The sequence below is a fragment of the Candidatus Competibacter denitrificans Run_A_D11 genome, assembly GCF_001051235.1.
Taxonomy (GTDB): domain Bacteria; phylum Pseudomonadota; class Gammaproteobacteria; order Competibacterales; family Competibacteraceae; genus Competibacter_A; species Competibacter_A denitrificans.
The window spans coordinates 1-56,355 of record NZ_CBTJ020000114.1 but is presented as its reverse complement, the minus strand read 5'-3'; the positions used below and the strand labels follow the sequence as shown (position 1 = coordinate 56,355).

The following is a 56,355-nucleotide window of genomic DNA, read 5'->3' as shown; positions in this document are numbered from 1 at the left end:
ACACGACCATCGTCGAGCCAGAGAGCATGGCTTCCACCCGGTACGGGTAGAATTCGAAGTCGATGGTAACGATCACGATAGCGTTGTTGGCACCAAAATTGTAATTCAATCGACATTTGATTTCCTTGGATTGATTTTTTATGCCCATCAGTACTGGGCCGTCACCGAACAATAGATATTTTTCATCCTCAATTCTTGACAGAATTTAATACCTCCAATTCTTTCACCAGTAGCCCCCCTTTCTTTAAATCCTTCGCTGTCAATGCCACGACCCGCCAATACAAATTACCATTACGCAATTGATCCCGAATGATTCGATCCCGGCGCAGGCGTTGACCACCACGATGAAAAGCCACGCCGTCGATGTAAATAGCGGTGCGAGTCCCTGTTATAGTCCTGCTAATGACTAAACTCGTTAAAATGCTTGTCAAATAATTGATTTTTATGGACTATCCAAGAAAAAACCCCTTGGCGATGTGGGGTTCACTATTAGCGAGACTATGCCAATAAAAGGCAAGTGACTTTCCAATCTTTTTCTTCAAGTCCTTGGTTCACTTGACTCAAATAAGCCTGCATTTTTTTACCCTGATGATAGGTCGCTCCATCCCAAATAATGATCAATTTCTTATCTGGATAAAGCCCTCGCAAATACTGGATAAATTCCACCGTGCATTCTCCATTTCCAGAGGCATACGGATTAAGAATAAACTCTTGGTTGTCAAGGTTCAGCACCCCATAATAGCTTTGTCTTTGTTTCACGTTTTGGATCGGCACCTCCGTCCTTTCATTCCGCCGACCCCACACATAACCCAGCGTATCTCCCCACACTAAATGACACTCATCTTCAACAAAAACAATCACTTCACCGGATACGATTTCCGCCTGATGCGCCTCCAGTTTCGCGTTGATTTCCTGCCGCCTGAACAGCACTTGTGCCTCATCATGTTTCGGATTCACCGCCTGCGTCCGATGCCAACTCAGGTGGGCTTCTTTCAGAAGATCATAATAAGACTGCCGAGATTGATAGACCACGCCATAGTGACGTTCAATGTAATCTTTAAGTTCTTCAACCGTGCAGTGAGGTTGATTTTTTAAATGATAAATCACGACTTCACGTTCCGCTTCCGTTAAAAATCCGGTACCTCCTTTATAATGAAGTTGTAGCGCAGATGCTCCTTGATCTTCATAAATGATCTTCCATTTACTGACAAAAGAATCCGATACATCTAATACAGCACAAATGTCTTCTGTCCTGAAGTCAAGAAGAATCATTTTTACCGCCAGTGCTCTTTTCATTTCAAGGTTTTCGTTAGAGTCAATGATATCATTGAGCGTTAACATCGTAAATTCTCCTCAGAGTTTTTACTAAAATTTTAAAATATTTTTAAAATTCCACAACCTGAATAGGACTGCTATATTAGGTAGACTACGACAAAATCCGCCACGCTGATCGGGTGTTCACCGGCATTCGCTGCGACCGGAACCTGCTTGTCCACCGGCAACCCGTATTGCTCAAACTGACGTAAAAACTTCAGTTCCAGCGGCGAACTGACCCCGGCAGCATAGGCTTCCAGCCAGGGCTTGGGATCATCCTGGACAGATTTTTCTGTTTCCAAAGTCACGGGCGCTGATTGGCTCAAGTGTTCCAGGTCGGGCAGGATGAGCGGCCATTGCAAGTGCTGATGATGCCGCTGGTTGTTATAGGACTTGAGGCAGCGATAACAGGCTGATTCACAATCCACGTGATCCAAGTGGTCCATGGCCTGTGCCGCGACCTGATGAAATTGCGCGGCGGCCCGTTCCAGAAAACCACTGCCGCCCACAGCGGTATCGATAAACGTCAACATCCCTTTCCAGTGAGGCGCGGGTTCGCGGATCTTCCACATCGGCTCCAGCTCAAATTCCAGTTCCGAGCCATCCAGCATGAACAGATGGCGCATCCCGGTGCGTAGAGCATAGCCCAGTGAGTAACCCCACCGCTGGTAATCTTCGGCTTCCCAGTCCGGTGGCAAGGTCACGATCAGCCGTAAAGTGGTGGCCAAGAGGCGGGCGGTAATGGCTAAGACCTGCGGGGGTTGTCCCCGCTGCAGGCATTCTCTGGTATGCCCATACGGGTCGTTCTGCTCGGTCTGGCGGCTTCGCGAGCGTCCGCCCCGTTGCGAGGCGTTTTGATCCTCTGGCATTTTCAAATCTCGTCCACAGACCGGACAGAGATAGAAACCATGTGCGTTCTCATGCAATTGCGGCGCCCCGGCCTCGCGTTCAGCAGCGCTGGCCGGTTTCCACTCGTTCAGCCAGCGAATTTCCTCTTCCTCCCTCAGTTCAGCGTTCCAACCAGTCGACAGGCGGAAACGGTGGATGCACCGGCCATTCCATTGCGGATGACAGGACACCAGCGCAGCTAAGGCGTAGCGATCTTCTTCTTCCAAAACCGGGGTATCGTCCCGAATTGCGATAAATCCGCCGAACTCATGGCCTGGCAATCCTCGCTGATCGTTGACGGGAATCGTCGTGGAGCGACAACGGGGACAGTAGCCATGTTGCTGCACGGCATAGCACAGATCGCAGTCTCCACAGCGCACATAAACCCAGTCGGGATGGGGTGACTGGGGGTTCCAGGGCGAGGCATTGTCCAAACCGACCACCCGCCAGCGATGACCACGGGCATGAACGCTAGCGTTGGGCTGGTATTGGGCGATACCGAAGCGCCGCTCCAACGCGATGGGGTCTTCTTCGTGCGGATCATTCCGCAAGCGCAGGGTGCAGGGTTCGTTGGGAAATTCGTAGCCCGGCAAAATGCCGAACTCGGCAAAGCGCCGCAGGGGATGTCCGGCGGTGCGATCATCGGCTTCCCCATCGGCGCCGTGGTCGCCCCGCATTCCTAGCAGTTTACGTTTCAGCCTACATTCCGCACCCCTAACCATAATTTATTGATTTTTGGTTTTTAAATTTTTGGCACCCAATTCTGGCATGAAATTTAATCATCAAATATCAAAATCTTACTTAGGGGGTGCGGAATGTCGGTTTCAGGTTCATGGCGCTGACGGCGTGCCGGTCACCCTTGCCGAGGGCGGTCCAGGTCGCGATAGTGGTTTCCAGTTCGCTAATCTGGCGGCTGACGCGCTGGAACAGGTCGCGGATCCGGTCGGGTAACGGATTGAGCGCCGCCCGTAACGCGGCCTGGTCGGGAAAGCCGGCCGGCTGAAGGAGGGTCGGTCCCCACGCCTCCCAAGCCAATGCCGCGGCCCGGTCGGCTTGCGTCATCACGTTGTGGATCAAAGCGTCAATCGCAGCGGTCTTCTGCTGGCCCTGAAACTCGATGTATTCGGCCATGCGTCCGGCCAACCCCGGATCCGCCAGCCCAAAGGCAATTGCATGCAAGTGGCTGAGAATCACCTTACGGTTCCCCAGTCCAATCCCCGGCGCGGGGACTTCACCGGCAATCATCTCGGCGGGTTTATCGTAGAAATAACCGTCGTGTAGGGTGCTGCGGGCATAACCCAGCACCACGCCGACCCGGGAACCCCGTCCAGCGCGTCCGCCGCGTTGCGCGTAGTTGTCGGGACGCGGCGGGATGTTGCGCATGATCACAGCATCCAGGCCCCCGACGTCGATGCCCATTTCCAGGGTGGGCGAACAGGCCAGAACATTCACCGGCGATTGTTGCGTCGGGGCCTTGAAGGCGGTTTCAAAATCGATTCGCTGTTGGCTGATGATTTGCGCGGTATGTTCACACGCCACCAGTGGTAACAAATTCGGTTTGAGAATCCGCCGCACATAGCGATTGCGCTGGACTTCCGCGTCCGGCTACGGCTGGAACAGGCCATAACAGGCGGGACAGGGCGCACTCTCAGCTACCCAGGGCATCCGTACATTGCACACACTGCAACGAAAGCGCTCGTCGCCTTGGAGCGCAACCAGATGCACCGCCTCTGCGTTGATTTACAACAGGGTGGCGTCCTGACGCCAGCCATACAGTTTGACGAGGATCAGCAGGCGCGGCCCCTGCGTCAGGAATCGCAACAGGGTCAACAATAAGACTTCCTGGGGTTCTGCTCCATTCATGCGCATCAGCAGATGCTTGAAAATGCGCTCGGTACGGGGTCCTCGGCCGCCAGCCCCCGGTCGCCGCCAGACGTTGTAGCGCTTGATGCCCGAAGGGATAGCGCTGGCGTCGATGAACCCGACCGGCTGAACCTGAGCATCGCAGGCGTATCCTTGCGCGTTTTTGATTTTCCGCTCCCAATCCGCGTCGCGGAATTCTTCGGGACCATTCGGGTTACTGATGTGGTATTGCAGCAGGGGCCGCGACAAGGCTCCGTTGCGGCGCGCGTCGTCCAGCAGACAGCGACTGATATGCAGGAGCTGTGCGGGCGTAATGCCGGGGCGTAATGCCGAACTGCTGCGCCAATCCGCCGCCCTGCTCGTGGATATAGCGCTCCAGATTTTCGTAGCGCACGCCCACCAGGCCGAGACTGAAGACCGTGGCGCGGTAGCCCGCGGTGATAGCGAGATCATGCAGCAGGGGCGCTTCCTCCCAGACTTGGGCCTTCTTTCTGACCGATTCCAGCAGGTATTCGAGGGTGTCGTTCGTGTCAATATACCGGTTGTCGCGATACTCAACCCCCAGCGCCATGAGTTTTTGCACCGCCTCACTGAGATTCAGGGCGCCCCCAGCGCGGTTCAGCGCCAGCATCAAGCGGCGGCGCATCCGGTCATAGCGCCCGGCATAGGTAATGAAGCGGGCTTGATGGGCGGCGTCCTGGCGACTATCGGCGAAGATCAGCAAGCGTTCCTTGGGGTCGGCGCGATCCTGGTTCTGGTGCTGTTCGGCCAGACCTTCAACCAAACCCTCAGCCAGCACCCGGACAGCGGCGGAAGTCCCGAGCGCTACCGGACTGAGGACGCTGCGTGAACCCGCCGTTGCGCCACAGATCATGCAGCGTGTGCGTGCCGGAGCCAGAATGCAGGGTACGGCGTACCGACGGGGTGCGGTCGAGAATTGTTGAGTGGCGGGATCAAAAGAGCCGGTGAGTACCGGGCGATGGCGAAGCTGATCCTGGCGCTGGGCGGTTTTACGCTTTGTTTTGATTTTCGCGGCAGGCGATGCAGCCGGTTCATCCCCGTCGTCTAAAGGCGAATCATCGGCTTCTTCATCGATGAGCGAGCTTTCATGGCGATACAGCAGCCATTCATTCGCATCGTCGCGGCCGGTATGGGGTTCAAGCGGTTGGGTGGTCGGGGTATCGGGATCGCCCTGGAAGCGGAGCGCGTCTGCGCCGCAACTGCGACAAAGATAGAGCGGGGCCGTGGGTTTACCACAGGCGCAGTGTTCCTCCCCCATCGGGTAGAGCTGGCCGCAGACCGGGTCAATACAGCGGTGAAAATGCCAGCCGCCCCGAATGAAGCGATGAGTCCGCAGCCACAATGCGCCGGGGATGCCATCAGGCAACGCTGCGCCGACGACCAGGGCGGTTTCCACTTCCCGACGCAGCGCCGCGGCCTCGGCATCGCGGCGCTCAGCGACCGGCGCGGTGATCGCGGCAATGATCCTACTCAACGATAGGGTCCTGTAAATTTTCTTGTGATGGCGAGGGTTGGCAGCATGGGGCTAGGGCATCGACTTCATCCAACCCATTGATCCTGCTAAGTGATGTTCGTTTTACTGGTCCACCCCACCGTTCCCATCACAGGAAAATTTACAGGAGGAAAAATGACAGGGATACACCGCGCCGGAAGGGTGATGTCGGACCCATCACAAAAATGATAAAGCCCTCTTGTTACTCATTTACCAAGGAATCCTTACACCTACCCATTGTTGTCGATGCTATAGATCCAGATTATCCTCATAACCGGGTTCATCGTGATGAGCGTTTTCCATGGCCGCTTCCAAAGGCAAATAGAAAAACAACACTTGCGGGAATTTCATGGTGCCATCCTCGTTTTCCAGGAGATTCTCTACTTTTTGGTAAATGGGATCATTTTTATCAAAGGGCACGTCGATATACAGTTGCCCCCGATAGCGCTCAATCCTTCCTGCCCTGGCAAATGGTCCACAGGGATGGACGGCAATATGGTTGTCGGCAAACCATTGCAGCAGCGTTTTACGAATCTCCAAGTTTTCGTAATCGATAAAAAGATTCTCGTGATACTCATCGATATCGCGACGGTTAAAATCGGGTTGTTTGCAAAATTCGATGTACACAACGCCCCGCTGCTTATCGCGGGCGATTTTGTCGATGTAATTGATCAGCATGGGCATTTCATCTTTCTCCAGTCAGGGGTATTTCACTTCGATCCGTTGGTCCAAAAGGCAGAGCCATTGCTCGCTATCACCCGAACGACTCCCATTCTTCCATTCGTGACGCCGTGCCCGCCCGAGAGTTGGGTCGACGAAAAAGTCTGGCGGGCCATCCGGCGCTCTCGACTCGACCGGAGCGCCGGATCGGTTTGGCCTCAACGCCCTTGGCGTCTATGCCTCGGCGACCGATCCGGCCCCGCTCGGCTGTCCCCCCGTGTTCGGCGCCGACGCCGACCACGCCGACCCACTCGCAGCGCCGAAAATCGGGCACGCTTTCCGAAGTCCCCGGCCAAAGCCGCTCGGACGCGGGACCGGTCGGGGGATCGGAAAAATGGGAGCCGATCAGGAAAGCGGACGGGTTCGCCTCCCGGGCCGGAATGGAGTGCAACAGCATCCGGACGTGCTCGCAACCCTGTTGGCCCAAGCCGATCAAGGCGGCTTGTTCTGATAGAAATGGGTTCTCGTTCATGGGAGAGAATTTCACCTTGGATGACAGGTGCAGGATAATGCCGGTATCCGACGGGATGCGTCGTCCCGTTGCCCCGTCATCAGATTTGAGGTCAAGATTGGCGCGGGCAAGCGGCATGTAGCCGCTCGGGAGGAAATGCAGCGATTGCTTCAGCAGGCCAGACCGATTTCTCGGTTGCGGGAATCAGGGTCGCGGATGTCGACCGTCGTGCGCTGGAAGGATACTTTGAAAACCGCTATCGGGAACCGCACTTGGGGATACCGGCCAGTCCTTGGGGCGGCTGTTACAGACATGGGGTTGGCTCGCGAAGGGGCGCTGACTTTTCCCTATCGCGGGCTGAGCCACAGTCACTACTCAGGGCGGGCCGTGTCTACCCTATACGGCGGTTGGAAGCCTTCCAGACGAAAGTCCTGATTCCAAAACGCTCCAGCGAGACCCATCAATCACCCGGTCGCCTCGCCCTCGTCGAAGCGCCCGCCGAACCCCGTCAAGCAACCGGCTTGGCTGAACGACGCCGAAAACCCGCCTCCCGGAGTACTTCCAACACGTAAGGATTCGGATAATAGTGCGGCGGCGCGAAGGGCGCCTGCCCCAAGCTGAGGTACTCCAAAACGAAATTGGCGACCGCCGACGACCGCGAAATACCCATTTCACAGTTCACCACCACGTCCACCGCTGCGTTTCTGTGCTGGTCCAAAAAAGCCACGATCCGCTCGGCCTGATCCGTGTTGAACAGGAACGGCGCGACCTCTCCGCGTTCCGGATCGTTCTCGATTTCCTCCGGCGTCGCGTCCAGGAATTGCAAATACAGGGCGTCCACTTTGCGGGGACAGGCCCGTCGAGGACGCCGAACGCCCGAAAAGGGATCGGCGATGGACAGATGCACCCACGGGGATTTTTGGGTGTAACGCTCGGCCTCGGGCCGGGAAAGAACGGTAACCTTCATCGTTTATCCTCTCTCTGCAACGGTTCGGGATTTCGCGACCCGCCCCATCATCGCACCGGAGACGGGCCGCTCGTCGAGGCTTGGATAGGAGCGGCCCGCGTCCCGCCCTACCGTGTCCCGCTGCCCCACAGGAGGGTGTGGACCGTTTGCAGCAGGATCAGCAGATCAAACCCGACGCTGGCGTTCTTCAGGTAGTACAGGTCGTATTGCAGCTTCTCCCGCGAACTCTGTTCGGAATCGGCGTAGGGATAGCAGATCTGCGCCCAGCCGGTGAGGCCGGGTGGGCCCAGGTGCCGCAGCCCGTAGAAGGGAATCGTCGCCCGCAAGTCGGCCACATAGTGCGGCTGCTCCGGGCGCGGCCCGACCAGACTCATCTCGCCGCGCAGCACGTTCACCCACTGGGGCAGTTCGTCGATGCGGGTTTCCCGCAGGAACCGGCCGACCCGCGTGACGCGGGGATCGTTAGGCTTAGCAAGCCCGCCTCCAGCGTCCACCCGCATGGTGCGGAACTTGAGGATCGTGAACGGCCGGTCGTGCTGGCCCACCCGAGTCTGCCGGTACAGAATCGGCTCCCGGAACCCGGACTCCAGTCCGATGGCCAGGGCGGCCAGCAGCATCACCGGCCAGGTCAGCGCCAGCAGAATCAAACTGACGGCGAGATCGAAGCCCCGCTTCAACCGTTGCCGATCCGACAGCGCCGGAAACCCGTCGACGAACAGGACGTGGCTCGGCCGCAGCGCGTCCAGCGCGAGCTGGCCCGTCTCCCGCTCGACGAAGGCCAGGATCGGGAGAATCGCGATCCCCGCCAGCCTGCACTCCAACAATTCGTCGAGCGGGAAGCCCCGCCGCTGGTCGTCCAACGCCACCACGATCTCATCCACGCACAGCGCCCGCGCCAGATCGACCAGCCGGTGGGTGACTTGGAGCCGCCGCCCGAGTGGCACGCCGGCGGCTTCGTCCTCGTGAACCTGCACGTAGCCGAGAATCCGGCAACCCAGGGGTTCGGCCAGGTGCAATCGCTCCAGCCGCGCCGCCTGTGCGCCGACCCCCACCACCAGCACCCGGCGCTGGAATCCCGTCCGGCCGGCCGCACGCAAGAACCCGCACCGCGCCAGCAGCACGCCCGCGCCGGCAAGACCGAGCGCCAGATACAAGGCCCCATGACCGAGGTTCAAGGGCGCCAGCCAACCGACGAGGCTCAGCGCGAACAGCCCGAACAGAAAACTGATGCCCACGCGCAGCAGCATATCGGCGGGGCCACGCCAGAACCGGCGCTCGTACAACCCCAAGGCGATCAGGATCGCGCTCAGGACCAGCGTGCCGGCCAGCGCGTTCGGCAGGATCACGGCCAGTTCGGGGCCGGTGCTGCCTTCGCTCCATGCCCGCCACAGGGTCGGGCCGAGGGCGAACGACCCGAATAACAACAGAACTTCCGCGCCCAGCAAGCCCCGCAGCGCGGGCGAAACCGAATGGCCGAATCGATGGATCATAAGCGGACCTTCCCGTTGGGTTTCTGGTGACGACCTTAAAATAAAGGCCACACCCGACGGGATGCGTCGTCTCGGCTCGGTCCAGCCCTCTTGCTAAAGGGGATCCGCATCCACTCAGGCGACCCGGCCCCCGATTCCGGGTCGCCCCATGACCGATGGAACGCAGCGAACGATCAATCGGGCGCGGCACCGGGTTTCCCGACGCTTCACTTTCTCTGCTTCTCGCGGTCCTGCTGCGCCCGGTCTTCCTCCGTGAAAGAAACATCACTGGTCCGTGCGGCGCGGTAGTCAGCGATTCTGGCGGATGCCGCTCCCCAAACCGCGGCGATACCGAAGGAACTCTTGTCGAAAGCCATCGCGGAACGCGCGTGAACGCCGCTGGCCAGCGCGTCATCGATGGCCGCCAGGTCGGCGCTCAAGAAGACGAACTGCCAGTCGGATTTCTCCTGCTTCTCCTGGATCATTTTCTGAATCTGTTCCTTACGGAACTCACGGCTGGCGTTCTCTTGGCCGTCCGTGATGATGACCATGACCACCCGCGCGGGCCTGGCTTCTTCCCGCAGATCGGCCAGGCGCTTTTCCAGATCGTTGATGCCTCGGCCCATGGCGTCCAATAGTGGGGTGCTGGCGCGGGGGACGAAGGTCTTGCGGGTCAGTTCCGGAACCGCTGCCAACGCTTTGAATGGATGTACGACCTCGTAGGGGTCTTGAGAATCGAACTGCACGAGGGTCAGCGTCGCGAACCCCGGCTCGGCTTTCTGCTGCCGCAAAAACGCATTGAACCCACCGATGGTGTCGTCGCGGATGGCTTCCATCGACCCGGTACGATCCAGAATCACGGTAATGTGGGTGTCGTCGTTTTTCATCGCATTTCTCCGGTTTACCGAATTGGTAGATTAGGGGGGAGCCTGACGTTGGGTTTCTGGTTAGGACACAGTGGACCGCCGGTTTGCCGTCCCTGCTTCGCCGATGGCCGCCTTCGCCGCCACCTCCGTAGCCAGGCGGCGATAAAACTCGCCGGCGCTAGGGGTTTCATCCCACAGTTCGTACTGCCGGACCACGGCGGCGACATCGCCCGGCGCGAGGCGGTCGAGCCGCAGCACGGGTTCTTTCCAGGCCAGCGCCTCGGCCAGGTCGCCGCCCAGCCGCACGAATTCCTGGGCGAACAGGCCCCAGCGCTGGCCGGGCTTGAGCCAGTCGAAGCGAATCTTCCACGGGAAGCGGCGCAGGCTGGCGGCGTCCAGGCTCTCCATGAGATTGGTGGTGGCGATGAAAATCCCGTCGAACGCCTCCATCTGGGTCAGCAGTTCGTTGACCTGGGTCACTTCCCAGGAGTGGCGGGCGCCGCGCCGGTCGCGGAGGAAGGAATCGGCCTCGTCCAGCACCAGCACCGCGTCGCGCTGGCGGGCGTCGTCGAACATGGCGGCGATGCGCTGCTCGGTCTGGCCGACGTACATGTCCAGCAGGTCGGAGGCGCGTTTCACCAGCAATGGCTTCTCCAACTGGTCCGCAATATGGCGGGCCAGTTCTGATTTGCCGGTGCCGGCGGGGCCATGGAAGCAGAACACGCCGTGTGGACGGCGTTGCAGCGCCGCGATCAGCCTGGGAATATCCTGATCAACGTTAAGAAAGCGCAGGTCATAGCCGGTCGGCACGACGTTGCGAGCCGGCGCGCGCTTCTGCCGGAGCAGGGTCGCCGAGCGGTCGAGCGCCTGCTGCACCAGCGCCCGGTTCGCCTCCAGATCGCCGTTGCCGGCGTGGCGGGCCAGCTTGGCCGCTCGCTCCAGTTGCGCCGGGGTCAGATGCTCGTGGGCGGCGATGCGCGCCAGCCAGTCGTCCTCGCCCGCCCAGTCGCCCAAGTGGTGGCGGGCAATCTCGATGCGCACCGACTGGGGTGGCACGGTGAACCGGATGGCGTAATCGAAGCGCCGCAGGTAGGCCCGGTTCATCGAGTCGGCGTCGTTGGTCAGCCACAGGGCCGGCACGGGGTTGTTCTCCAGGGTGCGGTTGATCCAGGCTTTGCCGCCGGCGGCTCGTCCCCTTCTCCCACCGAACAAGTCGGCGAAGGGGTCATGCTCGAACACGTCCTCCACTTCGTCGAACAGCAGCAGGGCATTGTCATGTCGCGCCAACAGCCGCTGGCCGAGGGTGAAAGCGCGCAGCCGCCGCTCGCCCCGGATCGGATCGCCGTCCTCATCGGCGTAATCCACCTCGTACAGGTCCGCGCCCACCGCTGCGGCCAGCACGGCGGCGTATTCGGTCTTGCCCACCCCGGGTGGACCGTACAGCAGCAGGTTGGCGCCGGGAATCTTGTTATCGAGCGCCGCCCGCAACAGCCCGACCGCCGCCGCCGTATCCCGTTGCAGGTGCGGAAAATTCGCCAGCGTCAGGGTGCGCCGGGGCGAACGCTTGAGGAAGCAGGCCATCAGCGCCTCGGCGTCGGCATGCGGCGTGAACAGGATGTTCGACAAACTCTTCCACACGTCGAGCTTGTCCTCCAGATCGACGCTGTGCGCGGCGATTTCGACCAGCCCTGTGGTGATGAGCGTGCTGGTAGAACTCAGGGCCGCCCGGATGTCGTCCTGGAGGAGACCGGTCAAGCGCGCCAACAGCTTGTGGAGAAACGGCGTGCTCGTGCTCTGCGAGTTTTGGGCGATGGCGCGCTGGAAGGTGCGATCCCCTCGCAGAAACACGGCGAAACAGAGCACGGCCAGTTCGGCTTCGCTCAGCCCGAGCAGCGCGGCGAGCAGATTCAGATTGCGCACCAGTGGCAGGTCCGGGCTGAGAGTGATTTGTGCCAGTTCCGCGCGTCGTTGCTGGAGCCGTTGGGGCAAGCGCTCGTCTGACTGAAAGCGCCCGCGCTGGTCCTCGTCCTCTTCTTCTCTCTCGTCCGGCTCGACGTCATCGCCTTCGGCCAGGCCGGTCAGGGCCATGAATTCGTCGTTGTCCCAGCAGCGATGGTGATGAAAGGGGTGACGGCGGTGTCCGGTGCGCACCCAGCCCAACAGCAGGGCCAGGTCGATCAGCCAGCGGCCCAGCAAGGCGCGATAGGCAATGGTGTCGTCGTCGTCCAGCGTGGTGAGAGCGGTGACGGGGTTGGCGTGCAAAAAACGGGGTAGAGTCATGAGGCGCTCCGATCAGGTCAATGAACGGAGCGTAGCATACGGCAGACATCCGACAGGATGCGTCGGTTGGGTTGATATGGTACGGGTGAAGAAGGAGTAGAGAATTCACCGCCGGACAGCACGCCCGTTACGGTTCGTCATGAATACTCAGGACTTTCGCTTACACCCTACGCATAGTGGTATGTTTGCCAAGTTAGCTACTACATATGGTGGTTAAGACCCTTCCGAGCGAAAGTCCTGATACTGTAGGATGCGGTAACGAAGGAACCGCATCAATCGCGAACGATGCGGTTTGTGCCTCACCACATCCTACGCCACTGATGGTTCCAATCTCAGCGAGTCAATTTTGTTCAACCGTACCCACAAATCCATAATAAGCAAGCATTTAAGCGGCGCGAAAAACTTGCAATACTTCATTAACCCACGTAACTTCTGGTTTGCCCTGAGGATGGGATGCCACAACAAATGTATACTGGTGTCCAGCAGTAACTGCCTTTCCATGTGTCTCGACTTGGGTAAATCGGTTTATTGAGGAGTGTATATTTCCGTGAATAGCATTAATGAATGGTTCTGCCCAATTCATACCAGTCAAAAATAGTATACGCCTTGGACGATAAGTTGCAATTTCGATCTTTAGTAATTCAACACAACCCTGAAGCTGTATGTTACATAGCGCACCTCCCGGGTTGCCACCATTGGCTGGTGCTATCTTATAAAGATTCGACCATACAATATGAGAAGGCCAATACGGCTTATGGATATTTGCGATTTCTAATCCATCAACCACCTCTCGAATTACTCGCCAGAATGCTGATCTTGCAGTATTATAGCCAGTATGCACACCCCAGAGCCTCGTTATCCATAACATAGGGCATCTACCAGGATATTTGGGATCTTCAATTGACCCATCAAAAATTTTTTGTGCATAATTTATTGCAAAAGCTTGGTTACGAAGTTCATTAGGGTAAATACCATCGTCCCATCCATTGACAGCTCGACCTATAACCATTATCTCATTATTGCAATCATGCCCGCTCATTGATAGGAATCCAGTAATTTTCTTGTTAGGAGGAAGCCGCATGCAATTTCTTCCAACTAATAGAAGTAATTGTGTGGCAACTCAATGACTAACCGGCTAAAGCCGGTAGGTTGATCGGGGCGTGAACGCCCATTCAGACTAAAGTCCGGTACTTACCGGATGAATCCGTCTAAAGCTTATTCCCCCTCCGCCGACGGACACGATTCATCCCAAATTTGGAAGGTACCCGAATCATCTTCTTGTTCTTCGATATAACGCTTCACTTGTTCCTCTGTCACCGCTCCTACCGTCGCACAAAAATAGCCTCTCCCCCATAGATGCTGACCCCAATATCGTCTTTGTAACTCACGAAATTCCCGTTGCAACCGGTACGAACTACGCCCCTTCAGGTATTGCGCCATCTTCGCCGGCGACAAATGGGTCGGTGCACTAACCAGTAGATGCACATGATTCGGTCGAATATTCCCTTCGACTATCGTCATCTCCTGTTCGATACAAACTTCCCGCAGAATCTGCCGCAACCGCAAGCCGATGTCCCCTCGTAACACCGGGTAGCTGTACTTGGTCTTCCAGACAAAGTGATACTTCAATTCCGTAACCGTATGCGCTCCACGCCGATAACGCTCTCGGTCCATTCGTGATCTCCGCTCAAGCTGGCCCCTTGAAAGGGGGCGTGCTAAAGACATTTCCGCCTAAAGGCGAAGGTTTATACCCGACCGATTGGAAATAAATCTCTTTCTTGTAGCGTTGCCATATATCCTCCTCAGCCGATTGAATCCGGCAAATTGACTTTGTGGTAAATATCACCAAGACGCAGGCTACACTCAATGGATTCGATCTTGACTATCGCATCCAGCCCATGAAATTCCGCATAAAGCCACGTTCCATCTTCACGCCGGGTAAACATCTCAATCCGGGGTGTATCCTGGGAGACGAGCAGATAGACGATCAGTGAATCGAGAAGCTGATAGTGAAGGAACTTGCGGCCCCGGTCGTAGGCTTCCGTAGAATTGGACAGAATTTCAATAATGACCACGGGATTCAGCAGGACATCCCGGTGTTCGTCTTCGAAGCGTTCCCCTTGGCAAGCGATCACAAGATCAGGATAAGTATATTTTCTGATTTTCTCTATCCTGACCTTCATATCGCTTGAATAGACGCTGCATGGTTTGTCCAGCAATTGATTTCCCAATACCCTGACCAGATTCGCCGAAATTTGATTATGCTCGCGGCTGGCGCCAGCCATGGCGAAAATCTCGCCATCGAAATACTCACTTTTGGTTTCAGCTTGCCTTTCCTGAAACAGGTATTGCTGAGGAGTTAGCCAAATCAGGGGTTGGAGGTGCATAAAATTTATCCGGAATTTTTGAATGCTACGTTAAACTAACTGGCCTTTTTTTAACCACCGCTTGAAGGATTTCTGACTCTCGCCCGATGGTTTACCCGCCAACCAACCTTCAACACTGATGTCTTCATCAATCTCTTCCCAATGAATGCCTTGACCCTTGCCAATCAATCTCCAGTGATTACGCTCTTCCTGAGATGCATGTAATAACCGGGGAAACCAGGCCAGCGGGACTTCCAGAGTTCGCCCATCGCTGAGATCAACACTCAAGGTATCCTCCGTTACTGTTACGCTTTCAGCATGAGGGATTTGGATTTCAATCGTGGAAGTACGCATTCCAAGCCTCGGCTCATCACGATCACCCGCGTAGAAGAAAAAGCGATAGGGTCCGATTCTCAATATCGTTGGCATTTTATGATTCAATCATCGCCACCACCAGCGACAGATTATCCCTTGCCCCATGCCGCCAAACCGCATCCCGCCAGGTCTTGGCCTGCGCCGCTACGTCCAGCAGCGGATCGAACAACTCCCAGAGCATTTCTTCGCTGATCTCGTCATGGACGCCATCGCTGCACAGCACCAGCCTATCGCCCGGTTTCAGCGTCGCCTGAACCCGATGAATGGCGAAATCGCTTTCCTCGGAATCAGCGCACAACACATGCTCCAGCATCCCATAAACGCTGGCGTATTCCGCATCCGGCGACGCATGACCCCGGTCGATCATCCCCTGCAAGACCGTGTGATCCTTGGACAACCGGCACCATCGTCCTTCCCGATTCACCTGATACACCCGCGAGTCACCGACGTTGAGTATAGCCGAATTCTGGCCCCGAACGTGCGCCACGGCCAAGGTCGAAGCCGCGCCGTAGGTCTTGCGGTGACTGCCCAGGCGTTCGGCCAGTCGAGCCTGCGCGCGGCGCACATGCCGGTTGGCGACGAATCCGTCCTGCAACCACTCCGGGTGCTCCCGGACGGCCTTGAGCAGTTCTTCCAGTACGATCCGGCTGGCTTGTTGTGGGGCGATCCGGCGGTCGCCGCCGCTGGCTGCCACCCCGTCGGCCACCGCCAGCACCACCTCGTCCCCCGCCAGGGACACGGCGGTGATCGGCAACACCGGGTCTTGGTGAATCGTGCCGTCGATCAGGATGCAATCCTGCTGCTGGCGACACAGTTTGCCCCGGTGCATGGTGTAGGCGAGCGTCAACATCACTCCGAATCCTCCATCACCAGCTTGGGTTTCGCTCGACGTCGAACCTTTTCGATCCCGCGCCGAGCGGCAAATTGATAGGTATTTGAAATGATACGATAAAGTATTGCATCGCCCGGCAGTTCCAGGTCATCCAACAAGCGGATAGTCCGCCACGAGTCCGCGCTCGGCGGCGACCGCCATATCATCCGCGCACCGCCGCAATTCGACCCATGTGGCGCCTCCATTGTTGGTTTGGAAAAGCATCACGTTCAAGTCAGGCCGAAAATGCGCGTTGCTCCAGTCCAGCAAGGATTCGAAGCCATGTTCGATCCAAAGCGATGCTCGGGTTGGATAGACCTTTTGAGCGTCGGCCGCGCACAGTTGGCAGACGTAGCCCCCGGTCGCAAGCCGCATCGGGACGATGTCGAGATCGGCGATCAAATCCCAGGTTTCCCCTCGATAGTCCACCCCGACCACGATGCTGCCCCAGTCGCAAACATGGCCCCAAATCGATGGGGTCACGCCGGCGAAGCGAAACGTCCGCGACCGCTTGCGGCGCACGATGGCGGTCGGCGGATGGCGAAAGCGAGCGCGATTTTGCTCCAACCAGTGGTCGAAAAGGCGCATGGAAAAAGACTGAGGCATGAGTGGGTTCCTTATGACATGGTTCAACCTTCAGATTGTGTTTCGGGATTGATCCGAGTTGAATGGGGTTAAGAATACAGCCAGCGTCCGACAGGATGCGTCGGCTGACTTTCAGCGACACAAGCGACGATGGTATCCGACGCAACTGGTCGCAAAGCCAGAGTATTCTTGTATCCGATAGCGGGCGACCGCCGAACGCCACCCGCACCCGACCTCCCCACCCGAAGGACATCGCCATGCCCCGCAAATCAACGCTGGACCCCAAAGTAAAAGCCCTGCTGGATAACCTCAACCTCGACGATGGCGACGATGATTTGCTCGCCGAACCGGCCGAGGATGCGACCGAACATCTGCGCATCCTGTACGAGCGGCTGGCCAATGGCCGGGAGCGGGCATTGCGGCCGGGAATGCTGGCGATCTGGAAGCCGGGGCTGAAAAACCGCCGGTTCCCCGCTTACGGTCAGCCGGCCATCGTGGTCGAGCGGCTGTCCGCCCCGATCCTCGACCACGAAACCGAGTCGGGGATGACGTACTATCGGGAACCGCTCGATCTGCTGCTGGGCATCCTGCACCGGGACGGCGATTTTCTCGTTTACCATTTCGACAGCCGGCGCTTCCAGCCTTACGCTGCGGGCGGAACCGGGAACCGTTAGCGTTCGTGGTCAGCGCTCGGGCGTTCGGCGCGGACGCCCGTTTTTCCTCCACCCAGGAACCGCTCATGAAAGAAGACGCCATCACCACCTTCAACCGCCGCCTGCGCATTCTGGCGATGTTCAAGGGCAGTGAACCGCTCACCACGCAGATGATTTTCAAACGGTTGCAGGGTACCGCTGAGGAAATGGACGAGCGTTCGGTGCAGCGCGTTCTGGCGCTGCTGGGGGAGGCCGGTTATCTGGACGTGGTGAATCCCGACGCCAAGCCGTTGCACTGGCGCTGGCCCAAGGGCCGGAAGTTCATGACCCTGCCCCGGCTGTCCGATCAGGAGGTGCTGGCGTTCCGGCTGCTGGAGCGGTTTCTGGAGCCGCTGCTGCCCCGGAGTTCCTATCGCGCCCTGCGGCCGTATTTCGACGCGGCTCAGGACGAACTGGATCGGATGCCGGGCTGGGCGTCGGTCAAGAACTGGGAAACCAAGGTGCGGGTCGTGCCGCCGGCCCAGCCGCTGTTGCCACCGGAACCGCCGCCCGCGCTGACCACGGCGACCGGCTGCCCAGACTGGGAACATCAGCAGGAAAAGATTCGGGCGGCGATCCTGGAGGCGCTGTTCGAGAACCGGCAATGCGCGGTCGAGTACCAGCAGCTCTGGCGGGACGAGCCGGTGAATTGGATTCTCCATCCCCTCGCGTACCTGCAACGCGGGCCGGCGTTCTATCTGCTCTGCACCCTCGACGAGTACACCGACGTGCGGCAATTAGCCGTGCATCGGATGCGGTCGGTCACGGTGCTGGACCCGAAAGCGCGCCAGCCGGTCGGCTTCGATGTGGATCGGGAGGTGGAACGCAGTCAGGGCATGGGCGGCAGCAATGAACCGTTGCGGCTGGTCGTCCGGTTCTGGAAACGGGCTGGGCTGCATTTGCTGGAAACGCGCCTGGCCGCCGATCAGGTCGTGGAGGATGAGGGCGACGACCACTTCCGGTTGACCGCCACGGTCAACGACACCGCGCAACTGCGCTGGTGGCTGCTGTCGTTTGGCTCCAAGGTGGAGGTGCTCGAACCCACCGAACTGCGGGAGGAAATGGCGAGTCAGGCGTACTGGATGAATCGGTTGTATCGCCAGGGCGAGCCTGCCGGTCAACTCGCCGAATCCGATACCGCCAGTAGATCGTTGCCGGCAGGAGACCCGTGAATGAACGAAACCGCATGGCTGGAAGATGCTCGCCGACCCGCTGACCCCGCTGTTTGCCACCGAACCCTCGGTGTGCTATGCCCTCACCCCCTCCTGTGCTTACCCTACTTTCATCGTCGGGGGTGTCAAGACCCATTGAAATGACCGTTAGGGAGCGTGTGAAGTTAGATGATGGTATAAGACGCCGGTGAGTCCGGTTCCCTTTCAAGGGCCGCTGGCAGAACGTCAGCGGCGTTCAGAAATTCCGGAGGTGCGCTCGAGGGTCTCGTCGTGGAGAACCAGGCAGACCCCGTCTCGGGTGGGCTGGACGTCCAGTTCGAAGCCGTCCATGCCCGCGGCGAGGGCCGCCCGGAAAGCGTCGAGACTGTTCTCCAGATGCGTCGTGGACAGTCCGCGATGGCCTAAGATCAGGGACAAGGAGCGCCTCCAAGGATTCGGTGGTTCAAGTATTCGCCGAGCCGCAACGCCTACCCCACCGGTCATTCTGGCCCCTTGAATCCTGTCGGGCCGTCAAATTGGCCTACTGGGCTAAAAGCGGCGACCCCCTCCATCACCGTCTGCCCCTCCCGAGGCGTCCGGTTGTCCCCTCTTAAAGCACGCCAGGACGTAGCGATTCCCCTTCGTATCCGGTCTCTCACTTTCTGCGCTTCGGAAAGACCGTAGGACGACGCTATTTTTTTGATCTTTTCTCACCTGGCCTGTCTATTGCTTTATCCAGAGGGCGTTCACTTTCTTAAGGAATCACCCAAGATGAATGACGACTCGTGGGCAGGAGACCTCGTCGCCCGATCGGGGACTTGGCCCTCCCTCCGGTCGGAGAGCCACCACCCGGCCTTCGTCCGGTGTATGGCGGCGCGTTTGGCTTTGGAGGCGATGCAGATTGAGAAAACCGCCCGGGTGGCGGCCCATGAGGTGTGGGAAGAATCGACCCGACCCCACCGACTCCCCGGCCCTGCGGCCCGAGCGATCTAACCTGGATTGGAGTAACGCGATGAACAACTTCGGCTTTCCGGTATCTCCCGCCATGCGGTTAGCGGATTTGTCAACGGCCCTGGCCCGCCAGGGACTCTGTTTGTATTGGGATGTCGCCCGTCGTGCCGTGATGGTGATGGCCGCCACTCCATTATGAAGAGTGACCTCACGTCGCACAACAATGTACCCTTGCGCTCTACTGACCCTGACTGACAGTCGCCCGGGAAAGCGCCTATTGACCCTCCTGAATGGTTTGGTAGCCACATCACCGCCTCCAAGCGCCGTGCTCCGCTTACCGGGGCCGGCGCTTTCTGCGGCTATTGTCTTTCGCGATGATAGCCGGACATTCTTGTTCCCCTATTGGGCTAAGCAGGGGAGGCTCACCACCTATCAGTTTTGCCGAAACGATGATTCTAGAGCATCTCTATAGAGGTTTCCTACAAGGATAAATCAACTGGTTACGTTACTCTTCTGACCAGTGATCTCGGCGATCTTAAAAACTGATAGGTGGTGAGGCAGGGGGGCACAATGTCCGCATCTCAGGCGGTAAGACTAAATGACAAATCATGAATCCACCATAAACTACGATGAAGCACTATTCACCCTGTCAAGGAGATGAGGTTGAGGCATGGCTTACGACGTGAATTCCATCCTCGACCGGCTGTGCGCCGCGTTCCCGGCCTGTTTCAGCCGGTCGGCTCCCAAGCCCTTGAAAATCGGCCTGGGCGAGGAACTGATGGCGCTGGCCGGGGTGCATCCCGCCTTGGCCGATCTGACCCGGACCCGGATTCGCCGGGCGCTGAAGGTCTACACCGGCGCACCGGCCTACCGGAAGGCGCTGAAGCGAGGTGGCCCGCGCTACGATCTGGCCGGGCAACCGGCTGGCGAGGTCACGCCCGAGCAGCAGACGTTCGCTCAAACGCCCCGCGTTCCGAAACCGCCCGCTGACGCTGACGCCGCCGCTGACGCGACCGCGCCACCGAGGCCCCGCCATTCGCCACCCGCGCCCCGGCGCGATGAGAACGCCGAACAAGCCCTTTTGAAGGAAGTGATCGCCATGGCCGTTCCCGGCAAGCTCGATGTGACCCTGAAAATCAATCAAGGGGTGTGACAATCATTGGAACGAAAACCTACGCTAAGCAATGTCATCCCATCCGTTGATGTTAAGCGGTCTTAGTCTTCCACTGGCGACTGGATCGGCCAAGGCGAAGGAATAACGCCCGAGCACATTGATGTGTTTATGTTGGAGAGGCGATAGTCGGGCGCTATCCTCTGGATTGATTTCCATTCCCTCCGACTGCAGATGCTCCAGTGCCGCCTGCAAGTAAATCGTATTCCAGAGTACGACGGCGTTCGTAACGAGTCCCAGGGCACTGAGTTGATCTTCTTGACCTTCGCGATACGCCTTGCGGATTTCTCCCCGTTTACCGTGGCAGATCGTTCGGGTGACCTTATGCCGGCCCTCACCACGGTTAAGCTGAGTCAGGATACGACGCCGGTAATCTTCATCATCGATGTAGTTGAGCAAATAGATGGTTTTGTTGATACGACCCAGATCGATAATGGCTTGTGCCAGACTGGATGGGCGCTCACTTTTCAGCAGGGATCGCACCAGTTCGGAGGCCTGCACCGTGCCGAGTTTTAAGGAACCGGCGATGCGCAGCATATCATCCCAATGCTGCCTGATACGGTCGAGTCGGGCACGATGACGGGCGATATCGTTGAGGGTACCGTAGTCTGCCGACAGGTCAATACGCCAGAAACGGGCCTCACCCACATCGGCCAAGCGGGGTGAGAATTGGTAACCCAACAGCCAGAACAATCCGAATACCATGTCACTGGCGCCCGCCGTATCGGCCATGATTTCCGTGGGATTGAGACTGGTTTTCTGCTCAAGCAACCCTTCCAGGATGTAAATAGAATCCCGTAGGGTTCCGGGCACGACAATGCCATGAAAACCGGTATATTGATCGGAGGTGAAATTGTAGTAGGTGATGCCCCGATCGGCGCCAAAGTATTTGCGGTTGGGGCCCGCATTGAGGGTGCGCACGGGGGTGACGAACCGCAGACCGTCCGCGGAGGCGACGTCACCGCCGCCCCATTGTTGTGCCAATGATAGCGTATCTTGGTAGCTAACCAAGCGGGCATTGGCGCGGGTTAGGGTTTCAGCCCGAATGTAATTCTGCTGCGCCCAGTTCAATCGTCCGCGTACCAGGGCAGGATGATCGCGGTGTTCAACGGCCCGTAGGCCAATATTACAAGCCTCACTGAGAAGAACGGCACAGAGGGTGGTTGAGAGGGCAGCGGTACGTGCTTCTGCTTCGCTTGCGTGGGTGAATTCATCCGCAAAGCCCGTTCTGGCTTGGATTTCCAACAGCAGTTCAGCGAGGTCGACGCGAGGCAACAGGGCGGCGGTCTGCTCCCGTAATTGAATGAGACTGGCCGGTTCTTCCAGTTTGTCGAGATGGGTAATGGTCAGCGTCGATTTGCCGTCTTTCTGTTCAATCCGGATAGCTCCATTCGTGGAGAACCGAGCAGATACGCGGCGATAGGTCGCGTCAAGCTCCGCGCTGAGTCCCTTTACGACTTCATCTGCCGAGGGGGAATGGCCCAGTGTGCGGCAGATGTTCGTCCGTTTGGCTTGCCACTCTGCGCCTTGCAGGAGTTTGGCACGGGGATCGCCCCAACGCTCGCTGGCCTCCACATAGATGTCACGTCGGCGCAGCCGATCCTGGAGCCGTTCCAAAACACAAAGCGTGTAAGCGGGTGGACTGACCTGTCCCTCTTTATTAATGACCAAGCGTTGCCAGCCGGCATCAATGATATTGACCGGTGCGTCATCAAGCGCGGGTTTGCGACGGCCTTGCAGACCTTTTAAATAGTCTAGAGCCGTGAGTAGCGGTTTACCGGCCGGCGCAGCTTTGAAGGAAATCGTCTCCAGAACCCGCGGCAGGAAGCGGCGTACCGTTTGATACCGTGTCAACATTTCCTCCTGATAATCTTCTTCCGGAGGTCGCGCCAAATCATAGGTCGTGGCCATCGCCCGGGAAATCTGCTCCACGGGAATGCGGGTAAAAATAGCCGTTCTTACCTCATGATCCGCATGCGCCTCGTCGAGCAGCATCGAGCAGACTTCGGCAAGAGCGAGGGCAGCCCGGTCAAGATCGCGAAGCGACCGTATCCGCTTTTGTTGTCCCAGGGATTTGGCGCGGGTGGCGATATCCGTGATCAGCAGATCGAGCAGGTCGAGCGCGTCATCCAGGGTTTCCGCTGTATAGGCATCAGCAAATGCCACCAAGGTCGCGGTCCGCCGGTCTTGAGGCATACGCGCAATATTTGCCGCCCAACCCATTGCCGCATAGCGGGCGAGCGATTTTAACCACACCCGTGGAATGCGCGAGAAGTCCAGCTCACGGATGCCCAGATCGCGTAGCTCTGCGTAGCGTTCTAATGCAGCCATCATCGATGGACTACTGATCCGCGTCGGGCCTTGGCGCAACTGATCAAAACGGCTTCGACGCTGGCCTTCAGGTACTTGCAACAAAGCCTCAAGCTGCCGCCGTTGGTCCTCACTCGGCAGACGAGCCAGCCGCCGCCAGGCCCTGAGCGCCGCTCGATCGCGCACTTGCGCGATCAGCCTCATCAATGTGGAAAGACCGGGCAGCAGTACCTTCCGATGGATGAGCCAGTGCATGGCAAGGTCGAAAAGGTGACTGGGTCGTTCATGACTGAGCCAAGTGCGGGTATAGAGCCACCGGTTTAAGCGAAATCGCCACCGGGGATCATTGAAGTCCTGATAGGCGTACCGGGAACGGATTTCGGCGGTGTGCTCCAATCGAGTGGCTTCCCGCTCCATATACTTGGGCAATGACGAGGCGTTAGGGATTTCGAGTTGCCGACTCACATAGGCGATAACACCTGGCGGGACGTTGATCGGATTCGGCAGGAAAGTCCCAAGATATCGAACCGTTCCCAGTTGGAGCGCAAATCCGAGACGGTTGTAAGCGCTGCGCCGTTTACCGATCAGAAGCCGGTCGGCATCGTCAAAGTGGAAGTAGCGCGCCAACTCCTCTGGCGAGGGCTCACCAGAAAAGCGGCCGTAGCGCGCTTTCTGGACTTCAGTCAAAAATTCAACCGGCATGGGGCTGTCTCATCAAACGACCGTTTTCTGAGACAGACGCCGTACCGACTACCCAAGCCTTGGCAGCGTGGAAAATCCGTTTCATTATGTCGTCTCACATTTCTTAGTATTATAAACTCAATTATATCATTCAAAAGTGAGACCGCGCTCTGTGGCCAGGGCTTATGCAGAGAATGCCCCTATGGGCAAGTTGATCGGCTATGCCCGCGTCAGCACCGGTGAACAGGATGTGCAGCTACAGCTCGACGCGCTGGAGGAAGCTGGATGTGATCGGGCTCACCTTTTCGTTGACACGGCATCCGGCGCTCGATCCAACCGACCAGGTCTGGATGCCTGCATCGCCGCGCTACAGCCCGGTGATACACTCGTCGTGTGGCGCTTAGACCGTCTTGGGCGATCCATGCCACATTTGGTGACCTTGATCGAAGCGTTGCTCGGTAAGCAGATCGGGTTCCGGTCACTGTGTGACGGCGTTATTGACACCACCACCGCTTCCGGCGAATTGATGTTCAATATTTTTTCAAGCTTGGCTCAGTTTGAGCGCCGGCTCATTCAGGAACGGACACGGGCAGGTCTAGCCGCAGCACGCGCACGAGGCCGAAAGGGGGGACGCACGCCGATCAGCCCGGACGATCCACGGGTGAAGATGGCCAAACGCATGCATAAGGTCCACGGTATGGACGTCTTGCAGATTTGCAAGACGCTCAAAATCTCACGCCCCACTTTCTACCGATATCTTGCCCTTCCAGACAGCTACAGCGCTTAGCGTAGGTTTTCGTTCCAATGATTGTCACACCCCGACACCCCATTGGCGGCCCTCTTTTTCCACTTGACCCCGCCCCGAATGCAGGCAGGACGCCGTCACCGGGGTTGCATTCCAGTGCAGGGACGCACGGTGACGCCTTTTCGTTGAGGTGTTGCGGGTCTATCCCGTGGTTATGCGGTGCGCGGCGTCTTTTTGGCCGCGCTCCGCATCCTCTGCCTGGAGGGCGATCAAGGGTTCTCGGGGGCGTGGCGTGGAAGGCCCAAGCGCAGGGGCGCCGCCACAACACCGGAAAGCGCCACTGCGCTTGTTGCCCCTGCGCTGGCCGCACCACGCGACGCATCCCCGCACGGCGCCCGTCGATGAGAACCCCCTGCACACGGGACTGAGCGGATGACGCTCACTCGCGCCTCTCGCAAAGCGCGGCTGATCCTGCGGGCTGCGGGGATGTGTCCGGCTTTGTGGTGGTTATTTTCGTTGTTGCTGTCTTTTGCCCCTGCCCGCCGCCGACCCTGATCTTGAAGGCGGCGGGCAGGGGCGGGGCCGACAAGCGGGGGGCGCGCGGAACCATGGTCGCAACAGGTTCCCGGCGCCTGTGGCCGTGTGCCGCGAGTGTCGAGCGGCCCGGCCACGACGCGCCGCATGACAAAGCGCCTCCCCGCGCGAAGGCCCCTTGCACGGGCGTTGCGCGCCGGGAGCGCGCCGCCCGCACGGATGCGTACCGGTTCCCGGAGTGGATGGACGTGAATCCATTGCGGATAGCGCTGAAGGGCGGTTCAGGCGAGACCGGCGCTGGGGACCGTTCCGTCATGACGGAAAAATTCCCCAAACGATCCGATTCGGGATGTGGCGATGGAGGATGTAGTAGAGGGATGTGACGGGCGCGTTGGCTCGGAAGTCAGCGGGTTAATGAGTTCATGGATGGCCTCTGGCGCGTCGCCCGGATAACCGTTGGCGCTGAGCATCACCCTGGCGATCCGATTCCGCCACGTCACGGCGCTGGAGCCAGAATAGATAGCCCATCAGCAGCAGGACGATCAGGGTGACAAGCACCACGACAGCCGCGATCAGTTGCGCCAGAAGCGGCGTCATGGCCGATTGGCCTGATGAGCGCGTTGTGCCAGCGACTAGTCCCGCCAGCGGGCGAGGGTCAGGCCGATGATAGCCCACACGATCAGCAGCAGGACGATGCGCATGGCGAGGGTTCCTATCGCGGCAGTTCCGGTGCAGCGTCCGTCAGAGCGCGCCATTCCCGAATCATCGCGGCCTGTTCACAACGCTGGCCTTGGTCATCGGTCAGGTTCCAGACGGTGGCTCGTTCGATCATGAAGTGCTGGCTGGTGTGGGCGATGCGCACCCCGGAATGGTCGTCAATGAATCTGCGCGCTTGCTGCCAAAATTCACTATTTTCTTATCGCCAGCGTGCAGCAGCTTAGCTGAAAGAAATGGATGCCACTTTTGAACAGAGAGACGCTTCTTTATCCGTTTTTTGTGTTTCACAGGGCTGGGCGCAATCTTGCGCTGGTGTCTCTTCTGATTGCAGAAAAGGCAAGCAGCAACGATATTGCTCTGTGATGTAGCTCCCCCGTCTTGGCGGGCAACCAAATGCTCAGCCGTACACTGAAATTGCTTGGATTGCGGCACTGTGATGTCAAACCGAAGAGCGAAATGCTCAGGATGATCGAGCCACATTGGTAGATCGCAGTAGTAGCACCGACCGGCTTGATTTTGAAAAGCGTGGGATTTAAAGCGAAAGTTTTTGGTGGTCATAAGCGGCCTCAGTTGTGAAATTGAGTTCCCCGTCCCTCCAATTTGAGAAGTCGGGGAAGCCAGCCGAGACGCTCAGACAGGCCACTAAAGGAGTACCATTGCGGTAGTTCCCGTAAAACTTATATCACACTTGGTGAGCAGAAGAAATTCTCTATATGAGTGATACAAGGATTTTTGGGATGACTAACCGCAGAAATCCATATACGGCTATTTTCGCATGAATCGTTGTCTTCGATTACGCTTACAAAATTCCCTTCATTCGCGCGGTTTCCAGCCACTGCGGAAATTCATTCAACAGCCGGTCGTACAGTTCCAGGTCCTTGATCGCGTCGAGGTCGTTGACGTGCATAAACCCGGCGTTGTCGATCAACCGCCCTGGTAACTCATCCAGCTTGCGCAGGAACGGGAAATCTTCCTTGCCGATGCCCACGAATTGCACGAACACCGGCTGCTTGGACAGCTCACGGATCGCCTCGGCGCTGGCGGGTTTATCCGCATTGCCGCCATCGGTGAGAAAGATCACGAACACCGGGGCGGGTTGCGGACTCCGGTACTGGTCCCGGATCAGCCGCAACGGCGGGGCGTAGTTCGTCGCTTCCCGGATCTTGTACTGGGACAGAATCACCCGCTCGACATAACCCTCAATCTCATCCAGGGTGACCGGCGGTAGCGGGTAAGCGTTCGTGCCGAACAGCAACAGATCAATGCGCCCGTCATCGTCGAAGTTCATGGCCAGGCCCAGGACGCGCTCGATGACGCGCTGCACCACGCCCGTTTTATACAGAGCGTTCATCGACGCCGAAATATCCAGCACCAATACCACCTGGGCGCGTTGGCCTTCAATGCTGTGCTTGTTGGCGGCAAACGCGGCTTTCTTGCTCAAATCGACGATGTGCTTTCGCAGATCGATGGACATGGCGCAGTTCCTCCTGCGTGACGAAGAGTTGGAGAGAGATTTTGGTGTTCATTGACCCTGATGGGCTACTCCGCTGCCGCGCCCAGGAAAATCTGCACCACCCGACCCGCCGCGAAGGTGAACAGCAGACCGCCATAGACGCTGCCCGCGACGAAGAGGCTCCCGACCTGGCTCTCCTCGGCGTTGCGGTCGCGCCCGTAAGCGGTCATCACCTCCGCCTCGGTGCTGCCGATGCCGATCCCGCGCCGGGTTTTCCAAGAACTGGGACGGGTCAGGGTGATGGCGGTGAGGGTTTGGGAGCCGGAGGACTCAGTAGCGCTCAAGTCCAGGGTCAGCCCGCAGGCTGGCGCGGTCCAGGCTTGATGATAGTCACCGTCCGCGCCCCACAATTCCACCGGGCCGCGTTGCACTGGGCAGGTGATGAGCGGTTTGACTTCACTCGCCGGAAGATCGAGGCGCAGCGGGCCGATTCGCTCTTCCTTCAGTAAAGCGAAGTCATCGGCGGCCAGGGCCAGGTTCCAAACTACGCTCACCAGCAGAGCAACAAGAGTTGGGTTGCGCATGATCAGCTTCCGGTCAATTCCTCGATCTTCGCGTCAATCGCCGGCAGCAACACGCTCAGGCAGAACTGCTGTATGGTGTCGGAGGTGTCGGACGTCCGACATTTCCTTCAGTCCGTCGCCTCGGGGCGCGCGCCCGTTCCGAGCCGGCTGAGGGTGAGTCCCATCTCCTCGTATAGATCCAGCAGCTTCCGATAATCGGCGTCATTGAGGGTTTCCTCGCTCTTGGCCAGGACCTTGAGCGCCAGAATGAAGCGCTGGCCGTTGTCCATCGCTTGGTCAAAGGTGGGTTTAGGAAGCCGGGGCGTGGCTTTGTGCGCGCGCGCCGCCCGGACGGTGGCCAGCCGCCCGCTCTTGATCTCTTCCCACAGCCGCAGTTGCTCGCTTTCCTCATCAAGGCGGGCCAGTTCGATCAGCACCGACTTGCGCAGAGTGTCGGACGTCCGACATTCCTCCTTGATCTTCTGGGGCAGGGTGTTGAGCCGCAGCAGTTCGTTCACCGTCACCCGGTTCTTGCCGATGGTCCGCCCCAGGTCCTCCTGGCTGTAGTGGTAGCGCTCCATCATGGTCGCTAGGGCCTCGGCGGCTTCGAGGGGGTTCAGGTCTTCCCGTTGCAGGTTTTCGATCAGGGCAATTTCGTCGGGATTGCCCTGGGTGATGATGGCGGCGATGGTGGCCCGACCCAGCAGTTGATGCGCCCGGTAGCGGCGTTCCCCCGCCACAAGCAGGTAGCGGTCGCCCGCCGCTTCCTTCACGGTCACCGGCTGGATCAGGCCGTGCTGCTCAATGGACGCCGCGAGTTCCCGCAGGGCCGCTTCGTCAAAGGTCTTGCGCGGTTGGTCGGGATTCGGCGTCAGCCGGTCGAGGTCCACTTCCACGATCCGGGGCAGATCGAGCGAGGTGTCGAAAAACATCGACCGCGACAGTTTGCCGCGCAGGGTGGATGGCCTACCGGGATTCGCCATGGGTCAACAGTTCGTCCGCGAGTTGGTGGTAGACCCGCACGCCCGGCGTGTCCGGGAACGCCTCCAGCGTCGCCTGGCTCATGGCCGAGGACCGGTCGAAGCTGGTGCTGCGGTGAACCGGTTCGAACAGGCGAATTCTCGAGGTGAGAATCTCCCGGAGTTCGGCCAGGCAGTCGTTGTCGTGGATGTTCCGGGCGTTATACATCGTGGGCAGCACCCCGAAAATGTCCAGGTGAGTATTGAGTCGCTTGCGTACTTTCTCCACCGTGTCGAGGAGCAGGGGAATGCCCATGATCGAGAGATAATCAGTCTTAACCGGAATCAGGAGGGTGTCGGCGGCGGCCAGCGCGTTGACGGTCAGCAAGGTGAGCGAAGGCGGGCAATCCACCAGGATGAAATCGTAACGGTCCCGTACCGGCTGGAGCTTGTCGCGGAATACCGAAGCACTGTCCCACAGCAAGGTGAGTTCCGGTTCGGCGCCAGCCAGGGAGATGCTGGCTGGAATCAGGTCCGGTGTTCCCGCACCGCCGGCCAGGATCAGGTTTTCCATCGCCTGGTCCTTCATCAGCGCCCAGTACAGGGTCGCTTCCTGCTTTTCCAGGGCGCGCGGGTTGTGGCCGTAGTAAATGGTGAGACTACTCTGCGGGTCCATGTCGATGGCCAGCACCCGCCGATGACGTTGGGCCAAGGCGCAGGCGAGATTCACTGTCGACGTGGTTTTGCCCACGCCGCCCTTTTGGTTCGCCAAAGCGATCACGGTCGTCACAAGTTCTATCCCTATTTAAGCAGGCCGGCTCGGCAAAACGGGTGATACCTGCATTGCAAGCGCCGCTGGTTGAATTTCTCCCACTGGGATAGGGCTGCTAGGTTCTGTTGACATTTCATCGAGTCCAAATGAGGAAAGCAACGAAGTGTAGGAAGGCCATGAAGTGGTTGGCGGTTTTCTCGAAACGCGAAAAGATGCGGCGATAGTGCTTGATCTTGTTGAAAAAGCATTCAACGAGATGACGTTCCTTATAAAGATGTCGGTCGTAGGTCCGTGGATTCAAGCGGTTGGAACGGGGCGGAATGACCGCTTGCATGCCGCGCTTCTCCACGACCTTCACGAACGCATCAGAATCGTAACCCTTATCGCCGATGACGGCTTCGGCCGGGAATTCCCCGATCAGCCGTTCCGCCTGCCCGATATCGGACACTTGCCCGCCGGTGAGGACGAAGGCCAGGGGATTGCCCAAGGCTTCCGTCACGGCATGAATCTTAGTGCCAAAGCCGCCCCGCGAACGGCCCAAGGCTTCCGCCTCGGCGGAACTCTGCTCCGCCCCCGCCGCGCCGGGGTGGGCACGGACTACCGTACTGTCGATCAGCAGATGTTGCAGGTCGGGTTCCCGCGTGACGTGGGCCTGCAACTCGGCCCAGACGCCGCATCGTTGCCACCGGGCAAAGCGCTTGAAAACGCGGTTCCACGCTCCCCGCGTTGCGGGCAACAACCGCCACTGACCACCGCTGCGCAGCACCCACAACACCGCCTCCAGAAAAGCTCGGCAGGCAAGGGGGGTTCCCACATAAACATGGGAATGGCTCAGCAGAAACGGCAAAATCACCGCCCATTGTTCGTCGGTCAGGAAGGTTCGGTCCATGTCGTTCCGCAAAAATTCCAACCTTCCGATCTGTACTGCGAAATGTCAACAGAACCTAAGTAGGAGTGGCAGGGCGTGCGTCGGGTTTGACCCAGAGTAGTGCCTTGTCGGCCCCAGGTCCACGTCACCATCCATTGCCCCCACAAATCTGGTTGCACCTGGATTTCATCATCGCGCACACCCCATTCTGTCGCTCTTTCCCAGCTCCGGTGCAAGTTTTCCATCGCGACCTGCTCATTCAAAGAAATGTTTGCGTCATTTTAATTGAGAATTGACGTCACCCGGCGGGTTATCCACCCTCTGAATAGGCCGAAATTTGTCGTCCCGGCTTAAAATGCCGAAAATTTGTTTTAAACTAAGTTTACTCAAATATCAATTTGAGTAAATAGTATCCCTCCCCAATATCCCGCCCAACCCGCAACAGGGGACCGAGGAGCGGGTGGAGAAGAGCCATCATGTTCGACCGGGAAATCTTCGACGAGGCCCGCAAGGAGTTCCTCTCGCATCTGCGCTACACGCGGGGGCACAGCCCGCGCACCTGCTACAACTACCATTCCGACTTGGGCATCTGGGCGGGGTGGCTGACGGAGGCCAGCAAGGACTGGCAGCGGGTCAAGGCGCTGGACGTGGAGCAGTTCAGCGCTTGGCAGTTGCGGGAGAGAAAGGTCGGGGCGCATCTGGTGTCGCGGCGGCTGAGCTGCCTGAGCACCTTCTACCGCTGGGCCAAGAAGAACGAGATCGTGGTGGACGATCCGGTGTATCTGGCCGACAAGCCCAAGCGGCCGCAGCGCATGCCGGTGTGGCTGGAGCGCGAGGAACAGGCCGCCCTGGAAGCGGCGGTGCGGCGGGTGGACGACATCCCGGAGAATATCTTTGGGCAGCGGCGGGCGCACCTGCGGACGATCCGCCAGCGCTATGAACTACTGTTCGGCCTGCTGCTGAACTCGGGGCTACGCATCTCCGAGGCCCTCGGCCTGAAGGTGCGGGACGTGCGGTTGCGCGATGGTACGGCGCTGGCGGTGCGGGTGATCGGCAAGGGCGACAAGGAACGGCTGGTGCCGCTGCCGGAGAAGTTCGGCCAAGTGTTTGGGTTCTGGCTGAAGGACAAGCCGGCGGAGGAGTACGTGTTCGCCCAGAAGCCCCGGGGTCAGCCGCCTGGCGCGCACGCGGCCCGCGCCTACTTGCGCCGGCTCAAGGACAAGGCCCACATCGCCAAGCCCATCACCCCGCACAAGCTGCGCCACACCTACGCCACGAATCTCCTGAACGCCGGCGCCGAGCTGGTGGATATTCAGGCCCTGCTGGGGCATGTGAATCTGGCGACGACGCAGATCTATACCCACGTCGATCAGGACCGCATGGCGGCGGTGGTCAACAAGCTGTGAGTTCGGGCGACCGCCCGGTTCCGGCCATCGCGCTGGACCAATTCGGCCTGCTGTGCGCGGTGCTGGCGGCGGTCGGCTTTTCCTTCAAGGCGATCCTGGTCAAGCTCGCCTACCGGTACGGGGTGGACGCCGAAACCCTGCTGGCCTTGCGCATGGCGTTCAGCCTGCCGTTCTTTATCGGTATGGCTTGGGTGAGCGTCCGCCGCGCCACGAGCCGGTTGACGCCGCAGGATGGGGTCTGGCTGTTCGGGTTGGGGTTGTTGGGCTACTACCTGGCGAGTTATCTCGACTTTCTCGGTCTGCGTTACATCAGCGCGGCGTTGGAGCGGCTGATCCTGTTCGTCTATCCCACGTTGGTCGTGCTGCTGTCGGCGTTGCTGTTCGGTCAGCGGATCACGGGCCGGGTGCTGAGTGCGCTGGCGCTGTGTTATGCCGGTATCGCGCTGGCGGTGGCGCATGACTGGCGGCTGGTCGGATCAACGCGGGACCTCGCGCTAGGCAGTCTACTGGTGTTTGGCAGTGCGCTGTCCTACGCGCTCTACCTGTTGGGGAACGGCCGGGTGGTGAACCGGCTCGGGGTCCTGCGGGTCACGGCGTTCGCCTCGATCGTGGCCGGTCTGCTGGCCATCGGGCAGTTTCTGCTGCTGCGGCCGGTCGCGGTCCTGCTGCTCCAGCCGGGGCCGGTTTACGCGCTGGCGCTGGCCATGACGCTGTTTTCGACCGTGTTGCCGGTGTGGGGGGTGTCGGAAGCCATCCGCCGCCTGGGCGCGGGACCGGTCGCCTTGACCGGCAGCCTGGGACCCATCGTGACCCTGCTGCTGGCGTGGCTCCTGCTCGATGAGGCGTTAGGCGTCGGGCAACTGGCGGGGGCCGCCCTGGTGATCATGGGGGTAACGGTCATGGCGCGGCGGTAGGTGACACCGCCACAGGGACGCATCCCGTTTCATCCGAGGAGTTTCGGTACGTCCTCGATAGAAAAACACCCACCGGTCTTGTATCTTTGATTATAGACGCGCGCTTGCAAGACGGCACGGCCCGCTCGGTGCGGGTGATCGGCAAGGGCGACAAGGAGCGGCTCGTCCCCTTACCGGCGGCGTTCGGTCAGGTGTTCGGGTTCTGGCTGAAGGACCAACCCAGAGGGGAGTTCGTGTTCGCCCGCACAGCAGGGCAAAAGCCGGTGTCCTCCCAAGCCGCCCGCGCCTATCTGCGCGGGATGGTGCAGAAGGCCGGCATCGAAAAGAAGATCAGCCCGCACAAATTGCGCCATACTTACGCCACGAACCTGCTGAACGCCGGGGCCGAGCTGGTGGACATCAAGGCGCTGCTCGGCCACGAGTCCATCGCCACCACGCAGATTTACACCAACGTCGGCCAGGAGCGGATGGAGCAGGTAGTGGGGAGGTTGTGAGAGAGGAGTTAGCCCATTTCTTCACCGAGGTTGGACTCGCGGGTCCGTGGCCCTGCTCGCCGACACGGCCACTCCCTGTCGCGCTATCGCGAACAGGCCATCGCCGACCGCCGCGCTGGTCTGTCACTCGCTCCATTGCCCCGATAGGGGGGAGAACGGGTACGTCAGCCGTTATCGGGAGGGGAATGAACGGTTACCTTTGCATTAACGCAACGGAACCAGAATGGCACTATCGTACAGTCATGCACGAACGACCACGAAGGCCACGGTTATTCTCCATATGCTTCAGTTTCCATTGAGGGTCAAGATCACCATCTTGTCCAAGAATAGTGCCGTCATCACAACCGCTCCAGTTCACAAGGCAGTTCGAGCCACCGATCTTACGACACTCGTTGACGGCGGTCTGCTCAGCGGTCTCCAACGACTTGAAACCACAAGCCTCACCCGATTTTGAGCCACCTTGCTCGGCTGCTGTGGCAACCCATCCCGTCCCCTTGCACTTAAGCAGTACATTTATGTGCCCACCCCACTTAGACGCACAGGTTCTAGTGTACGAATTGATAAGACTATTCAGCTCACGCTCATTCCGCGCAATCAGGTACTGCGAACGGCTATGATAGCCGGCAGCACATTCGACCTCAGCAACAGCGGAATACCCATCGACTGATGTAATCATTGCGGCAGCACCGGCCATAAGAGAAAGGATCAAGAAGCACATACCAGTTCTCCTTATTTATACTATAGAAATTTGAGCCGCAGACGGATAATAATTCGACTACGGAACTATCGACGTTCAGCGCAGGTTAGCATGACTCAGGTGCTTACGAAATCGTAAATGCTCAGCGACTCTTTAGCCATTTCTAACTCTTTCTCCTAGTCATCAGGGGTACATTCTACTCTGTCTACATTTCTCTGTTTCATTCCATCAAGTAATTTATTAACTGGTAAGTGAGAAAGATCAATTTCTTGTCCACTCGCATTGAAATAACGGCACTCTTTTTGAAAACATTCTCCTCGTGTCAAGTGTCCAGATTGCACTCCAGCTTCTGCATCCCTAAGAGACATTCGTGGCACCTTGTATCCATTCATGTAATAATGGCAAGCTCTATACCGTACCGGTCGGATTACGGTTGAGTTTGAGCCACCTGCCTTTCCAGATCCTGGATATGACCCTGATTTGTCTGATCCTGATTCGTTTGACGGTCGAGATTTATTACTGGCTTTCTTACATGGGTATGCTTTGTCAACCTGCCACCGACCGTATGCATCGCAAGTGTGTTGATAACCGGATACACAATTTGAACAGTATGGTGTTGGTCCAATGATGCAGTGTGGACCTTCGGCATACGCATTTAACCGCGTGACACCATCTACACTTTCCACTGACGGACGATACGGCGATGGGCAATCTGCGAGTGCGTTGCCGGCAGTCATGCCGCATAAGGCTACAATCACAGTCAGCGTTCTCAAAACTGGGTAGGAGTTATTCATTACATATACCTATAAGTATTTGATTAAAATTGAAAATTAAGATGCTGATGGCATGATTTCGAACAGCTACTTATTATCATATTCTAATGCGATTACCCCGGGCCTACCAATACGTGAGCTGGCAATAGGCGAGACAGGCGCTCTGTATGGCACTGTATTTAGAAGGACAATCTCCTTTGCGTAGGTCGGCATCGATCGCCGCTCCGGCCCGGCCGGAGCGGAAATGGTAGTCCGTCAGGTTGCGTGCGCCGGTCATGCAGCGGTTTGCCAACGAGAGGAAAGCGGCGCTGACCGCGTCCACGCACTGTTGGTAGCCAGCAAACTGTTGCCAGGTGACGTCCCAGTTGCAGTTCTGTGCCTTGGCAGCCAGGCGTTCGCGGTTCTCGGCTTGGCGTTGCGCCGCCCCTAATGTCGATCGAGGATTTGGGGACGGTGACGAATCGGCTGAACTTTCACACTGATCGTAATTGCGGATACAAGTTTTATCGGCCAATTCACTTGTTTGTATGCATCGATCAGTGCATCTGTCTTTGGCATCGAAATCATCTTCGTAACGTTTTTCGCACGATGCCCAACAGCGATCATTTTCCAAGTCAATTCTTTTACCACACACATCAAGCTGGTTATCGCAAGTTTTCGAGCCTGCATGCGAATTTCCAGCGTGGAGAAAGAGTAAGAAGATCGCTATAACTGAGAAGTCAAAAAAACGTAGATTGACCATTTCAAATTCTCGCAGATCCTGAAAAAGTAAGAATCACAAAATTCAAACATTTTGTGTGTTTGGTTACACGCTGAACACCAGCTCAACCTAACACCATGACTGATTTAGGATGGCTATATAGCGCTCCTATCCGAATTGTGGAATCAACGATTCAAGCCACCTTGGCGCTTCGCGCCACCCACTCCCAGCCCTTTTAAGGTGGGTAAACATTCGCTGGCATCCGCTGGCACCGGGTTTTCAGCCTTTTAGCAGTGAACCTCTAGTTTTACCCATTTATCTCTAGATATGTCGATCAACATCTAATGATAAAATTATTTGAAAGTTATTAAATATCAATTATATAAAATAATTTTATATAATTAGCTGATTTATAAAAATTTGGTACATTAATTGCTTTATAAAATCACAGAAGTTAGTTTTTCAGTTATTATTGTTTATATACAAAAAGTTATGATCACCTTAAAAGGGCTGCACCCACTCCTTATCCAAGGAGTTGAAATTCCACAAACGGTATAGGAGTAGTATTATGGTTCAGGTTTAACAAGATGATCGACACACATCATATTTGTACCTACACTCGCTTTTACACGAATTCTCGCTTGATAAACCAATACAGGTAATTTCACAATGCCCATATATAGCTTGGCAGGTCTGGAGACATTGCTGTCTGCCGGAGTCTGCTACGAGTATAGAGAATTCCTTATTAACTACTGGAAAGGTTATTGAAAGAGATTCGTTCTCGAGTGATTGCGCCCACCCGAAAGCTGAAACTACAAATAGTAAAGTTGATGTAAATACTTTTAGAATCGCTTTCATAATTAGTTCTCCGCTGTCCCATGCATGCAGTCTTTTTTTCAATCTCTTCTGGGGTCATGTTGTTTACTCTAAGGGGAAGCTTTAAGTACAGGACAAAATTTTCAAAGCCCACAGGAAATCCTGGAATTTTTCGGCGAGGTTGTGAGTGAAGGGTCAGGCGCGCATGGCAAAAGACAAGACCTGATCCCTTCCAAAATGGTGATTTCCGTGAACGATTCTCCGACCTGCCTAGCCTCCACAAGAACTCTCGAAGAAGGGGTAGAACAAGCAGTTGTGTCACCAGCCGCCATCTCTCTCAAATCAACTATTTGCACTTATTTACAAGCTGGATCACGAACACAGGTGCATCTACCACTATCATAGTGAGGGCGACTATCACTACTACAACTCTTCCTTCGCGTTGGTTCTATATCATGACAATATGCCCCGCACGATCCAATACCACTAGCACCACTAGCAACTAAAATTTTTTTACTAACATCAAATTCAGAGAATAATGTATTACTAGAGAGTCGACTTAAGAGCATATCAGGCTTAGTAGCTACCCCAGGTTTGCTAACTATATACTCTTCAGCAAGAGTTACAGATGTGAGCATCAAAATGCTTATGGATGTAATTGCAATTTTTAATGACATTATGTATCTCCTCAAGATGAAAAAGTAGATCCGGGGTCTCCACTTAACCGGAGTAATCCGAGCTGCTGCACCGGTTTTTTGCCAGATCTCCCTTTTCGGAAGTGGATTTTTCAACAGTTCTCGTGGAAACTAGCAGTCATCTCCATATAGTCATCCCATGGATCGGTGCTTGGAACTGCAGTCTGATGGGAGCTGACGCGAGGCTGAATACAGCCTCATACAGCCTCACACTTATACTTCTTAGCCTAAAAAATAATACAAGTAAACTGCTCAGGAAATTATTTTCATCGGCGATCAAAGCTCCATCTAGCCCCTCACAAAAACCTCCTCAACTGCCCCGGTATCCGCTCGTCTCCAGCCTCCAGCGTCCCCAGCACCGCCCGCCGCCCTACAAAAACCGCCTCAACTCCGCCGGTATCGGATCGGCGGGCGGATCGTTTCCGAGATCGAAATACACCGGCTGCTCGCCCGGCTTGAGCCAGAACTGCACCACCACCTCGCCCCGGACGGCCACCAGATCCAGCCACGGCCCCAGTTCCTGAGCGCGGGCGTAGTGCAGGCGCAGGATGCCGCCCCGATACGACGTCGGGTTATAGGCGTCCACGCTGTCGAGTCGCCCCGTCAGCGCCGGCCCCCGGCCATCCGCGATCTCCACTTCACCCAACAGGTAATACGTCCGGTTTTGATCGATGCGGCTGACCAGCCAGCGCAAAGTGTGGCCCTGCATCGCCACCCGTTCGGCCACCACCCGCAGCGGCTCGCCCGCGATCAGCCGCGCCGCGACCGGATACAGGTTATGCTGCGCCTCGCTCTGGCCCACCGCGCGGGGCTGGCCCTGATGCAGGACGATGAAGCCATTCTTCCACGTCCCCACCACCGGACAGCGGCACGTCACCCGTTCCAGCGTGAGGTTGTCCGTCGCGGTCAGTTCCAGCGTGTACCAGTGGGTGCCGGACACACGCGCGTACTGCTCGACCGCGATATCGAAGCTCTTGAGCAACGCCTGGAGCGCGTCCCGGAAGCCGAGATGGCTCAGCGGATACAGCGCCACCGTCAGCGCCAGCAATGCCGATAGCAGGATCATTTCGCCCTTGCTGCCCACAGCCAAACGCCAATGGCGATTCCCCGGCGTCACCAGCCGGATCGGCGAGGGCCAGAACAGATCGACCCCGCGCACGTTCAGCATGTCGATCCACAGGTGCGACCAGTAGCCGCCGACCACCGCCCAGAAGTACAGCGGCGCGACCCACCACAACGGCGCGGCCAGGGCGGCGACCACCAGCAGCATGACGGCGGAATGGGTCATCGTGCGATGGCCGAAGCGGCGTTCCAGCGGCACGGAGACGAACCAGAACAGCCGGCCGATCCGGGCGGGCGGCAGGTCGATATCCGGCAGCAGACTGGCGATAGCCGCCAGCAGCCAGCCGATCCCGTCCGGCTTGTAGCCGAACAGCGTCGCGCCGCCCAGGTACAGGACGGACGCGAACGCAACGTGAGTGCCGAGGGTCATGGTAGCCGTCGTGGTGGGGTTTTAACATCGCCGGAGATGTGATTTAATACCGTATGCGTATGGTATTGGATACGGATGTGGTCGTTGCGGCGCTGCGCAGCCCGTCCGGTGCGTCGGCGGCATTGCTCTTGGCCGCACTGGACCGCCGCGTCACGCTGGTTGCGAACGTACCGCTGGTCATCGAATATGAAGCGGTGTGCAGCCGGGCCGAACACCAGCAGGCGGCCGGCGTCAGTACCGCCGACGCGCAGGTGTTTCTGGACGGCGTGGCCGCCCTGATCGAACCCGTGGAAACCCATTTTCTGTGGCGGCCCCGCCTGCGCGACCCGAATGATGAGATGGTGCTGGAAGCGGCAGTCAACGGCCATGCCGACGTCCTGGTCACGTTCAACCTGCGCGACTATGGCGTTATCCCCCTTCAATTCGGTATCGAGGTCTTAAGTCCACGCGATGCCTTACGGAGAATTGCTCCATGAGCACCACGGTCACCTATCCGCTGCGCCTGCCCCGGTCGATCAAGGCCGCCGCTGAGCAACTCGCCAAGGCCGAAGGCGTCAGCCTCAATCAACTGGTGGCGACGGCGGTCGCGGAAAAGCTGGCCGTCCTCAACACAGCGGCGTTTTTTGCCGAACGGCGCGACCGCGCCGATCTGGCGGCCTTTCGCCGCATCGTGACCCGGCCCGGCGGTCAACTGCCCCAAGCGGGGGACGAGCGGGAGATCGGTTAACCGCTTTCAATTGGCCCGCCCCGCCCCCCGGAACAGGAACACCCGGATACTGATGACCACTGCCGCGAGCATCCCGGCGAACACATACAGCTCGGTGTCGCCGGTGCCAATCGCCAGATACCGGGCGCCGATGATCGACGCCAGCGCCACGATCATCACCGGGGTGAAGTCCAGATAGCGCACCCCCGCCGCATGGCGCATTTCCCGGATGCGCTGCTTGTCCACCACCCGCTCCTTGCTGGAGTCCGCCAGCAGATCGGCGAGGGCTTGCGGGTTGCCGTTGGCCTGCTGGACGACGTGAGCGATGAACAGCGCCGGGGATTCCACCAGGGTCCCGGTCTGGGTGAGGTAGGTCTGGGCGATCGCGCGCGCGTGCTCCGGGGCCAGCGGCGGGATCTCGATCTCGGCCAGCTTCCACCACAGCTTGGCCACGTTGGGCTTCTTCGCGCTGGCGCAGGCCACGAGCTGGGCGGCATCCAGGATCGCCAGCCAGAAGGCCACCAGGGTGGGCGTGACCGGGGTCAGGTCGTCCACGGCGATCAGCACCCGGCCGGGCTGGGCGTGAACCGCCGGGATGATGGCGGCGGTCAGGTCGCGGATGCTCAGGCGGTTGACCGAGCGCTTGATCTTCGCCCATTCAATCGCCGCCGGGTTCAGGGCGTCGAGGTCCGCATCCAGCTCCAGCGCCGAGGGTTTGAGCAGGCCCGATTCCAGCAGACCCCGGGCAATTTCGAGAAATTGCCCTTTCGCCTGATGTTCGTGGACGTGGAGGACGATGAGATCGCGGCGCACGATCAGCCGGTCAATCACCGCCTCCAGGACGGCGGATTTGCCGATCCCCACCGGGCCGGTCAGCAGCAGGTGCCGGCCCTTGCGCGCCTCGCGGGCGACCGTCTCCACCAGGTCGTCGCGGCCCAGCAAACCAGTGATCGCTTTCATTCGGGGAGCCTCCCCTGATTGGCCAGATACTTCAGTAACGGTTCCCACTGCGCCCCGGCGGTATGGGCGACTTGTCGGCGCTGGGCATCAAGGAGCAACTCCAGCCGCTTCACCGCCGCCGCTTCGGCGTTCTGCTTCTGGGCGGTTTCCCAGAGCTTTTCCACGTCGCCCTCGTAGCCTTTCTGGATGCGCTCCTGCAACCAGTCGGCTTTGGAGCGGTGAAAGTCCAGCCGTTCCCGCACGGCGGCGTGTTCGGCTTCCAGTTCCCGTAACTTTCCCAGGTCAGCCAGCGCCCGCCCGCGCACCTCGTCGATGCGGACGGATTCAGCCAATGCCTGTTGGGCGTACTCGCGTTGTTCGCGGGGCGAGGCCAGCGGGATGTTGACCTGAATCCCGACGGTCAGCGGGGAACTGGTCGTCGTGTCGCCCCCCTCCGAGACCGTGCTGCTCGTACCCGACGCGGCCCGCACGTAGAACGAGGTGTGTTCCATCACCCGGCGGGTGAGGCTGGGCGGTCGGTAGGCGGTCGCTACGTCGCGCTGAGCGGTCACCACCGGATGATAGGCCAGAATGAAGGCCAGCGCCGGTTCTTCCTCCCAGGCCGCCGCCACGGTCGGAAGCAGCATGACGAGCAGCAGGCCGCGCTTCATGGCGGTTCCTCCTCGGCCAGGCCCACGGCGTTCACCCGGAACGCGGTCAAGCCCAGTCCGGCCAGACACCGGGCCACGGCGTCCAGGGTGGCGAAAGTCCGCAATCCGCCGCGTTGGCGCTCCAGCGGCTCGGTGCGTTCGCCGGTTCGTGTGGTGTAGGTGATGTGTACGGTCCACCCGTCCGCCGTCGCGTCATGCTGCACTTCAACCTCGCGCACCGCCGCTGCCTCCGCGAGAACCTTCAATTTTAAAAGTTGCATTCATCAATTTCTTATTTTTGATGGATCAATTCTAGCAGAAAACCACGATTGCGGTCTTTTTAAGCAGGACAAGAAATTCTCTCAAGTCCCTATTGTTCTTAAAAAGATAGACCGCGTTGTGCCGCATCATCCACAGAAACCGGGGATAACTTCCGCTCTGCCCAAGACGGTGAAATTGTGAAACACTAACCGGTCTGTAATTCTACGAGGTTCTCGAATGCCCCAGGATGTGAACCCCCTGATTGACCGGCTGTGCGCTGCGTTCCCGGATCTCTTCCACCGGCGGACGCCCAAGCCCTTGAAGATTGGCTTGGGCGCGGAATTGATGGCTTTGGCCGGTGTGCATCCGGCCCTGGCCGACCTGACCCGGACCCGGATTCGTTGGGCGCTGAAAGTCTACACGGGCGCGGCGGCCTACCGGAGCGCGCTGGCCAAGGGCGGCCCGCGTTATGATCTGGCGGGGCAACCGGCCGGGGAGGTCACGCCGGAACAGCAGGCGTTCGCCCAATCGCCCCGCGCTCGGAAACCCGCGACCGCCGCTGCTGAATCGACCGCTTCGCCCACGCGCGCCGCCGCCCCGGCGGGGATTCCCCTCCACGAACTGCTCCCGGAACTCATCGCGATGGCTATCCCCGGCAAGCTCGATGTCACGCTAAAAATTAACACCCTGCCCCAGGCGAAACCCGCTTCACCGGGAACCATGCTGTTTGCCGTTCAGGCCGAGGGGTGCACGGTGCTGGTGGAACTGAAGAACAAGATGTGGAATAGCTTGAAGACCGCTGCGGAAAGCTACCCGCACTGGGTGGCGGCGATCACCGGCAAGATGGGTGCGGCCATCGAGGGCGGTTTCCGGTTAGACAGCCCGGCGGTGCAAGTCTTCGAGAAGAAAGTCAAACCGGACGCGACGGCCCCGGCGGCATCAAAAGCGCCCGTGCCGGTGTCCACCGGCCCCGAACCGGAACCCGCCCCGAGAATTGAACGCCCGAAACTGGGCTTGAAAGGGAGCGCCACCCCCGGCAAAAGCGCATAATGGGTTGATGCTGTTTTAGAGTGGCCCTGATGAAAAAGGGATTAAGACCTTCATCCGGCTTCCCGGTATTTGACAATAGCGGCTGCCTCTCATGTCTTCCTGTAGCCCTGATTAAAAAGGGATTAACCAATGAACCCCGTCTTGTGCGGGGTTTTTCGTCTCTGCGAGGTATTCCCATGTCAGCCGATGATCAATGGCGCTGGAGCGAAACTGATCTTGCTGTAGAACTCTGGCGGGTGATCGTGGCGGATATGTGGCGACATCCCCTGGCCTGGTGGTTGGGCTGGCTCTGACACCGCCCAGCGCCCTACAACGTCAGGTGCAGCCGCTCCTCCGTCAGTGCCTGATATTCGGCCCATTCCTCGGGCGTCAGACCCGCCGCCATGCCCAGCCGACGCAGATTCACCCGCACGTCAGGAACTTCCCCCAGGAAATTGGGTAGCATCTGCCCCTTACTCATCGCCAGCATCACGTCATCGACGATATCAATGTCCAGGATGACCGGTTGAGTCCACTGCTCCCCGCAGACATAGCCCAGGATTGCGGCAAAGGTCATGGTCATATTCGGATAGCGGTCAGGATCGATTTTTTCCAATAGGCTCGGTGAGGGCATGAGTTTTATCATCCGGCGAGTTTGGCGGTGTGCCGTGGGGTTATTGGCGGGTTTCTCTTCGTAGGTTAACCCATCCATGATAGACGACCCGACCGGATGATTTCTGATAACTGTTTATGTGGTGGCCCACCTGATCGGAGGAAAGGGGTGGCTATGAATCTTCTGGATCACATCGCCGAAGCCCGTATTCAGGAGGCCATCGACCGGGGAGAACTGCGCGGCTTGGCCGGCGAGGGCCAGCCCTTGCGCCTGGAGGATGACTCAGCGATTCCGGAAGAATTGCGCGTTGCCTATCGCCTGCTGAAGAACGCCGGGTTTTTACCGCCCGAACTGCAATCACTCCGGGATGTGCGGGAAGCCGAACATTTGTTGGGGGTGTAAGCCCAAACCCCAGAAAATTCCGTCACGCTAAGATAAGCTTTGCCACGATCGCATCCAAGTCGATAATCTGCCCGTCACCACGGAAGGTGTAGTGTCCATTCAAATGGATATGGCGCCATGCCGTCGGCGAAATCGTCTTGATCAGAGCCAGAGCTTTCGCGTCTTGGTTCGCTTCGTATTTTTTGAGGAGCCGTGACAGGATGGCGGAATTGTAGAAGATTATGGTGTTGGCGATCAGCCGCGCACATTGGTTGCTGATCTCGATTTCAATATCAGTGCGACCGGTCAACTCCTTCTTGCCGCCGACTTGGGCAATGGCCGAACGCAGCTGATGGTAAGACTCGATCCGGTTCTGCGAGCGGTGGACGTTGCGCTGCAGTTGCGGGTTATGCAGGTAGCGCAGGGTGTAGAGGCTGCGGATCAGTCTGTCGAACTCGAAGATGGCTCGCCGTGTCGGATTGGGTGTGGTGTAGGTGCAGAGCTTGCGGATCAGCGTACCTTGGGTCATCTTTTTCAAGCCCAGCGTGGCGACGATTTGGTCGATATTGGATTTCTCGTCGACAATGACTTGCCGGTCGATCTGACCGATGGGGCGGATCAGACATTTCTCGTAGAGTGCCGGGTCATCGGCGCAGTAAAGCTGCTTTAGTTGCGCTTCGAGATCGGTGAAACGCGGCTCAAAACGCCGTCCGAACCAGTGCAGAATCGCGAAGTTCGCCTTGTTGACGCTATGCATATCACCGGTAATCGCCGTTGGCACGATGTCTGACGTATTGCGATACCAGACATCGAACACATGATGGGCCTCGTACTCATGCGCGCCGATGAGCCAGCCCTGCAGCGGCACATGGTTGCACAGCAGGGTATAGGCGACGACGCCTTTGCCGCGCCCGAAATACTTGCGTGAGTACCGCGCCTTGATGGTGGGTCGTTCAACCCCGAATTTCTGGCCGTCGACCGCACCGTAGAGCGTCTCGAGGTCGAATGAATAGTGTGGGAAGATCGGCAAGCCGGCAATGGCGTTGCTGATGCAGTCGTTGGCCGCCTGCAGCGAGGCTTGGCGCAGGTACTGTTGATAGGTCGTCTCCAGCACATGGTAAAGCATATCGCTGGTGCGTGACATGATGAGGTTGCCATGATTCATCGCTTGGGCGATGATGACCGCCATCAGACTGTCCGCGTCGGCGACCTGCTTGGCGTAGCGCGGCTGCAGTGGTGTCAGCGCTGATAAGAACGGGCATTGCCCGTTCACAAAGCGGAACACGTCGGCCACATCGCAGAACGGCAGTTGCGCGTAGAACGCCTCCTCACGCTCGGCATTCTTGTCGGCCTTGGGCTTACGCCAGGTCAGCGCTTGGGTTTGGCGATCGTAGTCGAGGTGCTTCAGCTTGCCTTGGCGCAACTCACGGTTGAATGCCAGCCATTGCTGGTGGAGTTCGACCGTCAGTGTATTGAGCTGGGTGTCGATCGGTTGGCGCAGCCAGGGAATGTCCATCGCCCTGAGTATGTCCGCCTTCTCGTCGAGAGAGACGAGTTCGTCGGTGAAGCAGCGGTGCTCAAAGCTGTCGTCCAGGTAGATTTCGCCTGACTTGAGGCGCTTTCTAATCTGGCGGTAGAGCCAGAATTCATAGCGGTCGGCGTGTACGCCCGTTGGCTTCCCGTCCGCATCGAATGTCAGCAGATAAGACCGCAGGCGCTTGGGCAGGGTGGCCTCCGGGCATTCGGCGAGCGGGCGCTGCGACAAGCGTTGCGGTTTAGCGAATACGCCCTTCACCCAAGCGAGGGCTGCCAGCCAAGGGTTATCGAGCATGACCCCGGAAAAGTCGAGCGCACTATAAAGCGGACGCAGATGGCGCCGCATGCGTTCGGCCAATCCATCCACCACCTGCCAGCGCAGGGCCAGCTTGCTCGCGGGTTTCATGCTCAGGCGTTGGCCGGCGATTTGTAGCCTTTCCCTGGGCATGATCTTGAACGCGCGCTGGCGCACGTCGCCAAAAGGCGTGGTGTCAGCCACCGCGTCATCGACATAGAGCAACAGCAAGCGCCCGACCTGGGGCGTCTCCTGCTGCCGCTGCACCTGCTCAGCCGCGAAGTGCTTGCTCGCACGCGCCTTGCTTGCGTCTTCCACTTGCTTCATGTGGTAACCCAAGGCGTCGACGAGATGGTCGGTAAGCTGTCGATAGCGTTGCCAAACGTAGCATAACAGGTATAAATGAGTCTGTTCGGCCTTGAGGCGGCGTAGGTCGTAAACCGTGTAGAAGTTGGCCAGACTCGCGTAATAGTTGAGATTCTGTTGCGAGATCGCGAGCTTAGGCAGCAGCGCCTTGGCTATTCGGTACAGCGGTTCGAGCCGGGCGCGTTTTGCGCGCTCCTGTGCCATCTGCCGCCAGCCGAAGTCCTTGGCATCCTGTTTGAGGGCGGCCAGTTCCGACAGGGTGTCGTCGCGGACCAAGAGCTGGGCCAGTGCGTCCTTTGCGGCGCTGTCCAACCCCTCGGCGAGTAATTTACCCAAACGTCGGCGTTCAGCGGACAACGCCTCACTGATCAGAGCCTGCAAGGTCGTATAGCCGGGCCGGACGATCTTATGCTCGTTGAGATAAATGATGAGTTCAGCGACGATAAAGCCGAGCGTGACATCGCGGCGAACCCTCTGGGCGACCTGTTGCGTGAGTTGCGGGAGCAAATCGGCCGACCAGAGCCGATAGCCGAACAGCTCCGCGATCATGACACGCTGCGTGTAATATTCGTGCTTGGTGAGGGCCTGCGGCTCGAAGGCTTGGTCGTTGAAATAGCGGGTCAGGACGAAGGCACAATCCTCCGGCACCTCATCCCAGGTGAACCGGAAGAAGATATGCTTGGCTTTGAAATAGCCGATCTGCAAGGCGCAGTAAGTCTTGGCACAGAGGCTGGGGCGACTGCTGGCGAGCGCCAACTCCGGTTCAGACAGTGACAAATAGTCCAGTCGCTGCCCGTCATCGAAGTCGGGCAAGCCATACAGGGCGTACTGTTCGGCCTCCGACAGGACGGTCAATAGCTTGTTCTTCGTCGCCATCGTGGGATATTGCTTCCGCTAAACACTTTCCCGATAAGGCCCCTTTTCGGGAAAGTTATTCACCAGTAGATTATTATAATGCTTGTATCGCAGGCCTCGGCTGAGTGAGCGCCAATGATCCTTTTCGGGAAAGTTTAGTCGCGATGAAACCGCCTCTCAAACAACGCAACGATCATAGACGTAGCCGGGAGTACCTCACACCGACCGAGGTCGACCGGTTGATCATTGCGGCTAAACGGCTTGGACGTCATGGCCATCGTGATGCGACGATGATTTTGCTGGCTTATCGGCATGGGCTACGGGTTTCAGAATTGGTCGCCTTGCGACGCGAACAAGTAGATTTGCGACAGGGACTCCTGCATGTGCGCCGACGTAAGCACGGATTGCCGAGTACCCAGCCATTACGAGGCCCGGAAATCAGAGCACTACGTCAACTATGGCGCGATTACCCGGCTACACCCTATGTCTTCGTCTCTGAGCGCAAGGCGCCATTGACGGACTCTACCTTTCGCAAGTTGGTTGCCCGTGCTGGCGAAGCGGCAAACCTGGGTATGCCCATCCATCCACACATGCTGCGGCATTCGACGGGTTTCAAGTTGGCGAACGATGGACAAGATACACGCGCCATCCAGCACTACCTGGGGCATAAGAATATCCAATACACCACCCACTATACGCAGCTTGCGGCAGACCGCTTCAATGACTTCTGGGACGACTGAATCGCCAGGATCCAAAAACGGCATCTAATCTATATAATTGATTAATAAATATTTATAACTTTCAGATAGCTTGGGCATCAAGTCCTGGATGCGATCATGGCGGGGTATTATTTGGCGTGACGGAATTTTCTGGGGTTTGGGCTTACACCCCCTTGTTGCAGCAACTCCCCGAAAGTGACCGGAGCCGCGCCCGCCTGGAGCTGCTGCAACTGCGATTAGCCGCCAGCCGTCGTCAGCCCATGAATCTCTTGCTGGAAGATCAGTACCGGCAACGATTGCTGGAACGGTTGGGTTAATCACTGGACCCGGAGGATCGGCCCTATCCGCGTGGGCGCGTCGCCTTGGGTGCTATGCTCCACAGCTTCATCAAGCTGCGGGAGCGCGCCCTATGAATCCTGTCTGTCGTGTGTTTTGGTGGTTCGGATTTCTCATGGTCTTGTCCGGGCCGCTGCTGGCCGCCGAACTGACCGGTAAGGTCGTCGGCATCAGCGATGGCGACACATTGACCCTGCTCGTGCCGGAGGGGGCCAGCTTCAAACAGGTCAAGGTGCGGCTGGGAGAGATCGACACCCCGGAATCCCGCCAGCCCTACGGCAACCGCGCCAAGCAGGCACTCTCCGATCTCGCCTACAACCAACAGGCCCACGTCGTGGTGCAGGATACCGACCGCTACGACCGCACCGTGGGCCGGGTCTTCGTGGGCGGCGTGGACGTGAACGCGGAGATGGTGAAGCAGGGCGCGGCGTGGGTGTACCGCCAATACCTGAAAGATCAATCGCTGCTGACGCTCGAACAGCAAGCCAAGGCGGCAAAACGTGGCCTGTGGGGACTGCCGGAAACTGAACGATGCCCGCCCTGGGACTGGCGCAAGAAGGCTTGCCCAACGTCAGCAGCGACACCAGCGGCTTCACCGGCTGCCAGTGCGCCGAAATCGATTACCAGTAGCGGTTTCACCTGCGCCGGCAAGCGACGTTGCGGGGAAATGACAAGCTGCGAGGAGGCGAAGTTCTACCTCACGTCGTGCGGGGTCGGTTCGCTGGATGGGAACAAGGACGGCGTACCGTGTGGGGGTAGAACGAGCAGTCGTGTCATGAGCCGCCACTGAGCAACCGGAAAACCTATACCTGCACAGTTTCCGCTTATTTGCCTTTACGACAGGGTTTTCCGCACAGTTTTTCGCAGGTTGTGGGCCACATTAACGTCAGATTGCTACCCATGCCGGAAAACACTTGTTTTCCGATACCCAATTTAAAATAGGGACTTATCTCAAATGGCGGCGGGTGGCGCGACTGCTCGTTCTACCCCGTGTGAGAAGTTATGCCGGTAGCTTGTTGAATGCTCGAATCTGGGCGCTAACCTACCTATCTGTTATAGTCTCGCTAATAGTGAACCCCACATCGCCAAGGAGTTCTTTCTTGGATAATCAATAAAAATCAATAAGTTGACGAACATTTTAACGAGTTTAGCGATTAGCGGGACTATAGTAGGCGATAAGAGCCGCTTTGGGATAGGATGTCTACAAACTGGAAAGACAATGGCGCGAGTGGATCGAAAAGAAAGGAACGCCACAAAAACCGGATACGGCTTTTGTGGCGTTCTGTTGGAAAAAGCTAATAAAGAAAAATTAAGTTAGAAAATGAATATACTGAGACGGGCTTTGTATAAGATTTTTGTTAATAACATAATTATTAACACGCTAAACTTGCCAGTTGTTGGGATAATTATTCCTCCTATGGTTGGTCTTTATTACGGGACACTCGACATATGGGGCGATGATTGGAAAATCATAAGTGAACATAAAGAAGTTCATGAATTTATATTTACCGTATTGTCCGTAATTACTATATTCATTTTGTTTGTTCGTGGAGTTTCTGAGCAAATTAAAAGCAAAATATCAATAAAATATAACGAATTGCTCGAAGAATTAATACTTTTAATAGGTGATTTAGTAAAAAAGAAGAAAGACAGGTTTCATAAAAAAGCTAATAGAGTTAAAACGAGGTGTCGATGCATTTAAACTTATAACACAACCAAAAGATCAAACAAATCAAGCGCTTGATGGAACAAAATCTTTTATATCGAAAGGATTTGGTATTGACAGAAAAAATATTTGCATAACTATTATTGCAGGAGAACCAGAGACAGATACATGGTGGTATGAATTTCAATGCGATACGCAGTGGCAGCATACAAAACCGAAAGTTATAATGACAAGCAACTCAACAGCTAAATATTGCTACAACAACGGTGAGAGTATATTTATACCTGATCTCCGTAAAGGAATAAAAGAAGGCATTTTCTATGAATCAGAACGCTACAACAGAAGAAAATCAGGGTCTCTATATTGCAAGCCTGTTAGAGTTGAAATAGATAATAAGTCTTATATCTATATTTTTACTATAGTAATATACGGAGAGCTTCTTTGCACTCCTTATGATTTAGATGAATGCAACGCTACAGAAAAAATATTTGATCAAATTAGCGACCGAATAGAACTTGAACTTTACCTTAACTCAATGAAAAAATATCGTGAAAGTGGGAGATAGCCAGATATGAGACGCATCTTAATCAATGATAAAAATGAATTCGGTTTTTCAGAAATAAAAATATCCGACTGCCATCAAGGCGTAAAACAGTTAGGCCGATTTTTCGAATCAAGAAACACCAAAAATCAAACAGGCCATAGCGTGATCGTTTCCAACAAAGCAGGCTCGTCTGAGCCAAAAAACAGGCATAAATAACTTGCAATGCCAGAACCATACGACAAAAGGGTTCCCTTTTGCGCAGTCGGCGGCGGGTGTCTAAGCCTTTGTTTCGCTTGAGACTGGTAAGCGGCAAAAGGGTAGGGTTAAATTCTCGCCTTTCTTCCACCCATCTTTATTAACTTTATTAACTACTTTATGTACACATTTAATCGTACTTTTCTTTCTGAATTTTCTCGCATCCATTTATATCTGTTAGATATTGGATCATTTCTTCGAGTACAATCAAATCAATCAAACGATGCCCAGATTCCATATCACAAAGAGTATGAGTAAGCCCATGATACTGGCGTTGATCTAAGTTCTCAGAGGTCAATAGCGAATTGATACCATAACGTTCTTTATATGATTTGCCTGTACACCACACGACTGCAAGATCAATATCTTTAATATTTTTATCACCAGATTCAATATCCTCTACCAAGCCATCGAGACAAAACTTAAATTCAAGTACTCTTGGATCAGTTATCATTCCATGAAGCTGATTAGCAACTTCCATGGTAATCCCCAGTGGATTTCTATCTGCATGATATACATATTTATCTACCTCAAGATCAAATGCAATTTTATACAAACTATCATAAGTTAATCTTTCATTTGTAGACATTATTTTAATCCCTCTAATTACACCACCAGCAACAAGCTGGTGAAAAAGAGCAATTACATCTTGCTCTCTAGTAGGAATTGATGTTATAGAAACACTTTTTGTTGGTAAGAAAAAGTTCTCATTGGTTATTACTAACGGTGATGTTGTTTCATGTTGCAACATTTCCTGCTTCCAATCAGAAACTTGTTTCTCTCTGAGAAGATCAGGAGCTACTCCTGTGTTTGCTTTAAGGCGTGATCGAACTTGAGAAAGATGATTTTCTGTTATCTTTCTAGCTATCTCTTTAGCAAAGTCAGTGAGTTCACGATGAAATCCTTTCCGACCTAGATCAGGGGTATAATTTTGAAAGTGAAAAAGGAAATGGAGTTGATTTTCTCGCCCACGATTTCGAGAAAGCGGGACTTGGATTGTTTCTCCTTGAGGCATATTATTCGCGGCCATCTGTATTCCACTATTCATCACTCTATGGTTTGCGCGAATACCCAAGTTTTCGTTGAATTTCTGCCACAACTTTGCAGTATATCCAAATTCAAAAGAAACGATAGGATCGTGCTTTTCTATGATTAGCTTCTCTTCATTATCTAGATTTTTTTGTAATAAAATAAGCAACTCTTTAGAATTCCAACTCCCATAGATAAAATCTAAATTGGATATTTTATCTGGGTGACGAAAATTCGAACCTTTACTATCAAATAACTTTCTTTCAATATCTTTTATTTCCAGAAAACTTCCATTTTTAGAAAATTCTTGATATATCCAATAGTATCCAATTTCATTCTTTTGGAATTCAGTTTTCTGTCCTTTCGAATCAATAACTTTGACTATGATTATTATATTTTCATTTTTAATAATTGCTCCTAGCCCGGTTTTTATCGAAAGAATTTTGAACCAAGCCTCTGCGGTTTTAGCTTGAATCCAGTCGAGTCTCTTTGGATGTGTTGATTCATCAAAACGTACAGTAATTGAAACTCCACGATCACACTCAACAAAATTAGGATCAATCGCTTGCTCGCTATCAGGTGTTACCTTCGGGTTTCCACTAGGTGAAGGATCATCGAGCCATCTTCTTGCCCCTATTAGCTTCCCAATTGCTTGAAATGATGATGTTTTTGTAGCGACTTGCAAAAAGTTAAATCCATATGCAACATATGTAGCGCCAACTCCTTTATGCCCACGCGCATCTGTCGACTTGAATGAAAAATTCGGCGCTAAAAACTGTTGAAACTGATCCTTATTCAATCCAACACCATTATCCGTAACTGTTAATTTATTATCTTTAATATCAATTGTAATCACGATTTTTGGTTGATACGGAGCAGGACCACCAAATTCACACTCCTCTTTCATGCGCAAATCAACTGCGTCTAAAGCATTTTGAACAAGCTCACAAAATGGATCGTACCAACCAATATATGAGCTTAAAATGTTCTTGATCTCACGCTTGAGAGCGCCTAATGCAGCTTCGGATTGCTTAGAGGATTTAAACTCTAATGGATCAAACTCTTGAAAATCGGTTTTAGTCATATCTATCTCTTTTTGCAGTCATGTTATTAAGAATTAGGTATACAATTTTTTCCGTCAAATAGGAAGCCATGTTCGAAGCTTAGATGAGGCTTTCATTTGGCAAAATTGAGTATTTCGATTTTGGCGCTACAAAGTTCAATGGACAAATGGTGCATTTTGTCCTATGTTCGTCCTATTTATCTCCCGCAACCAATTGAATTGTCAGGGAGTGGAAAACCCCAACACTGGACAAAACGATGGTTGCGCGCAAATACCTCGCTAGCCTCGAAGTGGAACGACTCTTCGCCACCTTCCTACACCCCAAACACCTTCAACACCTCATCCCCGTAAAGGTTGATCACCTTCACGGCGATCTTGCCGGTGTCTAGTCGGTCAAAGGGGCGACTCTTGGTTGAATACAGTTCCGCCCAAACGGCTTCGTCTACACCAGCCCTGAGCGCCCGTTGCAGCTTCTCATACGGCTTGTCGCCGCCCGTGAAGTAGGCATAGCGGACGAAGAAATTCCTAACTTTGCTTTACGACCGCTCGAACCCCTGCTTGCTAAACCGAAGGGTCTGACAGTTTTCGGTCACGATCCGTTGGGTATCTTCCGCCACGCCTGACGGGAGGGTGGCTTCGATTTCCAGGGTGATTTTGATCTGAGCGCCACGGAGGGTGGAGAGGTGTTGCAGAACCTCTTCAGCGATGCGCCCAGCTTCCTTCCCCAGACGGTCCGGGTCGAGTTCCACCGACCCAAAGAATCGCTTGGGGAGAATGGGCTTCTTGGGTTCCGGTTCCTTGGCTTCCCCCCCCGACTGAACCGGACCGTCACCCTCCTCCTCCTCCTTGGAGGAGCCACCCTCACTACCCCCTGGGGTCGATCGTTTGGCTTTGTCGGCTTCCTCTTGCTGTCTCGCCACCTCGGGCTTAACGATCACGCTGGAACTATCGATGACCACTGAACCGCCACCGGCGGTCACCAGGCCAAGGTAGCGGTCTGTCGACTCATCGTAGCCTTCCGCATAAGCGAAGTGCTCGCAGAAGAGTTTACTGATGCCCTCCCTTATGGCTTCCGCCAGGACGGCTCTATCTCGCAAGCGCGGAAGATAGAGATACGAGGCGAAGTAATCCCATAACTTTTTGGTGCCGACGTGATTCCCACTGCCCCACAGGTAGCTGTTGATTGGGATACTCAGTCGGGCCGGGCCAATCCGGGTAATCAAGGCTTCTTCATGCACCAGTTTCTTGCTGGCGCGCGTGACGATCTCTTCCTGGCCCTGCAAGCGGGTGGGCAGATATTCCACCTTGGCGCGCGGATCGGGTTGGCTGGGAACCAGGAGCCAGGCCCAGGTTTCGCGGATCCGGGCACTGACCGTATCCCGCATTTCCGTTTGGCGAGCCTTGGCTTGATGAGTCTGCGATTGCGTCAAATCGAGGGAACCGTCATTGACGATGGACATCCAGGCCAGATGAAACCGGGTCGCTTCCTCCAGTTCGTGCAGGCGCTGTTTGTCCGGCGCCAAAAACACCACCATGTTCTGATAGAGTCGGGGACTGTGGCCGCGCGTGGTCAAAACCTCCCGAGCAAAGACCAGCGCGGGGCTTTGTTCATCCTTAGCGATATGGGGATGCTCCGGGCTAACGATCACGAGCCGCACTTCCGGCTCGTCCGGTACTTCGCCCGAATGGGTTGGCACCGGATGCACGGCGGCGAACTCGCCCCGGCCACCGGTCTCTTCGCGGAGCACGCCGATTAAATGCGCCCAGACATCGTGGACATCGAGTTGGGCCGCTCGGTCGTCGGCCAACCGCTTCAGGCTGGGCTGCGTGGAATACCAGTAGCGAGCGCCGTCGCTATGGAGGTAGGTGGCGCTGTTGGCCAGGCGCCGGATCGCATCGCCGAAGGTAGCGGGCGCTTCGCCCGGCTGGGTGCAACCCAGCTTCACTTGCCGGTCGTCGATACCGGGGTTCTGCCCTTTGTAACCGGGTGCCGAACCCATGTAGATCGTGCGCGCGACGCGCCGAGTCGCCGAATAACGGCCCAGGTTGGGATTGTCCTTGTCGATCCGGAGCGGTAATGACGTATCGCCGTCCACATCGCGGGCCAGCACGGCATCCCAGGATTCCTCCATGTAGCGGGTCAGTTCCGACTGGACGGCAGCCAAATCAATGGGGATCGAGGCCGGAACGATCATCAAGCTCCGGTCATCTTGCGACCACAAGGCGTGAATCACCGACGCCATCAAGCGCAGCACGCCGCGCGTGCGCTGGAACTTGTCCAGCCCGCCCCAATCCTCGTAGAGCCGGTCGAATAGTTCGGGATGGATGGGGTAGGCTTTCTCCAGTCGCCGCAGGTAATCGCCTTCCGCGCACCCTGGGGGAAACTCGGAACGGTTCTCCTGATACATCCGGCTGAAGGCGCGGATCACCGCATCACGCGCCGCGAAATGGGCTTGTTCGGTAATCGGCTGAAACAGCCGCCGCCGCACGATTTCAAAGCCTTCATCCGCCGTAGCAGGCCGCCAGCTCGATTCCACGCGGGAAAACGTATTCTTGAGCCGGGCTAGGGCGGCTTGCCCCCCTTCCCCGCCGATCTCGATCTGCGAAGCCGGCAGGCTGGCGACCACCAGAGTATTAGAGACCGCTTTGGCCGCTTCCGTGAGAGCCTGCACAAAGGTCAGATTGGCATCGAAGGAACCGGCGGGGAGATTGCTGACGTGGTAGAGCTGCCGAACGAAGGCCACCCATTCATCGATCAGCACCAGGCAGGGACCGAATTTCTCGAACAGTGTGGCCAGAACCGTCGAACCCGGGCTGGTGCCGTTGGCATCCGCTTCGGCGATCATCCGGTAGGCGGGCGCCCCGCCCAATTGCCAGGCCATTTGGCCCCAGAGGGTGCGGATGACCGTGCCATCCTTTTTGGTTTCCGCCTGACCAGGGGACAGCGCGGTCCCCACAATCACCGCCCGGCGCGCTTTCGGCACCTTGGAGATACCGACCGCCGTCATCAACGGTTCGACGCCGGGTAAGGCCCGTTCCGCACCCGCACCGAACAAGTGGTACGTCGCCAGCATCGAGTGCGTCTTGCCACCGCCGAAATTGGTTTGCAGTTCGACCACGGGATCTCCACCTTGGCCGGACAGCCGCAGCAAGGCGCTTTTGAGCAAGTGTTCGAGACCTTCGGTGAGGTAAGTCCGGCCAAAAAACTCTACAGGATCCCGATACTCATCACTCCCCTCACCCCGGTGAACCTGAGCCAGATCGGCGGCAAACTCCGCTTGTTGGTAGCGCCCGGAGGAGACATCGGGGTGTGGCGTGATCACTTCCCGCCACGGTTGCAGACCTGCCTTGGGCGTTCCTTCCACAGCCAGGGTCTTGCGGCGTGTCTGTTGCCGGGCCTGTTCGGCGAACACCGTGCGTTGTAATTCCACCCGGCTTTTGTCCACCGCATCGGCTTGCTCCTTGGCAGAGACGGCTTCCAGCAGGCGCTTGACGCTGTCCAGGGCGCGCAACGTGTCATCGGAGGAGAACGGTTCTTCGTGGGCGAAGGCATTGCGCACTTCGCTGAGTTCGCCCACCAGCGCGCGTTCCGTGCGACCGAGGACGCTCTCGAAGACCGAGCGCCAGTGATCGGCCATCGCCTTCAAAAGCGCCTGGCTATCCCAGGCCAGGGAGCCATCCGGATTACGCTTTAGCGGATAACGGCGACTTTGGTCAAATTGATCGGGCCACGTCTCACCCAGCCGGGCCTGGAACATGCGTTCCACGAAGGGCGTCAGCCCCACCCTCAGCAACTCGATGGCGTCGTGAACCCGCTCGCGATTGGATAGGGCCATGGTGCTGCTCCTTAGAATCCCAGATCGCCCGAGACCGGGCGGCTTACTGATCCTTGGGCAGCCAGCCGCGTCAGTTCGGGCCAGGCGATCACCAGGGCGTTATAGGCCAGGGCTTCTTCCGCCCATTTCTTCCGCTCGCAGATCCCGTAGAGTCGGTACGCCAAGTCGCGCGCGGTGTCGGCCAGCGTACCGAGCTGGGGAAGCAGCGCGCCCGCCGCCACTTCGCCTTGGGTTTGCATGGTCCGGATCAAGTTTTGGGTCGATTCCCAGACGGTCGGGCGGGTGCCAGTAGCCGGATTCCAGTCGGCGGGCAGTTCTTCGCGACGGAGCAGGCGGACCTTGCCGCCTTTGGCGACCAGTATTCCCGCCTCCTGCACGCCGCGCACGGCGACGCCACGGGCCGTGGCCAGGGTCTCCGCGACGCCATAAGGGCCTTCGTCCATGCCGTGCGTTTCAAACCAGGTGATGGCGAAGCGAGTATCGGGATCGTATTCGCCTTCCTGTTCGGAGAGGTATTCATCGAGGGCCTGGTTGATCAGTTGCAGGGCCGTTCGCACCTGCATCGGGCGGTCGTCGGATTCCAGCACCTGAGCGTACCGGGTGAAGATGGCCATGCCGGGTCCGATGGCGGACTGGGCTAGATCAACCGGGGCGATGTTGCCGTGCTGGAGTTTCTTAAGCGCATCGGGCAGTTCGCGCTTCAGCGTCTTCAGAAAATCGCGGCGGGTGGTAATGGGGGCGGCAGTAGCGCGTTTGCGGCAGACTAAGACGATACTTGAGGCGAGGGCGTTGGAGCCCATTGCACGCATACGCCCAGCTCCCTCGGTTCGCATAGGCCAAGTGCCAGTGGTAGAGAAACCTGAACGTATCACTGCATCAAGAAAAGTCTCCCATCCCGTGCTGGCAGTGCCGGCATCACCGTCACTTTCGGCCTGCTTGAATGCATAGTAGATGGTGATAGGGAAGGCTGGGTGGACCTGCTCAGCAAGACGGTTCATTGCCTTTGTCATGCCTTCCAGGAAGAATTTCTCCGCACCCGACTTACCGTTATGTCGACCTGGTGTGGCAACCAACTCTTCAGCTTTAGGCACCGCAAGTGTGACAAAAAGGTCGGGGAAAATAGACTTCAGCGAGCGACGCAGCCACACATAGAAAAAGTCCGAGAGGTCACCAAACCCAATATTGTCGAAGTAG

At 57.0% G+C, this 56,355-nt stretch carries 58 protein-coding genes (1 of these 58 only partly in view); 19 read left to right on the top strand and 39 right to left on the bottom strand.

Features of this window, described 5'->3' with window-relative positions; all coding sequences use genetic code 11:
- The 18 genes from BN873_RS18235 to BN873_RS18155 all read right to left on the bottom strand — a co-directional run.
- On the bottom strand, window positions 1-116 hold part of the coding region annotated (locus tag BN873_RS18235) for a sacsin N-terminal ATP-binding-like domain-containing protein (RefSeq protein WP_374727178.1) (this coding region is incomplete at its 3' end). Its footprint begins 4,140 nt before the window's first position; 116 of 4,256 annotated nt are visible.
- Between the two features lie 382 nt (window positions 117-498).
- On the bottom strand, window positions 499-1,341 hold the full coding sequence (locus tag BN873_RS18225) for an IS630 family transposase (protein WP_048677058.1): 843 nt from the start codon (window positions 1,339-1,341) through the stop codon (window positions 499-501).
- Between the two features lie 71 nt (window positions 1,342-1,412).
- Window positions 1,413-2,879: a DUF1998 domain-containing protein gene (locus BN873_RS18220; protein WP_048677056.1), complete on the bottom strand. Its 1,467-nt coding sequence runs from the start codon at window positions 2,877-2,879 to the stop codon at window positions 1,413-1,415.
- A gap of 124 nt (window positions 2,880-3,003) precedes the next feature.
- Window positions 3,004-3,777, bottom strand: coding sequence for a helicase-related protein (locus BN873_RS18985; RefSeq protein WP_053085458.1), 774 nt, complete (start codon window positions 3,775-3,777; stop codon window positions 3,004-3,006).
- Between the two features lie 165 nt (window positions 3,778-3,942).
- On the bottom strand, window positions 3,943-4,314 hold the full coding sequence (locus tag BN873_RS18980) for a hypothetical protein (RefSeq protein ID WP_053085457.1): 372 nt from the start codon (window positions 4,312-4,314) through the stop codon (window positions 3,943-3,945).
- Entirely contained in the window at window positions 4,280-5,560 is a 1,281-nt protein-coding gene (locus BN873_RS18975; RefSeq protein WP_053085456.1) for a hypothetical protein, read from the bottom strand. Before BN873_RS18975 ends, BN873_RS18980 begins: the two co-directional genes overlap by 35 nt.
- Before the next feature lie 267 nt (window positions 5,561-5,827).
- Window positions 5,828-6,262: a hypothetical protein gene (locus tag BN873_RS18210; protein ID WP_048677054.1), complete on the bottom strand. Its 435-nt coding sequence runs from the start codon at window positions 6,260-6,262 to the stop codon at window positions 5,828-5,830.
- Window positions 6,263-6,332: 70 nt separating this feature from the next.
- A complete protein-coding gene (locus BN873_RS18205; RefSeq protein ID WP_139031784.1) occupies window positions 6,333-6,887 on the bottom strand; it encodes a hypothetical protein in 555 nt (184 codons plus the stop codon).
- Window positions 6,888-7,257: 370 nt separating this feature from the next.
- Window positions 7,258-7,716, bottom strand: a complete 459-nt coding sequence (locus tag BN873_RS18200) for a protein-tyrosine phosphatase family protein (protein WP_048677048.1) — start codon at window positions 7,714-7,716, stop codon at window positions 7,258-7,260.
- 107 nt (window positions 7,717-7,823) lie between these two features.
- A complete protein-coding gene (locus tag BN873_RS18195) occupies window positions 7,824-9,206 on the bottom strand; it encodes a TIGR03013 family XrtA/PEP-CTERM system glycosyltransferase (RefSeq protein WP_048677045.1) in 1,383 nt (460 codons plus the stop codon).
- Between the two features lie 206 nt (window positions 9,207-9,412).
- A complete protein-coding gene (locus tag BN873_RS18190; protein ID WP_048677043.1) occupies window positions 9,413-10,072 on the bottom strand; it encodes a vWA domain-containing protein in 660 nt (219 codons plus the stop codon).
- 60 nt (window positions 10,073-10,132) lie between these two features.
- Window positions 10,133-12,331, bottom strand: coding sequence for an AAA family ATPase (locus BN873_RS18185; protein WP_048677041.1), 2,199 nt, complete (start codon window positions 12,329-12,331; stop codon window positions 10,133-10,135).
- Between the two features lie 385 nt (window positions 12,332-12,716).
- Entirely contained in the window at window positions 12,717-13,412 is a 696-nt protein-coding gene (locus BN873_RS20240) for a hypothetical protein (RefSeq protein WP_139031783.1), read from the bottom strand.
- A gap of 134 nt (window positions 13,413-13,546) precedes the next feature.
- Entirely contained in the window at window positions 13,547-14,005 is a 459-nt protein-coding gene (gene tnpA, locus BN873_RS18175; protein WP_048677037.1) for an IS200/IS605 family transposase, read from the bottom strand.
- A gap of 128 nt (window positions 14,006-14,133) precedes the next feature.
- Complete coding sequence (locus BN873_RS18170; RefSeq protein WP_048677034.1) at window positions 14,134-14,718, bottom strand: Uma2 family endonuclease; 585 nt, start codon at window positions 14,716-14,718, stop codon at window positions 14,134-14,136.
- A 30-nt stretch (window positions 14,719-14,748) separates the two neighbouring features.
- A complete protein-coding gene (locus tag BN873_RS18165) occupies window positions 14,749-15,051 on the bottom strand; it encodes a DUF2442 domain-containing protein (RefSeq protein WP_048677032.1) in 303 nt (100 codons plus the stop codon).
- A gap of 76 nt (window positions 15,052-15,127) precedes the next feature.
- Window positions 15,128-15,922: a PP2C family protein-serine/threonine phosphatase gene (locus BN873_RS18160; protein WP_048677030.1), complete on the bottom strand. Its 795-nt coding sequence runs from the start codon at window positions 15,920-15,922 to the stop codon at window positions 15,128-15,130.
- Between the two features lie 129 nt (window positions 15,923-16,051).
- Window positions 16,052-16,549 (bottom strand): hypothetical protein, encoded by a 498-nt coding sequence (locus tag BN873_RS18155; protein ID WP_048677028.1) that lies wholly within the window; start codon window positions 16,547-16,549, stop codon window positions 16,052-16,054.
- Between the two features lie 236 nt (window positions 16,550-16,785).
- Between BN873_RS18155 and BN873_RS18150 the strand changes: the two genes are divergently transcribed.
- Both BN873_RS18150 and BN873_RS18145 read left to right on the top strand, forming a co-directional pair.
- On the top strand, window positions 16,786-17,202 hold the full coding sequence (locus tag BN873_RS18150) for a hypothetical protein (RefSeq protein ID WP_048677026.1): 417 nt from the start codon (window positions 16,786-16,788) through the stop codon (window positions 17,200-17,202).
- Window positions 17,203-17,267: 65 nt separating this feature from the next.
- Window positions 17,268-18,392 (top strand): helix-turn-helix transcriptional regulator, encoded by a 1,125-nt coding sequence (locus BN873_RS18145; RefSeq protein ID WP_139031782.1) that lies wholly within the window; start codon window positions 17,268-17,270, stop codon window positions 18,390-18,392.
- 225 nt (window positions 18,393-18,617) lie between these two features.
- On the opposite strand, the gene BN873_RS18140 is transcribed toward BN873_RS18145, so the two are convergent.
- Window positions 18,618-18,809, bottom strand: a complete 192-nt coding sequence (locus tag BN873_RS18140; RefSeq protein ID WP_048677022.1) for a glycerophosphodiester phosphodiesterase — start codon at window positions 18,807-18,809, stop codon at window positions 18,618-18,620.
- Window positions 18,810-19,142: 333 nt separating this feature from the next.
- Between BN873_RS18140 and BN873_RS20235 the strand changes: the two genes are divergently transcribed.
- From BN873_RS20235 to BN873_RS18135, 3 genes are all read left to right on the top strand, one after another.
- A complete protein-coding gene (locus tag BN873_RS20235; RefSeq protein ID WP_139031781.1) occupies window positions 19,143-19,364 on the top strand; it encodes a hypothetical protein in 222 nt (73 codons plus the stop codon).
- Window positions 19,365-19,383: 19 nt separating this feature from the next.
- Window positions 19,384-19,521: a hypothetical protein gene (locus BN873_RS20615; RefSeq protein WP_171820524.1), complete on the top strand. Its 138-nt coding sequence runs from the start codon at window positions 19,384-19,386 to the stop codon at window positions 19,519-19,521.
- A gap of 471 nt (window positions 19,522-19,992) precedes the next feature.
- Window positions 19,993-20,475 (top strand): ProQ/FINO family protein, encoded by a 483-nt coding sequence (locus BN873_RS18135; RefSeq protein WP_048677020.1) that lies wholly within the window; start codon window positions 19,993-19,995, stop codon window positions 20,473-20,475.
- Between the two features lie 24 nt (window positions 20,476-20,499).
- Here the strand turns inward: BN873_RS18135 and BN873_RS18130 are convergent, their stop codons facing one another.
- Complete coding sequence (locus BN873_RS18130) at window positions 20,500-23,505, bottom strand: Tn3 family transposase (RefSeq protein WP_048677018.1); 3,006 nt, start codon at window positions 23,503-23,505, stop codon at window positions 20,500-20,502.
- Window positions 23,506-23,686: 181 nt separating this feature from the next.
- Between BN873_RS18130 and BN873_RS18125 the strand changes: the two genes are divergently transcribed.
- On the top strand, window positions 23,687-24,271 hold the full coding sequence (locus BN873_RS18125) for a recombinase family protein (RefSeq protein WP_048677016.1): 585 nt from the start codon (window positions 23,687-23,689) through the stop codon (window positions 24,269-24,271).
- A 390-nt stretch (window positions 24,272-24,661) separates the two neighbouring features.
- Entirely contained in the window at window positions 24,662-24,784 is a 123-nt protein-coding gene (locus BN873_RS21215) for a hypothetical protein (RefSeq protein ID WP_277921608.1), read from the top strand.
- Between the two features lie 399 nt (window positions 24,785-25,183).
- On the opposite strand, the gene BN873_RS20610 is transcribed toward BN873_RS21215, so the two are convergent.
- From BN873_RS20610 to BN873_RS18100, 9 genes are all read right to left on the bottom strand, one after another.
- On the bottom strand, window positions 25,184-25,360 hold the full coding sequence (locus BN873_RS20610) for a hypothetical protein (RefSeq protein ID WP_171820523.1): 177 nt from the start codon (window positions 25,358-25,360) through the stop codon (window positions 25,184-25,186).
- 35 nt (window positions 25,361-25,395) lie between these two features.
- Entirely contained in the window at window positions 25,396-25,518 is a 123-nt protein-coding gene (locus BN873_RS21210) for a hypothetical protein (protein WP_277921607.1), read from the bottom strand.
- The gene (locus BN873_RS21415; protein ID WP_374727177.1) at window positions 25,476-25,595 is read right to left on the bottom strand and encodes an MEKHLA domain-containing protein; all 120 of its coding nucleotides are present in this window, start codon (window positions 25,593-25,595) and stop codon (window positions 25,476-25,478) included. Before BN873_RS21415 ends, BN873_RS21210 begins: the two co-directional genes overlap by 43 nt.
- Window positions 25,592-26,038: an HNH endonuclease gene (locus tag BN873_RS19795; protein WP_082161405.1), complete on the bottom strand. Its 447-nt coding sequence runs from the start codon at window positions 26,036-26,038 to the stop codon at window positions 25,592-25,594. The genes BN873_RS21415 and BN873_RS19795 overlap by 4 nt, the downstream gene beginning before the upstream one ends.
- Window positions 26,039-26,279: 241 nt before the next feature.
- A complete protein-coding gene (locus BN873_RS18120; protein ID WP_048677014.1) occupies window positions 26,280-26,954 on the bottom strand; it encodes a vWA domain-containing protein in 675 nt (224 codons plus the stop codon).
- Window positions 26,955-27,019: 65 nt separating this feature from the next.
- Window positions 27,020-27,517: a hypothetical protein gene (locus BN873_RS18115; protein WP_048677012.1), complete on the bottom strand. Its 498-nt coding sequence runs from the start codon at window positions 27,515-27,517 to the stop codon at window positions 27,020-27,022.
- Between the two features lie 107 nt (window positions 27,518-27,624).
- A complete protein-coding gene (locus BN873_RS18110; RefSeq protein WP_048677009.1) occupies window positions 27,625-28,479 on the bottom strand; it encodes a ParB/RepB/Spo0J family partition protein in 855 nt (284 codons plus the stop codon).
- The gene (locus BN873_RS18105) at window positions 28,463-29,236 is read right to left on the bottom strand and encodes a ParA family protein (RefSeq protein WP_277921609.1); all 774 of its coding nucleotides are present in this window, start codon (window positions 29,234-29,236) and stop codon (window positions 28,463-28,465) included. The genes BN873_RS18110 and BN873_RS18105 overlap by 17 nt, the downstream gene beginning before the upstream one ends.
- A gap of 124 nt (window positions 29,237-29,360) precedes the next feature.
- Window positions 29,361-30,116, bottom strand: coding sequence for an IS5 family transposase (locus tag BN873_RS18100; RefSeq protein WP_071244471.1), 756 nt, complete (start codon window positions 30,114-30,116; stop codon window positions 29,361-29,363).
- A 455-nt stretch (window positions 30,117-30,571) separates the two neighbouring features.
- On the opposite strand from BN873_RS18100, the gene BN873_RS18095 reads away from it, so the two are divergent.
- From BN873_RS18095 to BN873_RS18075, 4 genes are all read left to right on the top strand, one after another.
- Entirely contained in the window at window positions 30,572-31,501 is a 930-nt protein-coding gene (locus BN873_RS18095) for a tyrosine-type recombinase/integrase (protein WP_048677006.1), read from the top strand.
- The gene (locus BN873_RS18090) at window positions 31,498-32,415 is read left to right on the top strand and encodes a DMT family transporter (RefSeq protein WP_048677005.1); all 918 of its coding nucleotides are present in this window, start codon (window positions 31,498-31,500) and stop codon (window positions 32,413-32,415) included. Before BN873_RS18095 ends, BN873_RS18090 begins: the two co-directional genes overlap by 4 nt.
- A gap of 86 nt (window positions 32,416-32,501) precedes the next feature.
- Window positions 32,502-32,909, top strand: a complete 408-nt coding sequence (locus tag BN873_RS18085; protein WP_053085455.1) for a tyrosine-type recombinase/integrase — start codon at window positions 32,502-32,504, stop codon at window positions 32,907-32,909.
- A 1,067-nt stretch (window positions 32,910-33,976) separates the two neighbouring features.
- Window positions 33,977-34,234, top strand: a complete 258-nt coding sequence (locus BN873_RS18075) for a hypothetical protein (protein WP_139031780.1) — start codon at window positions 33,977-33,979, stop codon at window positions 34,232-34,234.
- 269 nt (window positions 34,235-34,503) lie between these two features.
- On the opposite strand, the gene BN873_RS20230 is transcribed toward BN873_RS18075, so the two are convergent.
- Window positions 34,504-35,121, bottom strand: a complete 618-nt coding sequence (locus tag BN873_RS20230; RefSeq protein ID WP_139031779.1) for a hypothetical protein — start codon at window positions 35,119-35,121, stop codon at window positions 34,504-34,506.
- A gap of 1,839 nt (window positions 35,122-36,960) precedes the next feature.
- Window positions 36,961-38,082: a metal-dependent hydrolase gene (locus BN873_RS18060; protein WP_048676993.1), complete on the bottom strand. Its 1,122-nt coding sequence runs from the start codon at window positions 38,080-38,082 to the stop codon at window positions 36,961-36,963.
- Window positions 38,083-38,135: 53 nt separating this feature from the next.
- Between BN873_RS18060 and BN873_RS18055 the strand changes: the two genes are divergently transcribed.
- Both BN873_RS18055 and BN873_RS18050 read left to right on the top strand, forming a co-directional pair.
- Window positions 38,136-38,558, top strand: a complete 423-nt coding sequence (locus tag BN873_RS18055) for a putative toxin-antitoxin system toxin component, PIN family (protein ID WP_048676991.1) — start codon at window positions 38,136-38,138, stop codon at window positions 38,556-38,558.
- Window positions 38,555-38,809 (top strand): toxin-antitoxin system HicB family antitoxin, encoded by a 255-nt coding sequence (locus BN873_RS18050; RefSeq protein WP_048676989.1) that lies wholly within the window; start codon window positions 38,555-38,557, stop codon window positions 38,807-38,809. The genes BN873_RS18055 and BN873_RS18050 overlap by 4 nt, the downstream gene beginning before the upstream one ends.
- 6 nt (window positions 38,810-38,815) lie before the next feature.
- Here the strand turns inward: BN873_RS18050 and BN873_RS18045 are convergent, their stop codons facing one another.
- Genes BN873_RS18045 through BN873_RS18035 form a run of 3 tightly spaced genes read right to left on the bottom strand, consistent with a single transcriptional unit; the run spans window position 38,816 to window position 40,658 of the window.
- Window positions 38,816-39,748, bottom strand: a complete 933-nt coding sequence (locus tag BN873_RS18045; RefSeq protein ID WP_139031778.1) for an ATP-binding protein — start codon at window positions 39,746-39,748, stop codon at window positions 38,816-38,818.
- Window positions 39,745-40,398, bottom strand: a complete 654-nt coding sequence (locus BN873_RS18040; RefSeq protein ID WP_048676986.1) for a hypothetical protein — start codon at window positions 40,396-40,398, stop codon at window positions 39,745-39,747. Before BN873_RS18040 ends, BN873_RS18045 begins: the two co-directional genes overlap by 4 nt.
- A complete protein-coding gene (locus BN873_RS18035; RefSeq protein WP_048676984.1) occupies window positions 40,395-40,658 on the bottom strand; it encodes a hypothetical protein in 264 nt (87 codons plus the stop codon). Before BN873_RS18035 ends, BN873_RS18040 begins: the two co-directional genes overlap by 4 nt.
- A 217-nt stretch (window positions 40,659-40,875) precedes the next feature.
- Here BN873_RS18035 and BN873_RS18030 point away from each other — a divergent pair, with 217 nt between their 5' ends.
- Window positions 40,876-41,688 carry a ProQ/FINO family protein gene (locus BN873_RS18030; protein ID WP_048676981.1) on the top strand — a complete coding sequence of 271 codons (813 nt, stop codon included), beginning with the start codon at window positions 40,876-40,878 and terminating at the stop codon, window positions 41,686-41,688.
- A gap of 307 nt (window positions 41,689-41,995) precedes the next feature.
- Here the strand turns inward: BN873_RS18030 and BN873_RS18025 are convergent, their stop codons facing one another.
- Window positions 41,996-42,301: a hypothetical protein gene (locus BN873_RS18025; protein ID WP_048676979.1), complete on the bottom strand. Its 306-nt coding sequence runs from the start codon at window positions 42,299-42,301 to the stop codon at window positions 41,996-41,998.
- A 153-nt stretch (window positions 42,302-42,454) separates the two neighbouring features.
- On the opposite strand from BN873_RS18025, the gene BN873_RS18020 reads away from it, so the two are divergent.
- Window positions 42,455-42,682 carry a DnaJ family domain-containing protein gene (locus BN873_RS18020; RefSeq protein ID WP_053085454.1) on the top strand — a complete coding sequence of 76 codons (228 nt, stop codon included), beginning with the start codon at window positions 42,455-42,457 and terminating at the stop codon, window positions 42,680-42,682.
- Window positions 42,683-42,704: 22 nt separating this feature from the next.
- Here BN873_RS18020 and BN873_RS18015 read toward each other — a convergent pair whose 3' ends face one another.
- Window positions 42,705-45,734, bottom strand: a complete 3,030-nt coding sequence (locus BN873_RS18015; protein WP_048676976.1) for a Tn3 family transposase — start codon at window positions 45,732-45,734, stop codon at window positions 42,705-42,707.
- A gap of 143 nt (window positions 45,735-45,877) precedes the next feature.
- On the opposite strand from BN873_RS18015, the gene BN873_RS18010 reads away from it, so the two are divergent.
- The 4 genes from BN873_RS18010 to BN873_RS20225 all read left to right on the top strand — a co-directional run bounded on the left by BN873_RS18010 (window position 45,878) and on the right by BN873_RS20225 (window position 48,999).
- On the top strand, window positions 45,878-46,453 hold the full coding sequence (locus tag BN873_RS18010) for a tyrosine-type recombinase/integrase (RefSeq protein WP_048676974.1): 576 nt from the start codon (window positions 45,878-45,880) through the stop codon (window positions 46,451-46,453).
- 116 nt (window positions 46,454-46,569) lie between these two features.
- Entirely contained in the window at window positions 46,570-46,749 is a 180-nt protein-coding gene (locus BN873_RS18005; protein ID WP_048676972.1) for a hypothetical protein, read from the top strand.
- A 92-nt stretch (window positions 46,750-46,841) separates the two neighbouring features.
- The gene (locus tag BN873_RS18000) at window positions 46,842-47,558 is read left to right on the top strand and encodes a thermonuclease family protein (protein ID WP_048676970.1); all 717 of its coding nucleotides are present in this window, start codon (window positions 46,842-46,844) and stop codon (window positions 47,556-47,558) included.
- A gap of 1,102 nt (window positions 47,559-48,660) precedes the next feature.
- Complete coding sequence (locus BN873_RS20225; RefSeq protein WP_139031777.1) at window positions 48,661-48,999, top strand: hypothetical protein; 339 nt, start codon at window positions 48,661-48,663, stop codon at window positions 48,997-48,999.
- A gap of 364 nt (window positions 49,000-49,363) precedes the next feature.
- Here the strand turns inward: BN873_RS20225 and BN873_RS17985 are convergent, their stop codons facing one another.
- The 3 genes from BN873_RS17985 to BN873_RS17975 all read right to left on the bottom strand — a co-directional run.
- Entirely contained in the window at window positions 49,364-51,346 is a 1,983-nt protein-coding gene (locus tag BN873_RS17985; protein ID WP_048676963.1) for an ATP-binding protein, read from the bottom strand.
- A gap of 515 nt (window positions 51,347-51,861) precedes the next feature.
- The gene (locus BN873_RS17980; protein ID WP_048676961.1) at window positions 51,862-55,161 is read right to left on the bottom strand and encodes a DUF499 domain-containing protein; all 3,300 of its coding nucleotides are present in this window, start codon (window positions 55,159-55,161) and stop codon (window positions 51,862-51,864) included.
- Between the two features lie 11 nt (window positions 55,162-55,172).
- A partial coding sequence (locus tag BN873_RS17975) for a DUF1156 domain-containing protein (protein WP_048676959.1) occupies window positions 55,173-56,355 on the bottom strand: 1,183 nt, incomplete at its 5' end.

Excerpts from the sequence above, each read along its gene's own strand:
- BN873_RS18225 (WP_048677058.1), bottom strand. The coding sequence starts at position 1,341 with ATGTTAACGCTCAATGATATCATTGACTCTAACGAAAACCTTGAAATG.
- BN873_RS18220 (WP_048677056.1), bottom strand. The coding sequence starts at position 2,879 with ATGCGGGGCGACCACGGCGCCGATGGGGAAGCCGATGATCGCACCGCC.
- BN873_RS18210 (WP_048677054.1), bottom strand. The coding sequence starts at position 6,262 with ATGCCCATGCTGATCAATTACATCGACAAAATCGCCCGCGATAAGCAG.
- BN873_RS18205 (WP_139031784.1), bottom strand. The coding sequence starts at position 6,887 with ATGCCGCTTGCCCGCGCCAATCTTGACCTCAAATCTGATGACGGGGCA.
- BN873_RS18200 (WP_048677048.1), bottom strand. The coding sequence starts at position 7,716 with ATGAAGGTTACCGTTCTTTCCCGGCCCGAGGCCGAGCGTTACACCCAA.
- BN873_RS18195 (WP_048677045.1), bottom strand. The coding sequence starts at position 9,206 with ATGATCCATCGATTCGGCCATTCGGTTTCGCCCGCGCTGCGGGGCTTG.
- BN873_RS18190 (WP_048677043.1), bottom strand. The coding sequence starts at position 10,072 with ATGAAAAACGACGACACCCACATTACCGTGATTCTGGATCGTACCGGG.
- BN873_RS18185 (WP_048677041.1), bottom strand. The coding sequence starts at position 12,331 with ATGACTCTACCCCGTTTTTTGCACGCCAACCCCGTCACCGCTCTCACC.
- BN873_RS20240 (WP_139031783.1), bottom strand. The coding sequence starts at position 13,412 with ATGCGGCTTCCTCCTAACAAGAAAATTACTGGATTCCTATCAATGAGC.
- tnpA (WP_048677037.1), bottom strand. The coding sequence starts at position 14,005 with ATGGACCGAGAGCGTTATCGGCGTGGAGCGCATACGGTTACGGAATTG.
- BN873_RS18170 (WP_048677034.1), bottom strand. The coding sequence starts at position 14,718 with ATGCACCTCCAACCCCTGATTTGGCTAACTCCTCAGCAATACCTGTTT.
- BN873_RS18165 (WP_048677032.1), bottom strand. The coding sequence starts at position 15,051 with ATGCGTACTTCCACGATTGAAATCCAAATCCCTCATGCTGAAAGCGTA.
- BN873_RS18160 (WP_048677030.1), bottom strand. The coding sequence starts at position 15,922 with ATGTTGACGCTCGCCTACACCATGCACCGGGGCAAACTGTGTCGCCAG.
- BN873_RS18155 (WP_048677028.1), bottom strand. The coding sequence starts at position 16,549 with ATGCCTCAGTCTTTTTCCATGCGCCTTTTCGACCACTGGTTGGAGCAA.
- BN873_RS18150 (WP_048677026.1), top strand. The coding sequence starts at position 16,786 with ATGCCCCGCAAATCAACGCTGGACCCCAAAGTAAAAGCCCTGCTGGAT.
- BN873_RS18145 (WP_139031782.1), top strand. The coding sequence starts at position 17,268 with ATGAAAGAAGACGCCATCACCACCTTCAACCGCCGCCTGCGCATTCTG.
- BN873_RS20235 (WP_139031781.1), top strand. The coding sequence starts at position 19,143 with ATGAATGACGACTCGTGGGCAGGAGACCTCGTCGCCCGATCGGGGACT.
- BN873_RS20615 (WP_171820524.1), top strand. The coding sequence starts at position 19,384 with ATGAACAACTTCGGCTTTCCGGTATCTCCCGCCATGCGGTTAGCGGAT.
- BN873_RS18135 (WP_048677020.1), top strand. The coding sequence starts at position 19,993 with ATGGCTTACGACGTGAATTCCATCCTCGACCGGCTGTGCGCCGCGTTC.
- BN873_RS18130 (WP_048677018.1), bottom strand. The coding sequence starts at position 23,505 with ATGCCGGTTGAATTTTTGACTGAAGTCCAGAAAGCGCGCTACGGCCGC.
- BN873_RS18125 (WP_048677016.1), top strand. The coding sequence starts at position 23,687 with ATGGGCAAGTTGATCGGCTATGCCCGCGTCAGCACCGGTGAACAGGAT.
- BN873_RS21215 (WP_277921608.1), top strand. The coding sequence starts at position 24,662 with ATGACGCTCACTCGCGCCTCTCGCAAAGCGCGGCTGATCCTGCGGGCT.
- BN873_RS20610 (WP_171820523.1), bottom strand. The coding sequence starts at position 25,360 with ATGACGCCGCTTCTGGCGCAACTGATCGCGGCTGTCGTGGTGCTTGTC.
- BN873_RS21210 (WP_277921607.1), bottom strand. The coding sequence starts at position 25,518 with ATGGCGCGCTCTGACGGACGCTGCACCGGAACTGCCGCGATAGGAACC.
- BN873_RS21415 (WP_374727177.1), bottom strand. The coding sequence starts at position 25,595 with ATGATCGAACGAGCCACCGTCTGGAACCTGACCGATGACCAAGGCCAG.
- BN873_RS19795 (WP_082161405.1), bottom strand. The coding sequence starts at position 26,038 with ATGACCACCAAAAACTTTCGCTTTAAATCCCACGCTTTTCAAAATCAA.
- BN873_RS18120 (WP_048677014.1), bottom strand. The coding sequence starts at position 26,954 with ATGTCCATCGATCTGCGAAAGCACATCGTCGATTTGAGCAAGAAAGCC.
- BN873_RS18115 (WP_048677012.1), bottom strand. The coding sequence starts at position 27,517 with ATGCGCAACCCAACTCTTGTTGCTCTGCTGGTGAGCGTAGTTTGGAAC.
- BN873_RS18110 (WP_048677009.1), bottom strand. The coding sequence starts at position 28,479 with ATGGCGAATCCCGGTAGGCCATCCACCCTGCGCGGCAAACTGTCGCGG.
- BN873_RS18100 (WP_071244471.1), bottom strand. The coding sequence starts at position 30,116 with ATGGACCGAACCTTCCTGACCGACGAACAATGGGCGGTGATTTTGCCG.
- BN873_RS18095 (WP_048677006.1), top strand. The coding sequence starts at position 30,572 with ATGTTCGACCGGGAAATCTTCGACGAGGCCCGCAAGGAGTTCCTCTCG.
- BN873_RS20230 (WP_139031779.1), bottom strand. The coding sequence starts at position 35,121 with ATGGTCAATCTACGTTTTTTTGACTTCTCAGTTATAGCGATCTTCTTA.
- BN873_RS18060 (WP_048676993.1), bottom strand. The coding sequence starts at position 38,082 with ATGACCCTCGGCACTCACGTTGCGTTCGCGTCCGTCCTGTACCTGGGC.
- BN873_RS18055 (WP_048676991.1), top strand. The coding sequence starts at position 38,136 with ATGCGTATGGTATTGGATACGGATGTGGTCGTTGCGGCGCTGCGCAGC.
- BN873_RS18050 (WP_048676989.1), top strand. The coding sequence starts at position 38,555 with ATGAGCACCACGGTCACCTATCCGCTGCGCCTGCCCCGGTCGATCAAG.
- BN873_RS18045 (WP_139031778.1), bottom strand. The coding sequence starts at position 39,748 with ATGAAAGCGATCACTGGTTTGCTGGGCCGCGACGACCTGGTGGAGACG.
- BN873_RS18040 (WP_048676986.1), bottom strand. The coding sequence starts at position 40,398 with ATGAAGCGCGGCCTGCTGCTCGTCATGCTGCTTCCGACCGTGGCGGCG.
- BN873_RS18035 (WP_048676984.1), bottom strand. The coding sequence starts at position 40,658 with ATGCAACTTTTAAAATTGAAGGTTCTCGCGGAGGCAGCGGCGGTGCGC.
- BN873_RS18030 (WP_048676981.1), top strand. The coding sequence starts at position 40,876 with ATGCCCCAGGATGTGAACCCCCTGATTGACCGGCTGTGCGCTGCGTTC.
- BN873_RS18025 (WP_048676979.1), bottom strand. The coding sequence starts at position 42,301 with ATGCCCTCACCGAGCCTATTGGAAAAAATCGATCCTGACCGCTATCCG.
- BN873_RS18020 (WP_053085454.1), top strand. The coding sequence starts at position 42,455 with ATGAATCTTCTGGATCACATCGCCGAAGCCCGTATTCAGGAGGCCATC.
- BN873_RS18015 (WP_048676976.1), bottom strand. The coding sequence starts at position 45,734 with ATGGCGACGAAGAACAAGCTATTGACCGTCCTGTCGGAGGCCGAACAG.
- BN873_RS18010 (WP_048676974.1), top strand. The coding sequence starts at position 45,878 with ATGAAACCGCCTCTCAAACAACGCAACGATCATAGACGTAGCCGGGAG.
- BN873_RS18000 (WP_048676970.1), top strand. The coding sequence starts at position 46,842 with ATGAATCCTGTCTGTCGTGTGTTTTGGTGGTTCGGATTTCTCATGGTC.
- BN873_RS20225 (WP_139031777.1), top strand. The coding sequence starts at position 48,661 with ATGACAAGCAACTCAACAGCTAAATATTGCTACAACAACGGTGAGAGT.
- BN873_RS17985 (WP_048676963.1), bottom strand. The coding sequence starts at position 51,346 with ATGACTAAAACCGATTTTCAAGAGTTTGATCCATTAGAGTTTAAATCC.
- BN873_RS17980 (WP_048676961.1), bottom strand. The coding sequence starts at position 55,161 with ATGGCCCTATCCAATCGCGAGCGGGTTCACGACGCCATCGAGTTGCTG.